This is a genomic window from Pseudomonas sp. CBZ-4 (assembly GCF_000346755.1).
GTDB lineage: Bacteria > Pseudomonadota > Gammaproteobacteria > Pseudomonadales > Pseudomonadaceae > Aquipseudomonas.
This window is the reverse complement of the sequence record NZ_ANNV01000149.1, coordinates 1-56,390: the sequence shown is the minus strand read 5'-3', so window position 1 is coordinate 56,390 and position 56,390 is coordinate 1. Positions and strand designations below refer to the sequence as shown.

Annotated in this window: 52 protein-coding genes, 5 tRNA genes and 2 pseudogenes (1 of these 59 running past the window's edge); 21 read left to right on the top strand and 38 right to left on the bottom strand. The window is 62.2% G+C overall.

What is annotated here, in order from left to right:
• The 3 genes in view from ftsX to ftsY are tightly spaced (each overlapping or abutting the next) and all read right to left on the bottom strand, a layout consistent with a single transcriptional unit that may run on beyond the window.
• Nucleotides 1–763, bottom strand: partial view of a permease-like cell division protein FtsX gene (ftsX, locus tag B348_RS0120630; RefSeq protein ID WP_017737951.1) — the 5' portion only. It extends 263 nt beyond the left edge of the window; the window shows 763 of its 1,026 coding nt (coding positions 1–763); the start codon lies at nt 761–763; the stop codon falls past the left edge of the window.
• Entirely contained in the window at nt 760–1,431 is a 672-nt protein-coding gene (gene ftsE / locus B348_RS0120625) for a cell division ATP-binding protein FtsE (RefSeq protein ID WP_017737950.1), read from the bottom strand. Before ftsE ends, ftsX begins: the two co-directional genes overlap by 4 nt.
• Nucleotides 1,428–2,795, bottom strand: coding sequence for a signal recognition particle-docking protein FtsY (gene ftsY / locus B348_RS0120620; RefSeq protein WP_017737949.1), 1,368 nt, complete (start codon nt 2,793–2,795; stop codon nt 1,428–1,430). The genes ftsE and ftsY overlap by 4 nt, the downstream gene beginning before the upstream one ends.
• Before the next feature lie 234 nt (nt 2,796–3,029).
• Between ftsY and B348_RS0120610 the strand changes: the two genes are divergently transcribed.
• From B348_RS0120610 to B348_RS0120595, 4 genes are all read left to right on the top strand, one after another.
• Complete coding sequence (locus B348_RS0120610) at nt 3,030–4,385, top strand: pitrilysin family protein (RefSeq protein ID WP_026136941.1); 1,356 nt, start codon at nt 3,030–3,032, stop codon at nt 4,383–4,385.
• A complete protein-coding gene (locus tag B348_RS0120605) occupies nt 4,378–5,868 on the top strand; it encodes a pitrilysin family protein (RefSeq protein WP_017737946.1) in 1,491 nt (496 codons plus the stop codon). The genes B348_RS0120610 and B348_RS0120605 overlap by 8 nt, the downstream gene beginning before the upstream one ends.
• Nucleotides 5,868–6,485 (top strand): 16S rRNA (guanine(966)-N(2))-methyltransferase RsmD, encoded by a 618-nt coding sequence (rsmD, locus tag B348_RS0120600; RefSeq protein ID WP_017737945.1) that lies wholly within the window; start codon nt 5,868–5,870, stop codon nt 6,483–6,485. Before B348_RS0120605 ends, rsmD begins: the two co-directional genes overlap by 1 nt.
• Before the next feature lie 149 nt (nt 6,486–6,634).
• Nucleotides 6,635–7,630 carry a hydrolase gene (locus B348_RS0120595; RefSeq protein ID WP_017737944.1) on the top strand — a complete coding sequence of 332 codons (996 nt, stop codon included), beginning with the start codon at nt 6,635–6,637 and terminating at the stop codon, nt 7,628–7,630.
• A 112-nt stretch (nt 7,631–7,742) separates the two neighbouring features.
• On the opposite strand, the gene B348_RS0120590 is transcribed toward B348_RS0120595, so the two are convergent.
• The 3 genes from B348_RS0120590 to ptsP are packed head-to-tail and all read right to left on the bottom strand — an operon-like array spanning nt 7,743 to nt 13,246.
• The gene (locus B348_RS0120590; protein ID WP_026136940.1) at nt 7,743–9,455 is read right to left on the bottom strand and encodes a PTS fructose-like transporter subunit IIB; all 1,713 of its coding nucleotides are present in this window, start codon (nt 9,453–9,455) and stop codon (nt 7,743–7,745) included.
• Nucleotides 9,456–9,466: 11 nt separating this feature from the next.
• Nucleotides 9,467–10,387 carry a 1-phosphofructokinase gene (pfkB, locus tag B348_RS0120585; RefSeq protein WP_017737942.1) on the bottom strand — a complete coding sequence of 307 codons (921 nt, stop codon included), beginning with the start codon at nt 10,385–10,387 and terminating at the stop codon, nt 9,467–9,469.
• Nucleotides 10,388–13,246, bottom strand: a complete 2,859-nt coding sequence (gene ptsP, locus B348_RS0120580; protein WP_017737941.1) for a phosphoenolpyruvate--protein phosphotransferase — start codon at nt 13,244–13,246, stop codon at nt 10,388–10,390.
• 293 nt (nt 13,247–13,539) lie between these two features.
• On the opposite strand from ptsP, the gene cra reads away from it, so the two are divergent.
• Both cra and B348_RS0120570 read left to right on the top strand, forming a co-directional pair.
• Nucleotides 13,540–14,535 carry a catabolite repressor/activator gene (cra, locus tag B348_RS0120575; protein WP_017737940.1) on the top strand — a complete coding sequence of 332 codons (996 nt, stop codon included), beginning with the start codon at nt 13,540–13,542 and terminating at the stop codon, nt 14,533–14,535.
• A 2-nt stretch (nt 14,536–14,537) separates the two neighbouring features.
• Nucleotides 14,538–15,314 (top strand): TatD family hydrolase, encoded by a 777-nt coding sequence (locus tag B348_RS0120570; protein WP_017737939.1) that lies wholly within the window; start codon nt 14,538–14,540, stop codon nt 15,312–15,314.
• Here B348_RS0120570 and B348_RS0120565 read toward each other — a convergent pair.
• The 5 genes and pseudogenes from B348_RS0120565 to B348_RS01000000130180 form a co-directional block, all read right to left on the bottom strand.
• On the bottom strand, nt 15,261–15,689 hold the full coding sequence (locus B348_RS0120565; protein ID WP_026136939.1) for a hypothetical protein: 429 nt from the start codon (nt 15,687–15,689) through the stop codon (nt 15,261–15,263). The two genes, B348_RS0120570 and B348_RS0120565, sit on opposite strands and share 54 nt — an antisense overlap.
• A gap of 126 nt (nt 15,690–15,815) precedes the next feature.
• Nucleotides 15,816–16,520 carry a methyl-accepting chemotaxis protein gene (locus tag B348_RS1000000132245; protein ID WP_370695313.1) on the bottom strand — a complete coding sequence of 235 codons (705 nt, stop codon included), beginning with the start codon at nt 16,518–16,520 and terminating at the stop codon, nt 15,816–15,818.
• Between the two features lie 1,474 nt (nt 16,521–17,994).
• Nucleotides 17,995–18,831 (bottom strand): regulatory signaling modulator protein AmpE, encoded by an 837-nt coding sequence (ampE, locus tag B348_RS0120555; protein ID WP_017737936.1) that lies wholly within the window; start codon nt 18,829–18,831, stop codon nt 17,995–17,997.
• A complete protein-coding gene (gene ampD / locus B348_RS0120550) occupies nt 18,828–19,391 on the bottom strand; it encodes a 1,6-anhydro-N-acetylmuramyl-L-alanine amidase AmpD (protein WP_017737935.1) in 564 nt (187 codons plus the stop codon). The genes ampE and ampD overlap by 4 nt, the downstream gene beginning before the upstream one ends.
• Nucleotides 19,392–19,434: 43 nt before the next feature.
• Nucleotides 19,435–21,604: pseudogene (locus B348_RS01000000130180) on the bottom strand (DUF1631 domain-containing protein).
• Nucleotides 21,605–21,838: 234 nt separating this feature from the next.
• Here B348_RS01000000130180 and nadC point away from each other — a divergent pair.
• Nucleotides 21,839–22,687: a carboxylating nicotinate-nucleotide diphosphorylase gene (nadC, locus tag B348_RS0120540; RefSeq protein WP_017737934.1), complete on the top strand. Its 849-nt coding sequence runs from the start codon at nt 21,839–21,841 to the stop codon at nt 22,685–22,687.
• Nucleotides 22,688–22,804: 117 nt separating this feature from the next.
• On the opposite strand, the gene B348_RS0120535 is transcribed toward nadC, so the two are convergent.
• From B348_RS0120535 to B348_RS0120520, 4 genes and pseudogenes are all read right to left on the bottom strand, one after another.
• Nucleotides 22,805–23,110 carry a DUF6388 family protein gene (locus B348_RS0120535; RefSeq protein WP_017737933.1) on the bottom strand — a complete coding sequence of 102 codons (306 nt, stop codon included), beginning with the start codon at nt 23,108–23,110 and terminating at the stop codon, nt 22,805–22,807.
• 136 nt (nt 23,111–23,246) lie between these two features.
• Nucleotides 23,247–23,319: transfer RNA gene (locus B348_RS0120530), tRNA-Thr, on the bottom strand.
• A 39-nt stretch (nt 23,320–23,358) separates the two neighbouring features.
• Nucleotides 23,359–24,764, bottom strand: a pseudogene (locus tag B348_RS01000000130175) (O-antigen ligase family protein).
• A gap of 35 nt (nt 24,765–24,799) precedes the next feature.
• Entirely contained in the window at nt 24,800–25,213 is a 414-nt protein-coding gene (locus B348_RS0120520) for a pilin (protein ID WP_026136938.1), read from the bottom strand.
• Nucleotides 25,214–25,415: 202 nt separating this feature from the next.
• On the opposite strand from B348_RS0120520, the gene B348_RS0120515 reads away from it, so the two are divergent.
• From B348_RS0120515 to yacG, 4 genes are read left to right on the top strand one after another with little or no spacing between them, the layout of a single operon-like run.
• Nucleotides 25,416–26,624, top strand: coding sequence for a type II secretion system F family protein (locus B348_RS0120515; protein WP_017737931.1), 1,209 nt, complete (start codon nt 25,416–25,418; stop codon nt 26,622–26,624).
• A complete protein-coding gene (locus tag B348_RS0120510) occupies nt 26,621–27,487 on the top strand; it encodes an A24 family peptidase (RefSeq protein ID WP_017737930.1) in 867 nt (288 codons plus the stop codon). Before B348_RS0120515 ends, B348_RS0120510 begins: the two co-directional genes overlap by 4 nt.
• Complete coding sequence (gene coaE / locus B348_RS0120505; RefSeq protein WP_017737929.1) at nt 27,484–28,107, top strand: dephospho-CoA kinase; 624 nt, start codon at nt 27,484–27,486, stop codon at nt 28,105–28,107. Before B348_RS0120510 ends, coaE begins: the two co-directional genes overlap by 4 nt.
• The gene (yacG, locus tag B348_RS0120500) at nt 28,104–28,304 is read left to right on the top strand and encodes a DNA gyrase inhibitor YacG (protein ID WP_017737928.1); all 201 of its coding nucleotides are present in this window, start codon (nt 28,104–28,106) and stop codon (nt 28,302–28,304) included. Before coaE ends, yacG begins: the two co-directional genes overlap by 4 nt.
• Here the strand turns inward: yacG and B348_RS0120495 are convergent.
• Complete coding sequence (locus B348_RS0120495; RefSeq protein WP_003171680.1) at nt 28,301–28,516, bottom strand: hypothetical protein; 216 nt, start codon at nt 28,514–28,516, stop codon at nt 28,301–28,303. The two genes, yacG and B348_RS0120495, sit on opposite strands and share 4 nt — an antisense overlap.
• 65 nt (nt 28,517–28,581) lie before the next feature.
• On the bottom strand, nt 28,582–29,271 hold the full coding sequence (locus B348_RS0120490) for an energy-coupling factor ABC transporter permease (protein ID WP_026136937.1): 690 nt from the start codon (nt 29,269–29,271) through the stop codon (nt 28,582–28,584).
• A 98-nt stretch (nt 29,272–29,369) separates the two neighbouring features.
• On the opposite strand from B348_RS0120490, the gene B348_RS0120485 reads away from it, so the two are divergent.
• From B348_RS0120485 to B348_RS0120475, 3 genes are read left to right on the top strand one after another with little or no spacing between them, the layout of a single operon-like run.
• Entirely contained in the window at nt 29,370–29,999 is a 630-nt protein-coding gene (locus tag B348_RS0120485; RefSeq protein ID WP_016971624.1) for a DUF1780 domain-containing protein, read from the top strand.
• A gap of 54 nt (nt 30,000–30,053) precedes the next feature.
• A complete protein-coding gene (locus B348_RS01000000130170) occupies nt 30,054–30,227 on the top strand; it encodes a DUF3094 family protein (protein ID WP_017737926.1) in 174 nt (57 codons plus the stop codon).
• Nucleotides 30,228–30,287: 60 nt separating this feature from the next.
• On the top strand, nt 30,288–31,586 hold the full coding sequence (locus tag B348_RS0120475) for an NAD(P)/FAD-dependent oxidoreductase (protein ID WP_017737925.1): 1,299 nt from the start codon (nt 30,288–30,290) through the stop codon (nt 31,584–31,586).
• Nucleotides 31,587–31,637: 51 nt separating this feature from the next.
• On the opposite strand, the gene B348_RS0120470 is transcribed toward B348_RS0120475, so the two are convergent.
• The 9 genes from B348_RS0120470 to rluD all read right to left on the bottom strand — a co-directional run bounded on the left by B348_RS0120470 (nt 31,638) and on the right by rluD (nt 38,563).
• The gene (locus B348_RS0120470; RefSeq protein ID WP_026136936.1) at nt 31,638–32,525 is read right to left on the bottom strand and encodes a LysR family transcriptional regulator; all 888 of its coding nucleotides are present in this window, start codon (nt 32,523–32,525) and stop codon (nt 31,638–31,640) included.
• Nucleotides 32,526–32,556: 31 nt separating this feature from the next.
• A complete protein-coding gene (locus tag B348_RS0120465) occupies nt 32,557–33,300 on the bottom strand; it encodes a cysteine hydrolase family protein (protein WP_017737923.1) in 744 nt (247 codons plus the stop codon).
• 167 nt (nt 33,301–33,467) lie between these two features.
• Nucleotides 33,468–33,544, bottom strand: a tRNA-Pro gene (locus tag B348_RS0120460).
• Between the two features lie 94 nt (nt 33,545–33,638).
• Nucleotides 33,639–33,714, bottom strand: a tRNA-Lys gene (locus B348_RS0120455).
• A gap of 5 nt (nt 33,715–33,719) precedes the next feature.
• Nucleotides 33,720–33,796, bottom strand: a tRNA-Pro gene (locus B348_RS0120450).
• 9 nt (nt 33,797–33,805) lie between these two features.
• Nucleotides 33,806–33,881 (bottom strand) — tRNA-Asn (locus tag B348_RS0120445).
• Between the two features lie 302 nt (nt 33,882–34,183).
• The gene (clpB, locus tag B348_RS0120440; protein ID WP_017737922.1) at nt 34,184–36,748 is read right to left on the bottom strand and encodes an ATP-dependent chaperone ClpB; all 2,565 of its coding nucleotides are present in this window, start codon (nt 36,746–36,748) and stop codon (nt 34,184–34,186) included.
• Nucleotides 36,749–36,878: 130 nt separating this feature from the next.
• Nucleotides 36,879–37,604, bottom strand: a complete 726-nt coding sequence (gene pgeF / locus B348_RS0120435) for a peptidoglycan editing factor PgeF (RefSeq protein WP_017737921.1) — start codon at nt 37,602–37,604, stop codon at nt 36,879–36,881.
• Nucleotides 37,601–38,563 (bottom strand): 23S rRNA pseudouridine(1911/1915/1917) synthase RluD, encoded by a 963-nt coding sequence (gene rluD, locus B348_RS0120430; protein WP_017737920.1) that lies wholly within the window; start codon nt 38,561–38,563, stop codon nt 37,601–37,603. The genes pgeF and rluD overlap by 4 nt, the downstream gene beginning before the upstream one ends.
• Before the next feature lie 149 nt (nt 38,564–38,712).
• On the opposite strand from rluD, the gene B348_RS0120425 reads away from it, so the two are divergent.
• Entirely contained in the window at nt 38,713–39,738 is a 1,026-nt protein-coding gene (locus tag B348_RS0120425; RefSeq protein WP_017737919.1) for an outer membrane protein assembly factor BamD, read from the top strand.
• 126 nt (nt 39,739–39,864) lie between these two features.
• A complete protein-coding gene (locus tag B348_RS0120420) occupies nt 39,865–40,098 on the top strand; it encodes a PP0621 family protein (protein ID WP_017737918.1) in 234 nt (77 codons plus the stop codon).
• On the opposite strand, the gene thiO is transcribed toward B348_RS0120420, so the two are convergent.
• The 5 genes from thiO to pilV form a co-directional block, all read right to left on the bottom strand.
• Nucleotides 40,085–41,194: a glycine oxidase ThiO gene (thiO, locus tag B348_RS0120415; protein ID WP_017737917.1), complete on the bottom strand. Its 1,110-nt coding sequence runs from the start codon at nt 41,192–41,194 to the stop codon at nt 40,085–40,087. The genes B348_RS0120420 and thiO overlap by 14 nt on opposite strands.
• Nucleotides 41,195–41,256: 62 nt before the next feature.
• Complete coding sequence (locus tag B348_RS0120410) at nt 41,257–41,658, bottom strand: type IV pilin protein (RefSeq protein WP_017737916.1); 402 nt, start codon at nt 41,656–41,658, stop codon at nt 41,257–41,259.
• Between the two features lie 11 nt (nt 41,659–41,669).
• Nucleotides 41,670–42,194, bottom strand: a complete 525-nt coding sequence (locus B348_RS0120405) for a PilX N-terminal domain-containing pilus assembly protein (RefSeq protein WP_256204489.1) — start codon at nt 42,192–42,194, stop codon at nt 41,670–41,672.
• A 13-nt stretch (nt 42,195–42,207) separates the two neighbouring features.
• Nucleotides 42,208–42,915, bottom strand: a complete 708-nt coding sequence (locus B348_RS0120400) for a PilW family protein (RefSeq protein ID WP_017737914.1) — start codon at nt 42,913–42,915, stop codon at nt 42,208–42,210.
• Entirely contained in the window at nt 42,912–43,397 is a 486-nt protein-coding gene (gene pilV / locus B348_RS0120395) for a type IV pilus modification protein PilV (RefSeq protein ID WP_017737913.1), read from the bottom strand. Before pilV ends, B348_RS0120400 begins: the two co-directional genes overlap by 4 nt.
• Before the next feature lie 193 nt (nt 43,398–43,590).
• On the opposite strand from pilV, the gene B348_RS0120390 reads away from it, so the two are divergent.
• On the top strand, nt 43,591–44,172 hold the full coding sequence (locus B348_RS0120390; RefSeq protein WP_017737912.1) for a GspH/FimT family pseudopilin: 582 nt from the start codon (nt 43,591–43,593) through the stop codon (nt 44,170–44,172).
• Here the strand turns inward: B348_RS0120390 and ispH are convergent.
• The 6 genes from ispH to murJ form a co-directional block, all read right to left on the bottom strand.
• Nucleotides 44,126–45,073, bottom strand: a complete 948-nt coding sequence (ispH, locus tag B348_RS0120385; protein WP_017737911.1) for a 4-hydroxy-3-methylbut-2-enyl diphosphate reductase — start codon at nt 45,071–45,073, stop codon at nt 44,126–44,128. The genes B348_RS0120390 and ispH overlap by 47 nt on opposite strands.
• A 184-nt stretch (nt 45,074–45,257) precedes the next feature.
• Nucleotides 45,258–45,695 (bottom strand): peptidylprolyl isomerase, encoded by a 438-nt coding sequence (locus tag B348_RS0120380; protein ID WP_177325344.1) that lies wholly within the window; start codon nt 45,693–45,695, stop codon nt 45,258–45,260.
• A gap of 7 nt (nt 45,696–45,702) precedes the next feature.
• A complete protein-coding gene (gene lspA / locus B348_RS0120375; RefSeq protein ID WP_017737909.1) occupies nt 45,703–46,215 on the bottom strand; it encodes a signal peptidase II in 513 nt (170 codons plus the stop codon).
• Complete coding sequence (ileS, locus tag B348_RS0120370) at nt 46,208–49,039, bottom strand: isoleucine--tRNA ligase (RefSeq protein ID WP_017737908.1); 2,832 nt, start codon at nt 49,037–49,039, stop codon at nt 46,208–46,210. The genes lspA and ileS overlap by 8 nt, the downstream gene beginning before the upstream one ends.
• A 14-nt stretch (nt 49,040–49,053) precedes the next feature.
• Nucleotides 49,054–49,992 carry a bifunctional riboflavin kinase/FAD synthetase gene (gene ribF, locus B348_RS0120365; RefSeq protein WP_017737907.1) on the bottom strand — a complete coding sequence of 313 codons (939 nt, stop codon included), beginning with the start codon at nt 49,990–49,992 and terminating at the stop codon, nt 49,054–49,056.
• 119 nt (nt 49,993–50,111) lie between these two features.
• Nucleotides 50,112–51,650, bottom strand: a complete 1,539-nt coding sequence (gene murJ, locus B348_RS0120360; protein ID WP_017737906.1) for a murein biosynthesis integral membrane protein MurJ — start codon at nt 51,648–51,650, stop codon at nt 50,112–50,114.
• Between the two features lie 254 nt (nt 51,651–51,904).
• Here murJ and rpsT point away from each other — a divergent pair, with 254 nt between their 5' ends.
• Nucleotides 51,905–52,183, top strand: coding sequence for a 30S ribosomal protein S20 (rpsT, locus tag B348_RS0120355; RefSeq protein WP_003171647.1), 279 nt, complete (start codon nt 51,905–51,907; stop codon nt 52,181–52,183).
• 302 nt (nt 52,184–52,485) lie between these two features.
• Here rpsT and B348_RS0120350 read toward each other — a convergent pair whose 3' ends face one another.
• Nucleotides 52,486–52,971, bottom strand: coding sequence for a peptidylprolyl isomerase (locus B348_RS0120350; protein ID WP_017737905.1), 486 nt, complete (start codon nt 52,969–52,971; stop codon nt 52,486–52,488).
• Between B348_RS0120350 and B348_RS0120345 the strand changes: the two genes are divergently transcribed.
• The 3 genes from B348_RS0120345 to B348_RS0120335 all read left to right on the top strand — a co-directional run bounded on the left by B348_RS0120345 (nt 52,970) and on the right by B348_RS0120335 (nt 56,339).
• Entirely contained in the window at nt 52,970–53,260 is a 291-nt protein-coding gene (locus B348_RS0120345) for a DUF3565 domain-containing protein (protein WP_017737904.1), read from the top strand. The two genes, B348_RS0120350 and B348_RS0120345, sit on opposite strands and share 2 nt — an antisense overlap.
• A gap of 79 nt (nt 53,261–53,339) precedes the next feature.
• Nucleotides 53,340–55,439: a phosphate acetyltransferase gene (gene pta, locus B348_RS0120340; RefSeq protein WP_017737903.1), complete on the top strand. Its 2,100-nt coding sequence runs from the start codon at nt 53,340–53,342 to the stop codon at nt 55,437–55,439.
• The gene (locus tag B348_RS0120335; protein ID WP_017737902.1) at nt 55,440–56,339 is read left to right on the top strand and encodes an acyltransferase; all 900 of its coding nucleotides are present in this window, start codon (nt 55,440–55,442) and stop codon (nt 56,337–56,339) included.
• Nucleotides 56,340–56,390 lie beyond the last annotated feature (51 nt).

The following is a 56,390-nucleotide window of genomic DNA, read 5'->3' as shown; positions in this document are numbered from 1 at the left end:
TGTCCGTGCCGCCGACCAGTTTAATCACTTCTATCTCGGTGCGACGGTTTTCAATATGAAGACGAATGGTATTACCTATCACCAAAAGTAATGCAGACACCAACAGCACCGTCAGGCCGAACACAAAACGGTCACCCAGCTTGAGGATCGCCGCCAGGCGCTCCACCCAGACTAGATCAAGTTGCGCCTGCTGCACCTTGGGCATCTCTGCGAGTTTTTGTCGCAGGGCTTCCAGTGCGGGCTTGTCGACTTCATTCGGCGTCACCAGCACCACGCCCGGCAGCGGGTTCTGCGGCAGCTCCTTGAGCGCCTCGCCCAGGCCGGATTGTTGCTGGAACTCCTCAAGGGCCTGGTCGCGGCTGATGTACTCGGCATCGGCTACGCCCGGCAGGTTCTTGATGTCGTCACGCAGGCCTTCGCCTTCCTTGGTGCTGGCATCGATGTTGAGGTACAGGGAAATCTGCGCCGCACGCTGCCAGGAACCACCAAGGCGCTCCACATTATTGAGCAGCAGCGACAAGCCCATCGGCAGGCTCAGGGCCACGGCCATCACCAGGCAGGTGAAAAAGCTGCCGATCGGCTGCTTGCCCAGGCGACGCAGGCTGTCCAGCAGGCTGGCGCGGTGGCTTTCGATCCAGGCGCGCAGCAGCGTGCCGAAATCCGGGCCGTCGTCTTCGTCGTGTTTTTTCTTTTTCTGCGGTTGCGGGTCGGCCGGTTTCGGCGCCACGCGTTCGGAGACTTTAGGGCTGCGGGTAGCACTCATACGCCAGCCTCCCCGTCACCGATCAGGCGGCCGCGTTGCAGGGTCAGCATGCGGTGGCGCATGCGGGCGATCAGCGCCAGGTCGTGACTGGCGATCAATACGCTGGTGCCCAGACGGTTGATGTCTTCGAACACGCCCATGATCTCGGCCGCCAAGCGCGGGTCGAGGTTACCGGTGGGTTCGTCCGCCAGCAGCAAGGCCGGGCGGTGGACAATGGCGCGGGCAATGCCGACGCGCTGTTGCTGGCCGGTGGACAGGTCGCCGGGGTAGAGGTCGGTCTTGTCCGACAGCGCCACGCGCTCCAGGGCCGAATCCACGCGCTTGACGATTTCGGCCTTGGACAGCCCGAGAATCTGCAATGGCAGGGCAATGTTGTTGAACACCGTGCGATCGAACAGCAACTGGTGGTTCTGGAACACCACGCCGATCTGGCGGCGCAGGTACGGAATCTGCGCATTGCTGATGGTGGCCAGGTCCTGGCCGGCCAGCAGCAGCTTGCCGGTGGTCGGGCGTTCCATGGCCAGCAGCAGGCGCAACAAGGTGCTTTTACCGGCGCCGGAATGGCCGGTGACAAACAAGAATTCGCCGCGACGCACTCGAAAGCTCAGCTCATGCAAGCCCACATGCCCGTTGGCATAGCGTTTACCGACCTGTTCGAATCGAATCATGGACGCTCCCGCTCGGCGAAAAGTGCCTGGACAAAGGGTTCGGCTTCAAAGGTACGCAGGTCGTCGATACCTTCACCGACGCCGATATAACGAATCGGCAGGCCGAACTGCTTGGCCAAGGCGAAGATCACGCCGCCCTTGGCCGTGCCGTCGAGCTTAGTCAATGCCAGGCCGGTCAGTTGCACCGTCTGGTTGAATTGTTTGGCCTGGCTGATGGCGTTCTGCCCGGTGCCGGCGTCGAGCACCAGCAACACTTCGTGCGGAGCGTCTGCGTCGAGCTTGCCGATCACGCGGCGGACTTTCTTCAGTTCTTCCATCAGGTTGTCTTTGGTGTGCAGGCGACCGGCGGTATCTGCGATCAGCACATCAATGTTGCGCGCCTTGGCGGCTTGCACGGCGTCGAAGATCACCGAGGCGGAATCGGCGCCCGTGTGCTGGGCGATTACCGGGATCTTGTTGCGCTCGCCCCACACTTGCAGCTGTTCTACCGCTGCGGCGCGGAAGGTGTCGCCCGCTGCCAGCATGACTTTCTTGCCTTCGGATTGCAGCTTCTTCGCCAGCTTGCCGATGGTGGTGGTCTTGCCGGCGCCGTTGACGCCAACGACCAGGATCACGAACGGCTTGTTCGGCGTGATCACCAGCGGTGCTTCCACCGGCTTGAGCATCGCGGCCAGCTCGGCCTGCAGGGATTTGTACAGGGCGTCGGCGTCGGTCAACTGCTTGCGCGCGACCTTCTGCGTCAGGCTCTGGATGATCACGGCGGTGGCTTCGACGCCCACGTCGGCGGTGAGCAGACGGGTTTCGATGTCTTCCAGCAGCTCGTCGTCAATGACCTTTTTGCCGAGGAACAGGCTGGCCATGCCTTCGCCGATGCTGGCGCTGGTCTTGCTCAGGCCTTGCTTGAGGCGGGCGAAGAAACCGGTCTTGCTGGTTTCGGCGGCGACGGGTTCGGGCTCGACCACAGCAGGAACGGCTGTTTCGACGACTGGCGCGGCTTCAACCACCACGGCCACCGGTTCAACCACGGCAGGGATCGGCGGTGCGATGTGTTCAGCCTGGACGTCTTCAACCAGCGCCACGGGCTCTTCGGCCACTGGCAGTTCAGGCCACGGCTTATGTTCGGGCTCTGGTTCCGGCTCAACCTCAACCACCGGCTGCAACACCGGCTCAACCAGCGGCAACACCACCGGCGCCGGGGTCTCTGCGACCGGTTCGGCTTCTACGATGGGCTCAGGAATAGGCTCAGGTTGAACCTGTGGCTGTTCGACGACGGTTTCCTGCGGCTTTTTGCGCAGCCATCCGAACAGGCCTTTCTTCTCGCCAGCCGCAGCTGGGGTCTTCTTGTCGTCGTTGGAACCAAACATGGAGGACGGCTATCTCAAGGTAGCGACGCGCCAGAGGGGCACGTCGGTAAATAAAATTCGATGCGTAACAGACTGTTTTTTAGCCAGCTCGTTCATGCGCAACATCTTGTAAGGCCTAAATCGGGCCTTAACAGGACTGCCGCAGTGGCCGTCCGTAAATCCGACCAGTATCCTAGCACCTCCTCGCCCGCCGACGCTAAGACCAAGCGGGCAGCCCAACAGGTTTAAAAACGAATGAATGCTCTAGCCCGCCGCGCCGCAGGCCTGCTGTTCAGCACAGTTTGTCTGCCTCTTTCAGCCTTGGCTGCCGATCCACAACCCACCCATGAATTCACCCTGGATAACGGCCTCAAGGTCGTCGTACGCGAAGACCATCGCGCGCCAGTGGTGGTTTCCCAGGTCTGGTACAAGGTCGGTTCAAGCTACGAAACCCCGGGCCAGACCGGTTTGTCCCACGCCCTGGAGCACATGATGTTCAAGGGCAGCGCCAAGGTCGGCCCCGGCGAAGCCTCGCTGATCCTGCGCGACCTCGGCGCCGAAGAAAACGCCTTCACCAGCGACGACTACACCGCCTACTACCAGGTGCTGGCCCGTGACCGCCTGGGCGTGGCCTTCGAGCTCGAAGCCGACCGCATGGCCAGCCTGCGCCTGCCGGCCGACGAATTCAGCCGCGAAATCGAGGTCATCAAAGAAGAACGCCGCCTGCGCACCGACGACAATCCCATGTCCAAGGCCTACGAGCGCTTCAAGGCCATGGCCTACCCGGCCAGCGGCTACCACACGCCGACCATCGGCTGGATGGCTGACCTGGAGCGCATGAAGGTCGAAGAGCTGCGCCACTGGTACCAAGCCTGGTACGTGCCGAACAACGCCACCCTGGTGGTGGTCGGCGACGTCACCCCGGATGAGGTGAAGACCCTGGCCCAGCGCTACTTCGGCCCGATCCCCAAGCGTGACGTGCCACCGGCCAAGGTCCCGATGGAGCTGGCCGAGCCCGGCGAACGCCTGCTGACCATGAAAGTGCAGACCCAACTGCCCAGCGTGATCCTCGGTTTCAACGTGCCCGGCCTGGTCACCGCCGAAGACAAACGCTCGGTCCAGGCCCTGCGCCTGATCTCCGCCCTGCTGGACGGCGGCTACAGCGCCCGTATCTCCGAGCAGTTGGAGCGCGGTGAAGAACTGGTTTCCGCCGCCTCCACCAACTACGACGCCTACACCCGTGGCGACAGCCTGTTCACCCTCTCGGCCACGCCGAACCAGCAGAAGAAAAAGACCATCGCCCAAGCCGAAGCCGGCCTGTGGCGCCTGCTGGACGAACTCAAGGCCAAGCCACCGACCGCCGCCGAGCTGGAACGCATCCGCGCCCAGGTCATCGCCGGCCTGGTCTACCAGCGTGACTCCATCACCAGCCAGGCCACGGCCATCGGCTCGCTGGAAACCGTCGGCCTGTCCTGGAAGCTGATGGACACCGAGCTTGCCGACCTGCAAAGCGTGACCCCGGAAGATATCCAGAAAGCCGCGCGCACCTACTTCACCCGCGAACGTCTCAGCGTCGCCCATGTCCTGCCTGAGGAGACCGCTCATGAGTGATCGCAAAAGCAGCCGCCTGATCCTACCCGGCCTGATCGCCGTCACCCTGCTCGCCGCCGGCGCCGTGTATTTCCTGCGCCCGAGCGAATCCATCGCCAGCCCGGCGCTGGAAAAGGCCCAATCGGCCAGCACCCTGCAATCCTTGGCGGAACTGGATGGCAAGGCGCCAACCAACCGCAAGCTCGACGTGCAAACCTGGACCACCGCCGAAGGCGCCAAGGTGCTGTTCGTCGAAGCCCATGAACTGCCGATGTTCGACCTGCGCATCCTGTTCGCCGCCGGCAGCAGCCAGGACGGCGCCGTGCCGGGCCTGGCGCTGATGACCAACGCCATGCTCAACGAAGGCGTGCCAGGCAAGGATGTGAGCCAGATCGCCCGCGACTTCGAAGGCCTGGGCGCCGACTTCGGCAATGGTGCCTACCGCGACATGGCGCTGGTGTCCCTGCGCAGCCTGAGCGCCGGCGACAAGCGCGACGCCGCCCTGTCGCTGTTTGACGACGTGATCGGCAAGCCGACCTTCCCGGCCGACTCCCTGGCGCGCATCAAGAACCAGATCCTCGCCGGCTTCGAATACCAGAAGCAGAACCCGGCCAAGCTGGCCAGCCTGGAGCTGTTCAAGCGCCTGTACGGCGACCACCCTTACGCGCACCCAAGCGAAGGCACGCCAGAGAGCGTGCCGAAGATCAGCCTCGCGCAGTTGCAGGGCTTCCACGCCAAGGCCTATGCCGCTGGCAATGCGGTGATTGCGGTGGTCGGCGACCTGACCCGCGCCGAAGCCGAAGCCATGACGGCCAAGGTGTCGGCATCGCTGCCCAAAGGCCCGGCGCTGGCGAAGATCGCCCAGCCCACCGAGCCTAAAGCCGGCCTGAGCCATATCGAGTTTCCGTCCAAGCAGACGCATTTGCTGTTCGCCCAACTCGGCATCGACCGCGCCGACCCGGACTACGCAGCCTTGTCCCTGGGCAACCAGATCCTCGGCGGCGGTGGCTTCGGTACGCGTCTGATGAGCGAAGTGCGCGAGAAACGCGGCCTGACCTACGGCGTGTACTCCGGTTTCTCACCGATGCAGGTGCGCGGCCCGTTCATGATCAACCTGCAGACCCGCGCCGAAATGAGCGGCGGTACCCTGCGCCTGGTTGAGGATGTAGTGGCGGACTACCTGAAGACCGGCCCGACCCAAAAAGAACTGGATGACGCCAAGCGCGAGCTGGCCGGCAGCTTCCCGCTGTCGACCGCGAGCAACGCCGATATCGTCGGGCAACTGGGCGCGATGGGTTTCTACAACCTGCCGCTGACCTATCTGGAAGATTTCATGAAACAATCCCAGGCCCTGACCGTAGAGCAGGTCAAGGCTGCCATGAACAAACACTTGAGCGCCGACAAGATGGTCATCGTGACCGCCGGCCCGACCACTGCGCAAAAGCCACTACCGCCCCCTACTGATAAACCCGCCGAGCAGCCGCTCGGGGTCCCGGAGCATTAATGGCCAGTACATCTCGCCCGAAAAAACCCGTCCACAACGTCCACAACGGCGTGGGCCAACTGCGCATCATTGGCGGTGAATGGGGCAGCCGCAAGCTGAGCTTCCCCGACGTCGTGGGCCTGCGCCCAACGCCAGACCGCGTGCGTGAAACCCTGTTCAACTGGCTCGCACCGTACATCGGCGGCGCCAAGGTGCTGGACCCGTTCGCCGGCAGCGGCGCGCTGTTCCTGGAAGCACTGTCCCGTGGCGCGGCCCAGGCCCAGGCGCTGGATGCAAGCAACGTCGCGGTCTCCAGCCTCAAGGAACACTTGGGCACCCTGCGCTGCACCAACGGCCAGGTGCAAACCGCCGATGCCCTGCGCTACCTGGAAACCCAGCCGGCCAGCGAGTACGACGTGGTGTTCCTCGACCCGCCGTTCAACCAGAACCTGCTGCCGACCGTGTGCGCGCTGCTGGAAAAACGCCAATGGCTGGCGCCGGATGCGTGGATCTACACTGAAAGCGAGACCGCGCCTTCCACCCTGGGCCTGCCGGGTGCCTGGCGCCTGCACCGGGAGCAGAAGTCCGGTCGGGTGTACTACGCGCTATGGCACCGCTTAGTCGAAAGCGCCGCCTGACCCTGTGGCGAGGGAGCTTGCTCCCGCTGGGGTGCGAAGCAGCCCCAAAACCGGCAACAGTGTTCTGACTGAATACATGCGGTGTTCTTGATGGGGCTGCTGCGCAGCCCAGCGGGAGCAAGCTCCCTCGCCACAACACCGGGGAATCCATGGAACCTTCTAACCACCTGTTCACCCCCGCCTTCGGCCTCGGCAACCCCCACCTGCAAACGCTGTGGGGGCCGCTGTGGCGCCCCACGACCCACATCGAACGCCAACGCGAGCGCCTGTGGCTGGACGACGGCGACTTCCTCGACCTCGACTGGCACGGCCCCCACGACGCCCAGGCGCCGTTGGTGCTGGTGCTGCACGGGCTGACCGGCTCATCCAACTCGCCCTACGTCGCCGGCCTGCAAAAAGCCCTCGCCCGCCAAGGCTGGGCCAGCGCAGCGCTGAACTGGCGTGGGTGTTCGGGGGAGCCGAACCTGTTGGCGCGCAGCTATCACTCCGGCGCCAGCGAAGACCTGGCCGCCGCGATTGCTCATCTGCGTGCCAAGCGACCGTTGGCGCCGCTGTATGCGGTGGGTTACTCGCTGGGGGGCAATGTGTTGCTCAAGCACCTGGGTGAGACCGGCGCGGCAGCGGGGTTGCAGGGCGCGGCAGCGGTGTCGGTGCCGTTTCGCCTGGATCAATGCGCGGACCGTATCGGCCTGGGCTTTTCGCGGGTTTATCAGAAGCACTTCATGCGGGAAATGCTGACGTATATCCGCGTCAAGCAGCGCCGGTTCCTGCAGGACGGCCGCGCGGACGGGCTGAAGACCCTGGAAGCCTTGGGTTCGCTGGAGAAGATGCGCACGTTCTGGGATTTCGATGGGCGGGTGACGGCGCCATTGCATGGGTTTCTCAGTGCCGAGGATTACTATCGCCGGGCGTCGAGTCGCTATTATCTGGGTGAGATTCGTACGCCGACGCTGATCATTCATGCGGCGGATGATCCGTTTGTGTTTGCGCACAGCTTGCCGGAGGCTGGTGAGTTATCGGACTGCACCGAATTTGAATTGACGGCCAAAGGCGGGCATGTCGGATTTGTCGACGGAACGCTCAAACGCCCAGGCTACTACCTCGAACGCCGCATCCCCCAATGGCTACTGACACAACACGGTTGAACCTGTGGGAGCTGGCTTGCCTGCGATAGCGGTGTATCAGCAGTAAATGTGCAAGCTGACCCACCGCTATCGCAGGCAAGCCAGCTCCCACAGTTTTTCACTGCATTCCAAGTCAGGCTTTGGCGGGGGCGACCGACAGTTCGACCACTTCCGGGCGCTTGATCACTGCGTACACCAACCCCGTCAGCAAGCTACCGGCCACAATTGCCAGCAAATACAGCAACGCATGGTTCATCGCATTCGGGATCACCAGCACCGCCAGGCCACCGTGGGGCGCCGCCAGTTTGCAACCGAAGTACATCGACAAGGCACCGGCCAACGCGCCGCCGGCGATGCTGGACGGGATCACGCGCAGCGGGTCCTTGGCGGCGAAGGGAATCGCACCTTCGGAGATAAACACCATCCCCAGGATGATCGCGGCCTTGCCCGCCTCGCGCTCCGTCTGCGCAAACTTGCGCCGTGCGAGGAAGGTGGCGATGCCCATGCCAATCGGTGGCACCATGCCGGCCGCCATGGTCGCCGCAATCGGGCCACCGCTGTGCGCCGCCAACATGCCGACGGAGAATGCATACGCCGCCTTGTTGATCGGCCCACCCAGATCGACGCACATCATGCCGCCCAACAGGATGCCCAACAGCACCGCGTTGGTCGTGCCCATGGAGTTGAGGTATTCCGTCAGGCCCGCCAGCATGCGCGCCACCGGCGGCCCGATCAGGTAGATCATTGCCAGCCCCGTGACCAGGCTCGCCAGCAACGGGATGATCAGGATCGGTTTCAGCGCATCCAGGCTTTGTGGCAAGGGGATCGCCCGGGTGATCAACTTGACGCAGTAGCCCGCCAGGAACCCGGCGAACAGCCCGCCGATAAAGCCCGCGCCCAACGTCGTCGCCAGCAGCCCGCCGATCATGCCGGGGGCCAGGGCCGGACGGTCGGCGATCGAGTAGGCGACGTAGCCTGCCAGCAGCGGCACCATCAAGGTGAACGCGTGATCGCCCACGGTTTTCAACGCGGCAGCGAGGGTGCCTTTCTCTTCAAACGCGGTGATGCCGAACATAAATGACAGTGCAATCAACAAACCGCCCGCCACCACCATCGGCAGCATGAACGACACACCCGTAAGCAGGTGTTTGTACACGCCGGTCTTTTCCGCCTTGGCCACCGCCGCGCTGCCGGTGCTTTCTACCGCGCCTTCGGCCAGGGCCTTGTTGAGGGTCGCCTCGGATTGCTTGAGGGCAATGCCGGTGCCGCAACGGTAGATCTTCTTGCCGGCGAAGCGCTCGGTGGCGACTTCGATGTCCGCCGCCAACAACACCACGTCGGCATCGGCGATGGCTTGCGGGCTCAACGGCGTACGCGCGCCGACCGAACCCTGGGTCTCGACCTGCAAGTCGTAGCCCAGGCGCTTGGCGGTCTGCTGCAAGGCTTCGGCGGCCATGAAGGTGTGGGCCACGCCGGTCGGGCAGGCGGTGACGGCGACGATACGCGGCGCGTGCTTGGCGGCGCCTGCAGGGGCGACAAACACCGCCGCCTCTTCGGCGCCACGGCGCAGCACCGCTTCGACATCTGCCAGCGCCTGGGCCGGCGTGCTCTGGAACACGCGCTTGCCGACAAACCGCTGCATGTCCACCGGCGTGCTGCTGACCAGCAACACCCACTCGGCGTCGTCGATGGTCCCTTGGGACAACTGACGCTCCGGGCGCTGCACGTCGACCACTTCGACGCTGGTGCTCCAGCCCTGGCGTTGCGCGGCGGCGTCCAGCAAGCGGGCGCACAGCACACTGGTGACCATACCGTTCGGGCAGGCAGTAACAATGGCTAACTTCATCACAAACCCTCTTATTGTTCTGTCAGCGTGCGTACGTCGACGCCGCTTTCGAGGCGCGCCAACTGCGCGTCATCGCTGATGCCAAAACCGATCTGCGTCACCGCCATCGCGGCAATCGCCGTGGCGCGGCGCAAGGTCTGCTCGGGGGTGTCGCCACTGAGCAAACCGTGGAGCATGCCAGCGAGCAGCGAGTCGCCCGCGCCCACCGTACTGGCCACCGTGACCTCTGGCGGCGTGGCATGCAACGCAGCGCCGGGGCGGTACCAGTTCACGCCGGCAGCGCCGTCGGACACCACCACATGCTCCACGCCCAATTGGTGCAATTGGCTGATGGCATCGGGGGCATTGCCCAGGGCATCGGCCAGCTCTTCGGTGTTGGGTTTGACCAACCACGGGCCCGCCTGCAAACCGGCGCGCAACGCTGCGCCGCTGGTGTCGAGGGCGACTTTCAAGCCGAGGTTTTTCAGGGTTTCCAGCAAGCCTTGAAACCACTGCGAGCTGACACCACGGGGCAAGCTGCCTGCAACGACGACCGCATCAAAACCGGGTGCCATCTGCGCCAGCTTTTCGAGCAAAGCGTGCTGCGCCTGTTCACTCACGTGCGGCCCCGGCGCATTGATGTCGGTGACCCGCCCGTCCTGTTCGGCGATCTTGATATTGCTGCGGGTTTCGCCGGGCACGCGGATGAACGCGTCGGCAAACCCACGGCGGGCGATCAGCGCGTCAAATGCCTGTGGATTGTCTTCGCCCAGGAAGCCACCCACGCTCACTTGATGGCCGAGGTCAGCCAACACCTGCGCCACATTCACGCCTTTGCCGGCGGCATGGGTGAGCATGGTTTCGCTGCGGTTAACCTCACCCGCCTCCAGGCGCGCCAGGCGAATGGTCAGGTCCAACGCCGGGTTCAGCGTCAGGGTCAAAATCCTTGCCATCTACACGGCCTCCACAAGGGCACGCACTTCGGCGGGCGAACCCACCGCAAGGGCTTTTTGCGCCAGGCCCTGGGCCTCGCTCAGACTGAATTCACGCACCCGCGCCTTCACTTCGGGAATGCTGCGGGCCGACACGCTCAACTCGTCCACCCCCAGGCCGATCAGCACCGGCACCGCCAGCGGATCGGCCGCCAGCTCGCCGCACACACCGACCCATTTGCCATGGGCATGGGCCGCGCGCACGGTGATGTCGATCAGTTGCAACACCGCCGGGTGCAGGCCATCGGCCTGGGCGGACAGGGTCGGATGGCCACGGTCGATGGCCAGGGTGTACTGGGTCAGGTCATTGGTGCCGACGCTGAAGAAGTCCACTTCCTTGGCCAGCACCGGGGCGAGCAAGGCGGCGGATGGCACTTCGATCATGATCCCCAGTTGCAGGTCGGCCACCGGGATTTCCAGGCGCAGGCGCTCGGTCATGTCGCGGGCAGCGCGCCATTCATCGACGCTGCCGACCATGGGGAACATGATGCGCAGCGGGCGGCTATCCGCGGAACGTAGTAGCGCGCGCAATTGCGCTTCCATGATCTGCGGGCGTTGCAAGGTCAGGCGAATGCCGCGCACGCCGAGGAAGGGGTTTTCTTCCTGGGCAATCGGCCAATACGGCAGCGGTTTGTCGCCGCCCACATCAAGGGTGCGCACCACCAGCGGACGCCCGCCGAGGCCATCGAGGACGCGGCGGTATTCGGCTTCCTGGGTCGCTTCGTCCGGCGCTTGCGGGTGGGCCATGAAAATCAGTTCGGTGCGCAGCAGACCAATGCCTTCGGCACCCTGCTCTACCGCACTGGCCACACCGGCGCTTTCGCCGATATTGGCGAACACTTCCACGGCGTGACCGTCACGGGTCAACGCCGGTTCGTGGCGCTGGGCCGAGGCGGCTTGCAGGCGTTGTTCGCGGGTGTCGCGCTCGACGGTGGCACGTTGCAGGGTGGCCGCGTCGGCGTCCACATGCAGGCGGCCACGCTGGCCGTCCAGCAGCAAGGGCGTGCCGGAGGCCAGCAGCAACACGGCGGGACCCGCGCCCACCAGCGCCGGAATGCCCAGGGCACGGGCGACGATGGCACTGTGGGCCGTGGCGCCGCCACGGGCGGTGAGGATGCCGGCGACACGGGTCGGATCAAGACGCGCCACGTCGGACGGGCCGACTTCGTCCATCACCAGGATGTACGGCTCGCTGGGTTCGCGGGCGGTTTCGACGCCGCACAGTTGCGCCAGCACGCGACGGCCAATGTCGCGCAGGTCGGCGGCGCGCTCGGCGAGCAAGGCGTCCTGCAACGACTCCTGCTGCTTGGCGGCGGCTTCGATCACGCTCATCCACGCGGCTTCGGCGCTTTCGCCTTGCTTGAGGCGGGTGTCGACTTCGTCGGTGAGTTCCGGGTCGTCGAGCATTTCCTGGTGGGTGATGAAAATTTCGCGGATCGCCTTGGCCTGGCTGCGTTCGATCAGGCCTTGGATATCACGGCGCACATCGGCCAGGGCGGCTTGCAGGCGTTGGCGCTCGATGGCCGAGGACTCGCCGCGCAGCGGGTAGTCGAACACCTGTTGAATCTGGATATGCGCCGGGCCGATGGCGATGCCCGGCGCGGCGGCGATGGCCTGCAGCTGGCTGCCGCTCAACGGTGCGCTGAGCGCCGGTTCGATATCGACAGTGGTCGGTTGCGCGGTGACGGTCGGCAGCGGCTCGATCTCTTCACCCAGGCCCTCTGCGACGGCGGCCAACAGCGCTGGCAGCGCGTCGCCGGCAATCGTCGGTTCGGCGACAAATTCCAGCACCTGGCCACGACGGGCGCCGAGGCTCAGCAGTTTGCTCAAGCTCTTGACCGAGACGGCGCCCACTGGGCCATCGACGATGCGTACGCGCAGATCGCCGTCAAAACTTTTTGCCAATTGCGCGAGGATCTTCGCCGGCCGCGCATGCAGGCCGTGGGCGTTGGCCAGGGTGATGCGCGCGTTGGGCCAGTCGGGCGGCAGTTCGCCGCCGAGCACTTCGAGTACGGCGCGGCTGCTGGTGGCGCGGCCCAATTCCTGGCCACGGCCTTCGATCAGCAAGGCGCACAGGCGCTCCAGCAAGGTTTGGTGGGCTTCGCCGAGGCTGGCCAGGCAGAACAGGCCGTTGAGCGGCTGGCCGAGGTAGCGCATGGGTTTGTCCGGGGTGACAAACGCCAGGCCCGGGCGCTTGACGGTCTGCTCGCTATGCAGCCACCACAGGCCATCGCCCAGGGGCAGTGCATCGACCTGCTGCAACACGGCGGCGAAACCGTTGCTCACACAGTCGGCCTGGCGCAACAGACGCGCACCTCTCCAGACAAGCTCTTCGAAATCATCGGCCGACACGCCCAGGCTGATCATCTGTGCATCCAGCGCCAGTTCTTGCGGCGCGCCTTGCAACAGTTTGAGCAACGCTTCGGCACTACCGGCGCGGCGCAGTGCCTGGCCGAGGTCGGTCTCACCGAGGGCGCGGGTCAGCAGTTGCAGCAGGCGCAGGTGTTCATCGGATTTGGCGGCAATGCCAATCGCCAGGTAGACGATCTGGCCGTCGCCCCAGTCCACCCCTTCGGGGAACTGCAGCAGGCGCACGCCGGTGGCAAACACCTGGTCGCGGGTTTCAGGGGTGCCGTGGGGGATCGCAATACCTTGGCCGAGAAAGGTCGAGCCTTGGGCTTCACGGGCTTGCAAACCGCTGAGGTAACCCTCGGCGACCAGGCCGTCGGCCACCAGTTTTTCAGCGAGCAGGTGCAAGGCAGCAGACTTATCCACAGCCACCTGGCCCATGGAAATCTGCTCGTGGGTGAGCTCAAGCATGCCGTTCTCCTAGTTAGTGCGATGGGCGCACTAGGTATTGTTTTGAATAAACAGTGTAATGGCGTCTCGTAATAGCTGACTGAGTAGTCAATTGGCAGTGGCCACTCAGTAGCGAAGATCGTAAAAATACGCCTGCTGAAACGTTTAATCTAGAATTTATGGCAGATTACGCGTTAATTGAGCATCCTTGAAGGACCGCTCGGCACTTGAGCTTGGACATTGGTCGTGTGCAGTAATCGGTTACGATTGGACAAAATGTCGGGGCAAGCTCTAGAAAACAAGGAAATCCCGGTTTGAAACTCAGTGATATTGCACGCTTGGCCGGTGTGTCCGTAACCACCGCCAGCTACGTCATCAATGGCAAGGCCGAACAACAACGCATCAGCAGCGCTACCGTCGAGCGCGTGCGTGCCGTGGTTGAAGCCCATGGGTTTACACCCAACCCCCAAGCCGCCGGGCTGCGCAGTCGGCACACGCGCACCTTGGGTTTTATCCTGCCTGACCTGGAAAACCCCAGTTACGCACGTATCGCCAAACTGCTGGAGCAAGGCGCACGGGCACGCGGCTATCAGTTGCTGATCGCCAGCTCCGACGACGACGCCAACAGCGAGCGCCAGTTGCTGCAACTGTTTCGCGCGCGGCGCTGTGATGCGCTGTTTGTCGCCAGTTGCCTGCCGGCCAGCGACGACAGCTACCGCGAACTGCAAGCCAAGGGCCTGCCGATCATTGCCATCGACCGGGTGATGGAAACCGCGCAGTTCTGCTCGGTGGTCAGCGACGACCGCCAGGCCTGCCAGCAACTGACCGCCAGCTTGCTGCAACCGCTGCCCAAGCAGATCGTGCTGATCGGTGCACGGCCGGAGCTGAGCATCAGCCAGGAGCGCGCGGCGGGTTTCCGTGACGCGCTGCAGGGGTTCAGCGGCGAGGTGATCGTCGAACAAGGCGACGCCTTCAGCCGCGACTGTGGCCGACAACTGATGGAGCAACTTCTACAGCAACTGGGGCATTTGCCTGACGCACTGGTGACGACGTCCTACGTGCTGCTGCAAGGCGTGTTTGATGCACTGCATGACTTCCCGCTCAAATCGCGGCCCCTGCGCCTGGGCACCTTCGGTGACACCCAGTTGCTGGATTTCCTGCCGCTGCCGGTCAACGCCATGGCCCAGCAACATCAGTTGATCGCCGACACTGCGCTGAAACTGGCCCTGGCGGCCATCGAAGAACAGCATTACCAGCCGGGCGTGCATGCCATCGGCCGGACCTTCAAGCAGCGTATCCGCGAGGCCTGAACGTGGAGCTGATCGACACCCACACCCACCTGGACTTCGCGGACTTCGACAGCGACCGCCGCGAAGTCCTCGCCCACAGCCGCGCACTCGGCGTGCGGCGCATGGTGGTGCTGGGGGTGTATCAGCAGAATTGGCAGCGGTTGTGGGATCTGGTGCAAGGGGATGAAGGTTTGTTCGCAGCCTTTGGCCTGCACCCGGTGTATCTCGATGACCATCGCCCCGCCGACCTGGTGGAACTGGGGGATTGGCTGACCCGCCTAAACGGCCACCGGCAACTGTGTGCGGTGGGCGAGATCGGCCTGGATTACTTTCTCGAACACCTGGACCGCGAGCGCCAGCAAAGCCTGTTCGACGCCCAGCTGAAACTGGCCGTGGACTTCCAACTGCCAGCGCTGCTGCATGTGCGCCGCAGCCACGCGGCGGTGATCGCCACCCTCAAGCGCATCCGCCTGCCACGGGGCGGCATCATCCATGCCTTCGCCGGCAGCACGGAGGAAGCCCGCGAATATATCAAGCTGGGTTTCAAACTCGGCCTGGGCGGAGCGGCCACCTGGCCCCAGGCGTTGCGCATGCACAAGGTGCTGGCGCAGTTGCCGCTGGACAGCGTGGTGCTGGAGACCGACTCACCGGACATGGCTCCCGCCATGTACCCCGGCCAGCGCAACAGCCCCCAGCACCTGCCGGACATTTGCCGCGCCCTGGCCGAGCGCATGGGCATCGAACCGCTATTGCTCGCGCAGGCGAGTACACGCAATGCGTGCGAGCTGTTCGAGTGGTAGCCGGCTGACGCTGTGCAGGTTGAGGGTCATGCGTTGCCGGTAGCGGGCATAACGCAACACCAGGAAATGAATCAGCACCGTCACCAGCGAGATATTGAACTGCCCGATCACGCTGATCAGCCCCACCCACTCGGCCACCAACGCCACCAGCAAGGCCGCGCAAGTCAGGATGATCATGCTCGGGCGCACCAATGCCCACTGGTTCAAGGCGCGAAACTGACACAGCTGTTTATGGCTACCGAGCTTGAGACACGTCTGGCAATACGTGCATTCAAAGGGTTCGTCGATGGCGATGGCATTCAACTGCCAGGGCTTGAGTTCAAACGTCATATCGCATTGGGCGCAATGCCCCCGAATGCCGATTATTGCGGTCATCGCCGAGTCTCCTGGAGACCGTGATTAGGTGAAACAAATTCTCACCTATTCCGTTGGCAATAAAAGATCCGCAGCAAAATCAGGACAAACGCCACACCATTGAATGCTTAGTCCTACTCTCGTCTCCTACACCCGAAAGGCGCCGATCAATTGCTTCAACTCAATCACCTGCATCGACAACTGCCGGCTGGCCGCTTCGGTCTGATGGGCCCCGTGGGCCGCATGCTCGCCAGCGCGATTGATTTCGACGATGTTCTGGTCGATATCGTGGGCGACCGCCGTTTGCTGCTCCACGGCGGCGGCAATCTGCTGGTTCTGATCGACGATCATGCCTACAGCACCGAGGATGTTCTCCAGGGCCTGCTGGACTTTTTCTGACTGCCCCACGGTACCATTCGCCATTTCATGGCTGCTGCCCATGGCCTTCACCGCCGCCGCCACACCGCTGTGCAAGCGGCTGATCATCTGCTCGATTTCTTCGGTGGAGTGTTGCGTGCGCCGGGCCAGGGTGCGCACCTCATCAGCCACCACCGCAAAGCCACGCCCCTGCTCGCCGGCACGTGCGGCCTCGATGGCGGCATTGAGCGCCAGCAGGTTGGTTTGCTCAGCAATGCTTTTGATCACTTCCAACACGCTGCTGATGGACTGGCTGTCGGTGGCCAACTGGTTGATCACCCGCACCGACTGGTCGATCTCCGAGGCCAGCCGCGCAATGCTGCCCTGCTGGGATTGCACCAGGCTGCGCCCACTGACGGTTTCATCGTTGACGCTGTGGGCGCTGCTCACCGCCGCCGCCGCGCTGCGCGCCACTTCCTGGGCGGTGGACGACATCTGGTTCATCGCCGTCGCCACCTGTTCGATCTGGCTGCGCTGGCCGGACACCGCGTGATTGCTCTGGGCCGATACCGTTTCCACCTGGCCGGCCTGGAGTTCGACCTGGCTGACGGTGTGGCCGACGCGTTCGATCAAGTCATGGATTTTCGCCACGGTGCCGTTGAACACCTGGCCCAACTCGCCCAGTTCATCGCGGCTATGGGCGACGAAGGTGACGGTCATATCGCCCGCCGCGACCTTGTCCATCATCGCGCCCAGGCGGCGCAGGGTGGTGCGGGTGGAGGCGTAGAAGCCGGCGTACAGATAGAAAATCAGCAAAAACACCGCCGAGAGGGCGCAGACCAGTCCGACCATGTGCGTGCGGTTTTGCGCCAGCCGCTGCTGCAACTGCTGCCCGAGGAAGGTCAGGGTCGCCTCGTCGAGTTGGTAGGTCTGGGCCATCAGTTGGCTGACGCTGTCGTAGAACCCTTGCCAAGGCGCGTCGAGGGTTTCGGCCATGACCACCTGTTCTTCAAACAGCTCGCTGCCTTGCTTGAGGCTGGCATTGCTGGCCTTGGCCAGGCCATCAAGCGCTGCGTGAGCGGGCTTGCTGGCGCCCAAGGCATCCTGCAGTTTCAGGGCGTATTCGCCGTGGAGTTTTTCCAGCTGCTGCAGGAGTTCGTCAAAGCGTGTGCTGGAGGATGAGTTGAGAAAACCCTGGCCCAGGGAATACGCGCCCATCGCCCGGCCTTCGCCGAGGGTCTGGGTGACTTGCGGAGTGATGCTGGTGATCAGCTCGGTAAGTTGGCGCAAATCGCCCTGGGGGTCGCGGCTCAGGCCGGACTGGCTGGCAATCACCTGGCTGAGCATGTGCGCCTTGTTGAGCAACTTGCCGATCAGCGCGCTTTTGCTCAGCAGCGAGGTTTCCTGCTGCTGGGCCTTGAAGGCGGCGATCAACTCATCGCGCTTGGCGTCAAATGCAGCGATTTGCTCGGGGTCGGTGGCCATCGCAGTGAGGCTTTGCAGGCGGCTCAACACTGCCTGTTCCAAGGCGTTGATCTTGCCCTTCAGGTCACCGGCCTTGCCGGACTGGCCGAGGGTCGCGTTGATCTGCACCTGGTTGTTCAGGGTTTCGAGGTCGCGGCGCAGGGCCAGGCTGCTGCCGAGCAAATCCAGGCTTTGCAATTCGATGCGCGTGCCCTGGAATTCGCGCCAGGAATCGCGCACGAGGTAATAGTTGGTGACCAGCATCGGCAGCAGGAATAACACGCTGATCAGGCTGAATTTCATGCCGAAGCTCAAGCGATTCATCAGCGCGACGGCGGGATAGAGCAAGCTCTTCACAGGTGAACTCCCTTTCTTTTATTTTTATTGAGGCGCAGGGTAGCGGCAGAACGCCACCCTCTATATAGCTCAATTTGAAAGGGAGTTTTGTAACGTAAGGTTAACAACAAACAAATGTGGGAGCGGGCTTGCCCGCTCCCACAAGGGTTTAGGGCAACACGGTCCAGATCGCGAAGCCGGCATACCACAGCACCGCCGCGCGCAGCAGCAGTTCCCACAGCCGGTCGAGGCTGTTGATGCCATCGGCGCCTACCACCGGTGGTGGGATTTCAGCGGCGACCAGGCCGACTTTCTCCACCAACTGAGCGGCGCTGATGTCCCAGCTCAGCAGTTCGTGGAGCATCACGCGGCTGACCGCGACGAAGTTGCCCACCAGGGCAAAGCTGGCCGCCAGCAAGCGCACCGGCAGCCAGTCAAACGCATGGCGCAACTGCCCGGCGCGCTCGGCGACCAGAGGGTTCTGGCTGTGTTCGCTGGCCAAGGCCAACAGGCGATAAGCCAGTGCCGCGACCGGGCCCAGCAGGAAGTACCAGAAAATCACCGCGAAAAAGCTCTGGTACGCCTGCCACAGCAGATGCCCCTGCACGCGTTCGAGCAGTTGCTCGCCACTGTCGGCGCCCAGCTTCAGGTCGCGCTCGGCCACGTGCTCGGCGGCTTGCAGGTCGCCACGCCGCCAGGCGTCCCGAAACGGCCCGAGCCCGGCCAGTAGATCGCCGCGCCCCAGGCTGTAGATCACCACCAACAGGTGCACCGGCAGGGCCAGCAGGCCGTAGGCCACAGGCTCCAGCACCAGCAGCAGAAGCCCCAGCAACGCCACGGGCAGCAACACCAGCAGCACCAGGATCAGCCAGGGCTGCTTGCCCATGCGCGGGCTCGATTCCAGCTTGGCCAGCTCGCGCAGCCATCCACCGTCGCGCTGCAACCGCTGGCGCAAGGCCGAGAATTTCTCGATCCACACCGCCAGCACCAATACCAGGAAACTCATCGTGCGTGTCCTCCATCCTGCAGGGCGCCGCGAAAGCGCGCCCAATCAAAAGCCGGGCCGGGGTCGGTCTTGCGCCCCGGGGCGATATCGCTGTGACCACAAATGCGCTGGTGGGTAATGCCTGGGTAAGCCGCCAGCAATTGCCGGGTCAGGTCGGTCAGCGCCGTGTATTGGGCGTCGGTGAATGGCAAATCATCCGTGCCTTCCAGCTCGATACCCAGGGAAAAGTCATTGCACGTCTCACGCCCCTCGAAACACGAGACCCCGGCATGCCACGCTCGGTCGATGCAGGACACAAACTGCGTTACGGCGCCGTCGCGCTCAATCAGAAAATGCGCGGACACGCGTAGGTCGGCGATCCCTTCAAAGTAAGGGTGTTCCGTGACATCCAGGCGGTTCTGGAAAAATTCCTGCACCTTGCCGGTGGCAAACTGCGCCGGTGGCAGGCTGATGTTATGCACCACCAACAGCGAGATTTCGCCAGCGGGGCGCTCGTTGAAGTTGGGCGAAGGGCAATGACGGATGCCCTTGCACCAACCGCTGAGGGGGTCCAACTGCATACAGGGTCCTTGAGCGTGACAAAGTGTGACCAGTATGCCGCGTTCAGCCCTGTGGTTGCGATGGTTTGCCGCGATTGAGTTGGCGCAAATTGCCCAGCACCGTGGCCAGCGCCCGGTCGAACAGCAGCCCGTCGTCAAGCCTGCGCAGGTCGCCGCGCTTGAATGCCTGGGCCAGTTCGCCGAGGTTTTGCTCCAGCACCTTGAGGCCGGTGTGGTTGATAAAAATGTAACGGTTGGCCGGCGCAACAATCGCCGTCAACTTGCAGCGCAGTGCCGCGTCGTTGCCTTGCTGGAACTCGACCCAGTCACCGATGCGCATCTGCAGGGCACTGATCAGGTCGGGGTCATCTCCCGGCAAGTCCTGGGCCGTGTCGGGCACCTCGGCGCCAAAGGTAAAGGGCTCACGGACGACGCTCAACACTTCGACGCCCGTCAGGGGCTGAACGTGCAATACCTGCAAGCGCACAAAGAATTCACGGGTGCTGAACGGGTCGAACGCGGCGCTGGTCAAGCCGTCGCGCAACGCTTTGAGCAGGCCCGGCAGGCGTTCCAGCAGATGCCGACCAGCCTCGGTGTCGCTTTGCAGGCCGACGCTCCAGATCAACTCGTCCAGGGTGCGCAGCGCCGACTGCCACTGCACCGACTGCTCGCCATGCTTGAGACTGGCCAGCAACAGCACCTGGCTCCACGCCTGTTGTACAAACTGCACCACGGCGGGCGGTAATGCCTTGCCCAGCAGCCGTTGATTCAGCACCTGGGCAACCCGCTCGCGGGCCGCGTCGCTCAACACGCGCGCCTGTTCGGCGTCACGGGTGTGCTGCTCGACCAGTGCGCTGCGGCGCTGCTCATCGGCAATAAACGCCGTGAACTCCACGAGCAACTGGGAAAAAATCGCCGGATCTTCGACAAACTCATTCAGCAGACGCTGCACAACTTGCTCGATACGCAGGTACAAGGCGTCGCGCTGATAATCCTCCCGTGGGCTCCACTGCACAGCGGCACAACCGACGTCATTGAGCAGCCGACGTACCGGGTGGCTGGGGCGACTGAAAAAACTCTTGTCCAGCACCGCAACTTTCAGCAACGGAATCTGCAGCCGGGCGATCAACGCCCTGAGCGCGCCAGGCAAGGTGCGGTCCTTGCGGATGAACTCGAACAGCAGGGCCATCAGGTTGATCACGTCTTCGTCCGCGACCTCCACCACCCGGGATTTGCCGCTCTTGACGCTGACCCGGGTCAGCAACTGGCCAAGCTGGTTGCGCAGATCGACATCGTCTTCGGTGTCTGGCGTGGGCACGTACTGCTGCAAATGGGACAGCAGCCGCAGCAGGTCGCGCGTGGCGATCGGCTGAAGTTCGGCGCTGGCTTCCAGGGTGGGCGCCACGCTGCCACGCACGGCCTTGAGCCGTTCCTGCAAGGCGGCAAACGCTTGCTGGCCGTTTTCGTCCAGCGGTGCATCGGTGGCCGGCACGCTGTCTTTACGCAAGTGTTCACGGGCCGCCCGCCCGCCGGGGCGCCGCGAGGGCGCCGCCTTGAGTTCGGGCAACACGCCGGTGGCGACCAACAGCTGATTGGCTTCGCCATACAGTTGGTCGGCGTCGCTGAGCACGTACTTCTCAAACAGCTTGAGCATGATCAGCTTGACGCGGATTTCCACCCCCAGGCTGCGCCCCGCCCGCAGGAAAAACTCACACAACAGCGCCGGCCCCAACGGGTTCTCGCGCTCGTCCAGGCCCTTGGACCAGCACGGCACTCAAGCGCGCCGTCAATTGCCCCAGGGCCAGGCCGTCGCGATGTCGCACCCGCCCCAGCATGGCCTCCAGCGCCACGGCTTTCTCCAGCTCGTCGCGGGATGTGCCTGGCACCGCGTCGTAGGACACCACCGGCACGAGCTGCCGCTCACCCTGCCCCGCCAGGCCCAGGCTGGCGAAGGCGGCAAACAGTTGCTCCATGAACACGCGCTCGAAATTCTTGCGCTTGAGGCGCAGGTCGCGCATGGCTTCAAAGAAAATATGGTGATCGAGGTTGTTGCGCGCCTTGTCGGCCATTTCGAAGAGGGTGTCGTCGGCGTTATCGAACAGCTCCTGCAGACCTTGCTGCAACTGCTGCGCGGCCTTGTCACGGACCTGCAGCAACACCACCGGCAAGCGCGCGAGCGGCGATGGCATAGCCTGTGCCTTGTTGATCGGCACCACCTTTCCGTCATTGTGCATCCTGGCCTCCTGATACGGCGGTGTCTGTTGGGGAATGATGGCGCGGGCGCTGCGCGATTCCAGTCATCACCAGGACGTCAAAGCTATGACGCCAATTGCAAGGCGCGAGATTATCTTGCAAATGGGGGTAGTTGCGCCAGCAAACTCTGTCATTCGGCTGTAATTGAGCGGTGGGTTATGGGTTCGAACGCACACTGCCCCTATAATCCAGGCACTTTGTTTGTGGAGCCTGTTATGCCGAATCTCCGTCTTGCCGACCTCACCGCCGAAATCGAAGCCAACGTGCGCCGCGCGCTGCTCGAAGACATCGGCAGCGGCGATATCACCGCGCAATTGATCCCGGCCGAGCGGCTGGCCAAGGCCACGATCATTACCCGCGATGCGGCGGTGATTGCCGGCACCGCCTGGGTGGATGCGGTATTCCGCCAGTTGGACCCACGCGTCGCCGTGCATTGGCAGGTGGCCGACGGTGAGCGCGTCAGCCCCAACCAGGCGCTGTTCCACCTCGAAGGCCCGGCCCGCTCGCTGCTCAGTGGCGAGCGCAGCGCCCTGAACTTCCTGCAACTGCTGTCTGGTGTGGCGACGCGCGCCCAATTCCTGGCGGACTTTGTCGCCAGCACCCAGGTCAAGCTGCTGGACACCCGCAAGACATTGCCGGGCCTGCGCCTGGCGCAGAAGTATGCGGTCACCTGCGGCGGCTGTCACAACCACCGCATCGGTTTGTATGACGCGTTCCTGATCAAGGAAAACCATATTGCCGCCTGCGGTGGCATTGCCCAGGCCATTACGGCCGCCCACAAGATCGCGCCGGGCAAACCGGTGGAAATCGAAGTGGAGAGCCTGGAAGAATTGCGTGAAGCGCTGGCGGCCGGCGCCGACATCATCATGCTCGACGAACTGAGCCTGGACGATATGCGTGAAGCGGTTCGCCTGAATGCCGGCAAAGCCAAGCTGGAAGCCAGCGGCGGGATCAATGAAAGCACGCTGCTGCCGATCGCGGAAACCGGCGTGGACTACATCTCCATCGGCGCGATGACCAAGGATGTGAAGGCGGTGGATTTGTCGATGCGGCTCAGTATCTGAGGCAATGCACCAGCATGCTGGTGTGGCGAGGGAGCTTGCTCCCGCTGGAGTGCGAAGCGCTCCCAAGATTTTGGGGCCGCTACGCAGCCCAGCGGGAGCAAGCTCGCCGTGTCTGGCTTAGACCACCAGGTTATTCATCTCGCAATACTCTTCCCACTCAACACCCAGCACTTCAGCCGCCTCCTTGTGCAAGGCCAGCCGTGCGGTGTCGAATTCGTCCGCTGTCGAGGTGTACTTGAGGGTCAGCTCCCAAGGCTGCAAGCCCTGGCTCTCTGCCTCATCCTCGAATGCCCACTGGATCTGGTCACGCTGATCATCAGCGCTCAAGTCCTTGATCTCTTCTTTAAGCTGCGGCGTGCCCTCGAGGTATTTCTTGAGGGCTTCTGCGTGCCGAACTTCCTGGGTCATTTCAGTCGTGGTCATGTCGTTCTCTTAGATCGAGGAATGGGGATGCATCTGGGTCATCAAGGTTGCGCAGATACAAAAGAGCGGGCGTGAATACCGACTCGTCTGGCCTTCAGAACCATTCTGGGATCATCTGAAAACAGTGCTGCCTTTTTGCCCGAGACAGGAATCGAACCTGCGACCTTCGCGTTACGAGTGCGCTGCTCTACCAACTGAGCTACACGGGCGGTGGGCTAAAGCTAGCACCGCATCGGGTGTCCGGCAACTCACGACCCTGGCAGCGCAATCACCCCCTGGGCCCAGAAGCGCGGCTGGAGGCGCTTGTGGGTGTCGCCGACATAACGTTGCTGGGCCTGTGTGATGTGAGGCACATCACGAACGGCAACAACGATCAGCAGACCAACGGCCAACACACTCAACAGTTTCCACAGGTGACTGACCGGTACCGGCAAGGCCGTTGGCGCCACCGCCCAGATGTGCAGCGCCATCAGCCAACCCACCACCAACGCCAACCACAGCTGCGAAACGGGCATCACGATCACGCCATCGACCATGGACTGCGTCAGTGCGCCGACCAACGCGGCAAACAGGCACAGGCGCAGCAAGTCCGAACGCTGCGCCGACAACGCCCGCTCACGCAACAAGCTGACTGTGGCCCAACCGCCGCGCCAGACCAATGCGACGACGCAAATCGTCGAAGGCACGCCCCACTCACAGGCCCATTGCAGGATCGCCTGATGAGGATGGGTCGCCACGTCGTTGGGGATGTCGGCAAACTGCATCGGCCCGAAACCCAGCCACGGGCGCTCGACGATCATATGCCAGGCCTGCCACCAGATCTCGGCACGCCCCGACAGTGAAGTGGTAAGGCGATCGCTGGCACCGCTTGAGGTTTCGATGCCCAAATAGACCGCCAGTACCGAGAACAACAGCCCGTACAGCAACAGGCCAAGGCTCACCGCGGCCAATTGCCAGGCCAACCAACGTCGCCCGAACGGCCCCAACACCCCAGCAAGACACCCGCCGCGCCCATGCCGAGCCATGTGCCCCGCGTGCCCCCGCTGATGGCGATCAACCACCACACCGACAGCAGGGCAAACACAGCAACGCGCAAGGAACGCGGGAGCTTGGGCATCAGCAGGGGCAGCGCCAGCAATGGCAGGGTGAAGGTCTGGAATTGACCGTAGAAACGCTTGTTGGAGAAGCCCGACAGCAACAGATCGAGGTCCAGCACGCGCTGGCCACTGGTAAATGCCAGCATCACCGCATGCAGGTATTGGCTCGCCTTGATCAGGCACAACAGCATGACAACCAGCAACAGGACGCGATCCAGCGGCTCGCCGCCATGCCGGCGAAGCATGGCGAACGCCAGCGCAATCACGCCACAACTGACCAGCAACGCCACCTCGGTGAATGCCCAGAGCGGCCGGTGGGCCAGGGCCGAAGACAGCAGGCCCAGGGCGATCACCAGCCCCAGGCCGAACGCGGTGGGCCGGTCCACCCACGCCGTGTTGGGGGCCGCCAGCCCATACAGCAGCGCGCCCAGTGCCAGGGCAATCTGTAGCGTGCGTTGCAGGTCGTGCCCACTGAAAGGGGCACAAACCCCCAGCACCAGCAGGCACACCGCCAACACCAGGAACACATTACCGCGCTGCTGGATGGAAAACGCCATCAGCCACCTCTACGTCCGTGTGGATGGTTGGGTCGTTACGCGCCGTTGGCGCCGCAGCCCTTGGCGACGTATTTTTCTTCGGCGCTGGTCACACACTTCCAGCCCTTGGTCGCGTCGCGGGTCAAGGTGATGGTCTTGCCCAGCACCGGCGCCGGCGCGTCGAGGATTTCGCAGCTGATGGAACCGACGCCCGTGGCCACATCCCCTGCCACGTCGATCTTGCAGTTGGCGGTCGGGGTGGTGCCACCGATCAAGGCCACGGTGGGCACTGTGCCTTGGTTGAAAACGTCCTCGTAACCGGCCTTCAACGCCGTGATTTCAGCCAGCCCTGCCGTGAACTTGGCCTTGGCCTGGTGCGTGGTATACATCGGCAAGCCGATGGTGGCCAAGATGCCGATGATTGCCACGACGATCAGCAACTCGATCAAGGTAAAGCCTTTCTGACGTATCACATTCACTCTCCAGAATAGAACCCATGACAAGGCGCGTCCTGCGCCCCGTAGTGTGCAGCGGCGCCAGTGTACTCATCCGCAACGGGGCAAGCGCCTGCAAGACGCACATTCTGACATTTTATCGCGCGCGGCCAATCCGTCCGAATCCGTCACCTGACTAAGCTATAAATCTTCCACTCCCCGCATGCGGAACCGTGACATGGACAACGCTTCAACGATCTACGCCTGGGAAGGCACCAACCGCAAAGGGCGCAGGGTGTGCGGGCAAACCGCAGGCCACAACCCCGCACTGATCAAGGCGCAGCTGCGCCAGCAAGGAATTTGCCCTGGGCGTGTGCGCAAGCGCGCCAGTGTCTTGCCGAGCCTCACAGCACCGATCAAAGCGCTGGATATCGTCCTCTTCACCCGCCAGTTGGCCACACTGTTGAAAGCGGGAATCCCTCTGCTGCAAGCCCTCGATATTGTCAGTGAAGGCTTCGAAAACCCGCCCATGCAAGCACTGGTAAATGGGTTGAAACAAGAGATCGCCGCCGGCACCAACCTGGCAACCGCGCTGCGTAAACAGCCACGCTATTTCGATGAGTTGTACTGCAACCTGATTGCGGCCGGCGAACAAGCCGGCGCCCTGGAAGCACTGCTGGAACGCGTTGCGATACACCTGGAGAAAACCCAGCAACTCAAGGCGCGGGTCAAGAAGGCCATGACCTATCCCGCGGCGGTGCTGGTGGTCGCCAGCGTGGTCTGTACGCTGCTGCTGATGCATGTGGTGCCGCAATTCCAGAGCCTGTTCGCCGGCGTCGATGGCGAATTGCCCGGTTTTACCCTGGGGGTTATTGCCCTGTCCGAATTCCTGCAACGTGCCTGGTGGATTGTCGCAGCTTGCCTGGGTGGGTCGATTGCCGCGTTGCGCCAGGCTTATCGTGTGTCCCCGGGGTTTCGCCACGGGTTGCAAGCCGCTTTATTGAAAGCGCCCCTGGCAGGCACATTGATGAAAAAATCCGCCGTGGCCCGCTACGCTCGCACACTCTCGACTACGTTTAGCGCAGGCGTTCCCCTGGTGCAGGCCCTGGACTCAGTGGCTGGCGCAGTCGGCAACGGGCCATTCAGGCGGGCCATCGAGCGCATGCGCCATGATGTCGCCAGCGGGATTCAGTTGAATCAAGCCATGACCGGCAGCGGCCTGTTTCCCCGCATGGCGATCCAGATGACGATCATCGGCGAAGAGTCCGGTACGCTGGACCGCATGCTGGAAAAGGTCGCCAGCCACTATGAGGCTGACGTAGACAGCCTGGTGGATAGACTCACAAGTTTGATGGAGCCGCTGATCATGGTCGTGCTGGGGAGCATTGTCGGGGGACTGGTGATTGCGATGTATTTGCCGGTGTTTCAATTGGGGAGCGCATTTTGAGCCTGCTGCTGAGTGAACAACCCTGGCTTTTTGTCGGCATGGCACTGGTGCTGGGCCTGATCGTCGGCAGCTTTCTCAACGTGCTGGTGTGGCGCCTGCCGAAAATGCTCGAACGTGAATGGCGCGCCCAGGCCCAGGAAGTCCTCGGCCTGCCGAGCGACCCCGCCGGGCCGACCTACAACCTGATGTTTCCCAACTCCTGCTGCCCCCATTGCAGCCAGCCGATTCGCCCCTGGGAAAATATCCCCGTGCTCAGCTACCTGATGCTCCGGGGGCGCTGCGCCCACTGCCGTGGGCCGATCAGTGCGCGCTACCCCTTCACCGAACTGGCCTGTGCGCTGATTTCAGCGGTGGTCGTCTGGCATTTCGGTGTTGGCTGGCAAGCGGCAGCGATCCTGCTGCTGAGTTGGGGACTGCTGGCGATGAGCCTGATCGATGCCGATCACCAACTGTTGCCGGATGTACTGGTGCTGCCGCTGTTGTGGCTGGGGCTGATCCTCAACAGCTTCGACGTGCAGGTGACGCTGGCCGATGCGGTATGGGGCGCAGTGGTCGGCTACATGAGCCTGTGGTCGGTGTTCTGGCTGTTCAAGCTGGCCACCGGCAAGGACGGCATGGGCCATGGCGACTTCAAGTTGCTGGCCCTGCTCGGCGCCTGGGGCGGCTGGCAAATCCTGCCGATGACCTTGCTGATGTCATCGCTGCTCGGGGTGATGGGCGGGCTGATCCTGATGCGCCTGCGCAAGACCCAGGCGTCGGCGCCCATGCCGTTCGGCCCCTATCTGGCAATTGCCGGCTGGATTGCATTGCTCTGGGGTGGTCAAATAACCGACTTCTATTTGCAGTCTGTCGGTTTCAGATGACCACTTCTGTTGCAACACCCTGGATTCTTGGCCTCACCGGCGGCATCGGCAGCGGCAAAAGCGCGGCGGCCCAGCACTTTATCGACCTGGGTATCGACCTGGTGGACGCCGATCACGCCGCCCGCTGGGTCGTCGAACCCGGCCGGCCGGCACTGGCGCGTATCGCCGAGCACTTTGGCGCGGGCGTGCTGCAACCTGACGGCCAACTGGACCGCGCCGCGTTGCGCAAGCTGATCTTTGAAGTCCCCGAACAGCGGCGCTGGCTGGAAGCCTTGCTGCACCCGTTGATCGGCGAAGAGATTCGCAGCCACCTGGCGCGCGCGCAGTCGCCCTACGCGATCCTGGTGTCGCCGTTGCTGATCGAGTCCGGCCAGCACAGCATGACCCAGCGCATCCTGGTGATCGACGTGCCGCAATCCGTGCAGATTCAGCGTACCCTGCAGCGCGATGGCATCAGCGAACAGCAGGTGCAGGCGATCCTCAAGGCGCAGTCCAGCCGCGAAGAGCGCCTGAAACATGCCGATGATGTGCTGGTCAATGACAAGGACCTCACCTGGCTGCACAGCGAGGTCGAGCGACTGCACCACTTTTACCTTACTTTGCGTGGAGGCCGATCATGAGCCAACCCTTGACCGTCGATTGCCCAACCTGCGGCGCCCCCGTGGAATGGACAGCGACCAACCTCAACCGGCCGTTCTGCTCGGACCGTTGCAAACTCATCGACCTGGGTGCCTGGGCCGCTGAAGAACACAAGATCCCCGTGGCCCCGGATGCCGAGGATGAGCTGTTTTCCGAAGACCTGACGCCGCGCCACTAAGGCCGCATAAAGGCGTATTCCTGCTGGTCGTCGAGGTTCTCTGCAAGGTATTGCAGCTCGTCGGCCAGGTCTTCGAAACTGCGCACGCCCTTGCTCTGCTGCACCACCGCGCTGAGCATGGCGCGCAGGGTCAAGCCTGGGTCAAAGCCGATTTCCTGTGCCGCGTCCTGACTTCTGCGCAACTCCTGCCGTGCCCACTCGTACACACTCATGATCCGTGCTCCTGGAAAATTTGGCAGAGCATGGGCCTGCGCGTGGGCGCGGGATTTGATCTGGATCAACGCGGCGAATCGTCGTCGTTCCAGGGTGCCGAGAGGTAGCGGGTGCGGTTGAAGGTCTCCAGCCATTCCGGGCAGAACACCACCAACGCGCTGATGACCATGCCGTTGATAAAGGCTTCGGGAAAGATGATCAGCCACAGGTAGCCGACGAAGTCTTCCAGCCATTCCGGCATGGCGAAGCGCCCGTCGAACCACAGCAGGCCCAGCCCCAGCAACAGGCAGAGCAAGGCCGACAGCGCGGCGGCGAAAAAGCCCGAGCAGAAGATATACACAAAGGGATTGCGTGGTTGCGCGCGCTCCACCAACAGCGCGCAGGTTTCGGTGACCAGCACCGGCAGCACGATCAGCAGCAGGCCGTTAACGCCGAGCGCCGCCAGGTCCTGACGCCCCAACACCATCAAACCAAGCTGGGCGGCAAAACCGCCGACGATTGCCAGAGGCCAATCCAGCAACAGGGTCACGGCGGTCATGCCGATAAAATGGTAGGAGACCCCGGTATCAAAATCCCGCCGCCCCAGCCACAACATAAACAGCGCGAACACGGTGCCGAACAGCAAATGCTGGCGCCGTCGGTCGGCAAACACCTCGACCCAGGGTGAGCGCAGAATCGCCCACAGCACCACGGGCACAAACAGCAACCAGCCGAGACCCAGGGTTTGTGGTGCGAGCACTGCAGCACTGATCACGACGGCCCCCAACTTGAATAACAATCGAGTGAGCAGTCTACACCGACCTTTTGCAGCGGGACTTCCTGCGGTCATCATTTGGACGCTAAGCTGCAAGCATGGATGACTCAGATTACTTGCGCCTGCTCACCGTAGCGGCCGAACAAGCCAATGCGTTCTTGTCCAATGCCCGCAAATGGGAGCGTGAGCGTTGGGTCTGCCAGCGCCTGCTGCAAGGCTTGAACGTGCCCTACCGGGCCGAAGAGTTTCACGCCGCCGGGCAAGAACCGCCGGACGTACTGTTTCGCGATGCCAGTTTCGAGGTGTTTTTTGTCCTGGACGAGGGCCGGCGACTGAACGACGAATGGCGCGACGAGTTGCTGCGCCGACGCAGCGCCTTCTCCCTCAGCCAGTTAGTGCGGCGCGAAGCCAAGCCGCGACGCATCCCCGCCCATGAGTTTTTGCTGCGCCTGGCGCCGACGCTGCGCAAGAAGGCGCACAACTATAAAGAACGCGGGATAGAACTGGGTGAGCTGGACCTCATCGCCTTCACCAGTCTCAAGCGTGAAGTACTCGACCTCAACAGCCACTTCCCGCCGCCGACGGAATACCTGCGCCAGGGCTGGCGCTCGCTGTCACTGGTGGGGCCGACCTTTGCCCGCGTGCTGTTTGCCCACCCCGACGCACCGGATTTCTTGCGCAACAACCTGGGCCGCAGCATAGTGTTCGACGTGGGTATCAGCCTGTGAGCCCCCGGACTGTAACGTGGCGCCCTTTTGCAACGTCTACCTGACGAGGCCTTTATGACCAGCCGCCTGAACCCCGATGACCAACAGCATGTCGATGAGTACCTGCAACTTTCCCAAAACCGAGTCGAGCGCAAGCCTTTCCGGCCTTGGCTGCTCCTCGGTGTGGTGCTGGTTGTGGTGATCGGCCTCGGTCTGCTGAGCCGCCTTTTGAGTTACCTGACGCTATGAGCTGCCTGGCGCTCGCGGGGGTAACTGCTCCGATTTCTTTTAGCCTTGCGAGATATCCCCATGACCCATCGTATTATTATCGTCGGCGGCGGCGCCGGCGGCCTGGAGTTGGCTACCCGCCTGGGTAAGACTCTGGGCAAGCGCGGCACCGCCAGCATCACGCTGGTGGACGCCAACCTGACCCATATCTGGAAGCCCTTGCTGCACGAAGTCGCTGCCGGCTCGCTGAACTCTTCGGAAGACGAACTCAATTATGTTGCCCAAGCCAAATGGAACCACTTCGAGTTCCAGCTGGGACGCATGAGCGGGTTGGATCGTGAACAGAAGAAAATCCAGCTGGCCGCCACCCTCGACGAAGAAGGCCGCGAGCTGGTACCTGCGCGCGTGCTGGGTTATGACAGCCTGGTGATCGCCGTCGGCAGCACCACCAACGACTTCGGCACCGAGGGCGCGGCGCAGCACTGCCTGTTCCTCGACACCCGCAAGCAGGCCGAGCGCTTCCACCAGCAGTTGCTCAACCACTATCTGCGCGCCCATGCCGGGCAAACCGATGCGGTCGAGCAGATCAGCGTCGCCATCGTCGGCGCCGGTGCCACGGGCGTCGAATTGGCCGCCGAGCTGCATAACGCCGCCCATGAACTGGCGGCCTATGGCCTGGACCGCATCAAGCCGGAAAACATGCACATCACCCTGATCGAAGCCGGCCCACGGGTATTGCCTGCCCTGCCGGAGCGGATTGGCGGGCCTGTGCATAAAACCCTGGAGAAGCTCGGTGTGACCGTGCTGACAAACTCGGCGGTCAGCGAAGTGACGGCCGACGCGCTGATCACCAGCAGCGGCCAGGTGATTCCCGCCAGCTTGAAGGTGTGGGCGGCGGGGATTCGCGCACCGGGTTTCCTCAAGGACATCGATGGCCTGGAAACCAACCGCATCAACCAATTGCAGGTGTTGCCGACGCTGCAAACCACCCGTGACGAGAACATCTTCGCCTTCGGCGACTGCGCCGCCTGCCCGCAACCGGGCACCGACCGCAACGTGCCGCCACGCGCCCAGGCCGCTCACCAGCAGGCTTCGCTGTTGGCCAAGTCGCTCAAGCTGCGCATCGAAGGCAAGGACCTGCCGAGCTACAAATACACCGACTACGGCTCGTTGATCTCGCTGTCGCGGTTCTCGGCGGTGGGTAACCTGATGGGCAACCTGACCGGCAGCGTGATGCTGGAAGGCTGGCTGGCGCGGATGTTCTATGTGTCGCTGTACCGCATGCACCAGATGGCCCTGTACGGCTTTTTCCGCACGGCGATGCTGATGCTCGGCAGCAAGATCGGGCGCGGGACTGAGCCAAGGCTCAAGCTGCACTGATCGACGCCGCAGCCACAAAAAAATCCCCCTATCAAACGATAGGGGGATTTTTTATTGGGCCGAATAAAACTCCGCCATATGGTCGACAAACGCCCGCACCTTCGGCGCCAGGTGCCGGGACTGCGGATAGAGGGCGTAGTAATGGCGCTCGCCCAATGAATAGTTGGGCAGGATCGGCACAAGCAGGCCCTGCGCCAACTCATTACGCACCGTGGCCTGGGTGAAACACGCAATGCCCGCCCCCGCCAATGTCGCCGCGTGCAGCGCACTGATGGTATTGCTCCTGAACCGCCCGGCCGGGGTGACGTTGACCGAGCCCCCGCGCGCCGCACTCAGCTGCCAATCCGACGAAGCCCCGATAAACGTCAGCAAGCGATGTTTTTCGAGTTCCTGAGCCGAACGGGGCAAGCCATGCCGACCGATATAGCCCGGCGACGCTACCAGCACCTGCCTGGAGACTGTCAATGTGCGCGCCATCAAGGTGGTGTCCACCAACGCGCTGGCGATGCGTATCGCCACGTCGAACCCAGCGGCGACCAGGTCGACAAATTGATCGTCGCAATGCAGCTCAAGCTCGATATCGGGGTAACGCCGCTGAAAGCCCGGCAGCCAGTGCGGCAAGTCCAGCGTGCCCACCACCAGCGGCACACTGACCCTGAGCAAGCCTTCCGGGCGCTGGTGGCCCTGGGCGATGGCCTGGGAAGCCGCCTCGATGCGATCGAGGATATCGACGCAGGCGGCGTAGTATTGCTCCCCGGCCGAGGTCAGGCTGAAACGCCGGGTATTGCGGTTGATCAGTTGGGCGCCCAGTTCAATTTCCAGCTGTTGCAACTGCCGGGAAATCGTCGAATGCGTGGTGCCCAGGCGTTCTGCGGCGGCAGAAAAGCCCTTGGCCTCAACGATGCACCGAAAGGCGCGCATGGCGGATAGCTGGTTCATGAAGCAGGCGATCCCTGGCTGGTCGGGAGAGTCAGTTCACCGGCAAGGCAATGATCTGCGACGCGCTCAGCACCGAGCCGAACGTGTCTTCGATCTCAGCCAGCGCCGAGTTGTGCAGCTCGTCCTTGCTCACCGAACGGCCATCGACACGGGTAATCGCCCGAGTGGCGGTGGCATCGGATGCTACCACAACGTCATAACCCAACGGCGCGGCGTCACGGGCGGCGCCGGCGACACAGGCGTGGGTCATCAGGCCGCTGATGATCAGGGTCTTGACGCCAGCTTTCTTCAACTGCGCATCCAGGTCGGTGCTGGCAAACACGCTGACGGAGGTTTTCTGCACGAGCTTGTCTTGAGAGCGCGGCTTCATCAGCGGGTGGAAGTCGACGGTCTTGCCATCGGTGGCAAATACGGCGGCGCCGGCTGGGGCGATGTGCTGCACGTGGATGACCTGGATATGTTCCTTGTCGGCAAACTTGATCAGGCGCTGGGTGTTTTCCAGGGCTTTCATGCCATCGGGGATCGGCATGCGCCCGGTGAAGTATTCATTCTGGAAGTCGATCACCAGCAAGGCGGTGGTTTTCGGGTCCAGACGACCGATGGCTTCGGCGCCCGACATGGCGCGAATGGTCGGGTGGGGGTTTGCAGCGGTTTCGGCGGCGGTGGCAAATTGACCAAGGCCCATCAGCATGCCCAAGCCCACAAGCGTGGACTTGACCAGCGCAGGCAATGAGCGGGTTGGCTGAACAGCAAGGAAAGGAACGGTAAGGGTCATGGTGCGAATTCCTGTTGGGTTGATTGACTGACGTGGCCCAGTCTAGGAGGACAAGCTCGCCGCACCAACGCACCAATCAGCACAATATCTGTTTGGAATTTGCACAAGTGTCGCTGAAAAAAATGCAAAAAAAATCCCCGTATCTTTCGATACGAGGATTTTTAATATGGTCGGGGTAAGGGGATTCGAACTCCTGACATCCTGCTCCCAAAGCAGGCGCGCTACCGGACTGCGCTATACCCCGGTAAAAAAAAGGCGACCTTTCAGTCGCCTTCTTCGATCAGTGCTTTTGGCCTCTGATCTTAAGATCTGATCCCAGCGTTAACTGGTTTCAAAAATGGTGGGTCGTGTGGGATTCGAACCTACGACCAATTGGTTAAAAGCCAACTGCTCTACCAACTGAGCTAACGACCCAAAAATGGTCGGGGTAGGGGGATTCGAACTCCCGACATCCTGCTCCCAAAGCAGGCGCGCTACCGGACTGCGCTATACCCCGGTTTGAAATTGGCTCCGTGACCAGGACTCGAACCTGGGACCCAATGATTAACAGTCATTTGCTCTACCGACTGAGCTATCACGGAACTACATATTTCAAAGTACAACTTCTACTGCGGTGTAACCTTCTCTTCGAGTCTTCCGTATCGCTACGTTGTCATGTCTGAGGCGCGCTATTCTACAATCTTAAAAACCCCTGTCAACCCTTTAAATTGCTTTTAAGACAATGATTTGCGCTTGTTTCTGATTTCTTCTTGGGGAGAAGAAACCCGTGGGCTGACGCTGTTGCGGGGCGCACTTTACTAGCCTTTTCCTTACAGTTCAACGCCCTATCGAAAAAAAAGGCCCCGCGATGCGGGGCCTCCTTTTATTGCGCCAGTGACTGGGCTCAATGGAAGACGATTTCGTCGTTCTCCACCGTCGCCGCGACGCTGGTGCCAGGCATAAAGCTGCCCGACAGGATCAGCTGCGCCAGCGGGTTTTCGATCCAGCGCTGGATCGCACGTTTCAGAGGCCGTGCGCCATACACCGGGTCGTAGCCAACCGCGATCAGCTTGTCCAACGCCTCGCTGCTCAGCTCCAGGGCCAGCTCGCGCTCGGCCAGGCGGCTGCGCAGGCGACCCAGTTGGATCTCGGTGATGCCTGCGATCTGATCCCGTGCCAAAGGCTCGAAAATCACCACTTCATCGACCCGGTTGATAAATTCCGGGCGGAAGTGGCTGGTCAGCGCATCCATCACCGCAGCACGCTGGCCTTCACGATCACCGACCAACTCCTGGATCTGCGCCGAGCCCAGGTTGGAGGTCATCACGATCACCGTGTTGCGGAAGTCCACGGTACGTCCGTGGCTGTCCGTCAGCCGGCCATCTTCCAACACTTGCAGCAACACGTTGAACACATCCGGGTGAGCCTTCTCGACCTCATCCAGCAGGATCACCGAGTAAGGCTTACGCCGCACGGCTTCGGTCAGGTAGCCACCTTCCTCGTAGCCCACATAGCCTGGTGGTGCGCCGATCAAGCGAGCCACCGAGTGTTTCTCCATGAATTCGGACATATCGATCCGCACCATGGCCTCTTCAGTATCAAAGAGGAACTCGGCCAAGGCCTTGCACAGCTCGGTCTTGCCCACGCCGGTCGGGCCGAGGAACATAAACGAGCCGCTCGGACGGTTCGGGTCGGACAACCCGGCCCGCGAACGCCGCACCGCGTTGGACACGGCCACCACGGCTTCTTCCTGGCCAATCACACGCTGGTGCAACAGGCTTTCCATCTTCAGCAGCTTGTCGCGCTCGCCTTCGAGCATTTTCGACACCGGAATGCCGGTCCACTTCGAGACGACTTCGGCAATTTCTTCCTCGGTCACCTTGCTGCGCAGCAACTGGTTCTCGGCCTTGCCGTGCTGGTCGACCATTTGCAGGCTGCGTTCCAGGTCGGGGATCACCCCGTACTGCAACTCGGCCATGCGGTTCAGGTCGCCTTTACGGCGTGCGGCTTCCAGTTCCTGGCGGGACTGCTCGATCTTTTGCTGGATCTGCGCAGAGCCCTGCACTTCGGCTTTTTCCGAGGTCCAGATTTCTTCCAGGTCCGAATACTCGCGTTCCAGACGGACGATTTCTTCCTGGAGTTTTTCCAGGCGTTTCTTCGCCGCGTCGTCTTCTTCTTTCTTCAGGGCCTGGGATTCAACTTTCAGCTGAATCAGGCGCCGATCCAGGCGGTCGAGCACTTCCGGCTTGGAGTCGATCTCCATGCGAATGCGGCTGGCCGCTTCGTCGATCAAGTCGATGGCCTTGTCAGGCAACTGACGATCGGTGATATAGCGATGGCTCAATTTCGCCGCCGCAATGATCGCGCCGTCAGTGATCGCCACCTTATGGTGGACCTCATACCGTTCTTTCAGGCCACGCAGGATCGCAATGGTGTCCTCTTCGCTCGGCTCTTCCACCAGCACTTTCTGGAAGCGACGTTCAAGGGCCGCATCCTTTTCAATGTACTGGCGATACTCGTTGAGCGTCGTGGCACCGACGCAGTGCAACTCACCCCGCGCCAATGCTGGCTTGAGCATGTTGCCCGCATCCATGGAGCCTTCGCCTTTACCGGCGCCGACCATGGTGTGCAGTTCGTCGATAAACAGAATGATCTGCCCTTCCTGCTTCGACAGTTCATTGAGCAGGGATTTCAGGCGCTCTTCGAACTCGCCACGGAACTTGGCACCGGCAATCAACGCCCCCATGTCCAGGGACAGCAGGCGCTTGCCTTTCAGGCCGTCCGGCACTTCACCGTTGATGATGCGCTGGGCCAGACCTTCGGCAATCGCGGTTTTACCCACGCCAGGCTCACCGATCAGCACCGGGTTGTTCTTGGTGCGACGTTGCAACACCTGGATGGTGCGACGGATTTCATCGTCACGCCCGATCACCGGGTCAAGCTTGCCGTCTTCGGCGCGCTTGGTCAGGTCGACGGTGTATTTATCCAGGGCCTGGCGCGACTCCTCATGGTTGGGGTCGTTCACCGCGTCGCCGCCACGCAGGTTGTTGATGGCATTTTCCAGGGCTTTCTTGCTCACGCCCTGGCCCAGCAACAACTTGCCGAGCTTGCTGTTTTCGTCCATGGCGGCGAGCAACACCAGTTCGCTGGAGATGAACTGGTCGCCCTTTTGCTGGGCCAGGCGGTCCGCTTGGTTAAGCAGGCGCGCCAAGTCCTGGGACATGTTCACGTCGCCGGTCGGATTTTGGATTTTCGGCAGTTGGTCGAGCTCTTTGCTCAACTCCTTGCGCAGGCTGTTGACGTCGAAGCCCACCTGCATCAGCAAGGGTTTGATAGAACCACCTTGCTGCTCCAAGAGCGCCTGCATCAGGTGCGCAGGCTCAATGGCCGGGTGGTCGAGGCCCACCGCCAGGGATTGAGAGTCAGATAATGCCAACTGCAATTTGCTGGTTAAACGATCAATACGCATTAGTCACCTTCCTTTTGAGCAGGCCGGAGATATAAAACATCCTGAATGAAGAAACCTGCCAGATACCCTTATAGATGGGGTGGATTCTGGGAGTTTCAAGCGTCGGGCAGTTGACCTAAGTCAGAAGAGTCTAGCGCTCAAGCCAGACAAGGGAGGCAAACCGACCGGTACGAGGACTGCGGCGGTAAGAAAAGAAGCGCGGATCGGTCACGGTACAGAAACCGCCACCATAAACAGCGGTGACGCCGCGTGCAGCAAGGCGCAGGTGCGCGAGCTGATAGATGTCGGCCATGAACTTGCCTGGATTGCGGCTGGGCACGAAGGCTTCGGCGGTGATCGGCAATTGCTGCATGAAGGCTTCCCGCACTTCCGGGCCGACTTCAAAGGCTTGCGGGCCAATGGCCGGGCCGAGCCACACCAGAACCTCGCCGGGCTCCGTATCCAGGCTTTCAACAGCCGCTTCCAGCACACCCGCCGCCAGGCCACGCCAACCGGCATGGGCGGCGGCGACGCGAGTGCCCGCACGGTTGCAGAACAACGCGGGCAGGCAATCGGCAGTCATTGAAGTGCAAGCGATGCCTGGGGTGCTGGTCCAACTGCCATCGGCTTCAGCGGTGCGATCTGGATCAGCTTCGACCACGGTCACACCATGAACCTGACGCAGCCAGGCCGGCTGGATAGCAAAGGCATCACTCAGACGACGGCGATTCTCAAGGACGGCCTCCAGGCTGTCCTCGACGTGATCGCCCAGGTTGAGGCTGTCGAACGGCGCCAGACTGACGCCGCCCGCACGGGTAGTAACACAGGCTTTAACCCGAGCCGGCGCGGGCCAGTCAGGAATCAGCCAGTCACTCATCCGATAAACGCCTCGCGATCCTGCTTGAGCAGCGACAGCAACCAGACCAGGTCGTCTGGCAAAGGCGATTCCCAGCTCATGCGCTTACCGCTCGTCGGATGATCCAGTTCCAGGAAACGTGCGTGCAGTGCCTGGCGCGGGAACGACTTCAGCGATTCGACCATGGTCTGACTCGCCGCCGGCGGAATACGGAAGCGGCCGCCGTAGGCCGGATCTCCGACCAACGGGAAGTTGATGTGGGCCATGTGCACGCGAATCTGGTGGGTACGACCGGTTTCCAGCTTGACCCGCACGTGGGTGTGGGAACGGAAACGCTCCAGCACACGGTAGTGGCTGACGGCCTGCTTGCCGCCTTCCATCACCGCCATACGCTGGCGCTGCTGGCCGTGACGACCGATCGGCGCGTTGATCTTGCCACCGGCCACCACGACACCGATCACGATGCACTCGTAGATCCGGCTGACGCTGCGGCTCTGCAATTGTGTGACCAACTGCGTCTGCGCCTGAATGGTCTTGGCCACCACCATCAAGCCGGTGGTGTCCTTGTCCAGACGGTGCACGATGCCGCAGCGCGGGACATTGACGATGTCCGGCACGTGGTGCAGCAGGGCATTGAGCAAGGTGCCATCAGCGTGCCCGGCTGCCGGGTGAACCACCAGGCCTGCGGGTTTGTTGATGACCAGGATGTCGTCGTCTTCATAGACGATGTCCAGCTCAATGTCCTGGGCGATCCATTCTCCCTGGGCTTCCTGCTCGGCAGTCAGCTCAAGAATCGCACCACCATGAACTATGTCTCGCGGGCGGATAACCGCTCCATCCACAGTCAGGCGGCCGTCTTTGATCCAGGCGGAAAGGCGCGAGCGCGAGTGCTCAGCGAATAATTGTGCGGCGACTTGATCGAGGCGTTGGCCGCCCAATTCGGACGGCACCTCTGCGCGAAGTTCAATTTTATCGGACATGCTCAGACTAGGCGTGGCGTAGCCTTTGGTTTCGGCTGCGCGCTTGTGGTTAAATACGGCGTCTTTTGCCCCGAGGCTTTCAACGGGGCGCTCATCATAACAGGACGGCCCCGCCCAAGACAGCGGCCGTCATAGGGACGCAAGCCGCCATGCAAGTGAAACACCTGCTGCTGATCGCCATCCTCGCCATGACTGCTGCTTGCTCGTCAACAAAGGACGTCGTCGACGAAAACCTGAGCGAAGTCGAGTTGTACCAGCTGGCTCAGAAAGACTTGGACAATAATAGCTACACCAGCGCCACAGCCAAGCTGAAGGCACTGGAGTCGCGTTATCCGTTCGGCCGCTACGCCGACCAGGCGCAGCTTGAGCTGATCTACGCCAACTACAAGAACGCCGAGCCGGAAGCTGCCAAGTCTGCTGCCGAGCGTTTTATCCGCCTGCACCCGCAACACCCGAACGTGGACTACGCCTACTACCTCAAGGGCCTGACCTCGTTTGACCAGGACGTTGGCCTGCTGGCGCGCTTCCTGCCGCTGGACATGACCAAGCGTGACCCGGGCGCTGCCCGCGACTCCTACAACGAGTTCGCCCAGCTGACCAGCCGCTACCCGAACAGCCGCTACGCGCCGGACGCCAAGCAGCGCATGATCTACCTGCGCAACCTGCTGGCCTCCTACGAGATCCACGTCGCCCACTACTACCTGACCCGTCAGGCCTATGTCGCTGCCGCCAACCGTGGCCGCTACGTAGTGGAAAACTTCCAGGAAACCCCATCCGTGGGTGACGGCCTGGCCGTGATGACCGAGGCCTACCAGCGCCTGCACCTGGACGACCTGGCCAATACCAGCCTGGAAACCCTGAAGCTCAACTACCCTGATCACCCAAGCCTGAAAGACGGTCAATTCGTGCCTCAGGTCGCCGAAGCGGACAACCGCTCGTGGCTGAGCAAGTACACCTTGGGCCTGATCGAGTCCCGTCCACCGCTGCCGCCGGGCGAAACCCGCGCCAACCAGGACGTGATGAAGCAGTTCCAGGACGCCAAGGAAGCCATTCCTTCGGAGCTCAAGCCTCATGACGAGAACGGCGACGTGATCGAAGAAGAAGCCCCGCAAGCCCTGGGCAACAACCAGGACCGCTCGTGGTTCAGCTACATGACCTTCGGTGTGTTCGACTGATCCGTTGACGCAACGCAAAAAGGGAGCCCCTCGGGGCTCCCTTTTTTATGGGCAAGCATTATTGCGCTGTGCGCCTGCCATGTCCTTGGCTAAACTGGCGCATTCCTCGTCGAGAAGCTGCCCACCATGGTTCGTCTACTGTTCTGGATTGCCATTATTGCCGCCGCAGTATGGTTCTGGCGTAAATTCAAAAGCCCGGCTGCCAAACAGCAGCGCTCCGCCGAACCCGACGCCGCCTTGATGGTGCGCTGCGCCCACTGCGGTGTGCATTTGCCGCAGAATCACGCCCTGAGCTCAGGCCAGGCGTGGTATTGCAGCCAACCCCACCTGGAACAAGGGCCGAAGTCTATCCAGCGTTGATTCGACCTTGCGGGGCATACGGCGCCGGATCGATGATCGGCGCACGCCCCAGCAACAAGTCGACAAACAACTGGCAGGACGCCGGCGCAAGCACCAGGCCATTGCGGTAATGCCCGCAGTTGAGCCACAAGCCACTGAACCCCGGCACCTGGCCGATATACGGAATGCCTTCCGGCGACCCCGGACGCAAGCCCGCCCAATGCCCGACCACCTCGGCCTCGGCCAAGGCCGGAATCAGCTCGATCGCCGACGCCTTCAAGCTTTCCAGCGCAATGTCGGTCGGCGTCTTGTCGAAGCCCTCATGTTCCAGGGTGCTGCCAATCAAGATATGTCCATCACGTCGCGGGATCGCATAACGCCCCTTGGCCAGGACCATGCTCGACAGGAAATCCGCGGCACACTTGTACAAGATCATCTGGCCTTTGACCGGTTCCACCGGCAGCGACAAGCCCAGCGTGCCAAGCAACTCACCGCTCCACGCCCCCGCCGCCAACACCACCTGATCGCCAAGGATCGGGCCACCCGTGGTGTTCACCCCCACGACATTGCCGGCGTCCTGTACGAACCCGGTCACCTCGCATTGTTCATGCAAGGTCACACCCGGCAACGCCAACAGCGCCGCCTTGAGAGACTTGACCAGCCGGGGGTTGCGCACATTGGCGACATTGGCCATGAAGATCGCCTGGGAATAACCGCCGCCCAGCACTGGCACCGCATCATGGGCGGCCGAAACATCCACCTTGCTCAACGGGCGGCCTTCCCGTGCCGCCCAGGCCAGCGCTTCGGCCTCGTCTTCCAGGTCGAGCCAGTACAAGCCAGTGGTGTGAACCTCAGGGTCAACGCCCGTGGCGGCAAACAGACGCTCGGCCAGCTGTGGATAGAAATCCTGCGACCAATGGGCCAGCGCCGTAACCGCCGGGCTGTAGCGCCACGGGTACAACGGCGAAACAATCCCGCCGCCAGCCCAGGAAGACTCCTGACCCACGCCGGCACGCTCCAGCAGCACCACCGCCTGCCCCTGGGTTGCCAGGTTGAACGCCGTCAACAAGCCGATTACGCCACCGCCGACCACCACCACTCGCTGTTGCTTAGTCATTATTCGATCCAGCCGATAAATAGGGACAAGCGCACCCGGCGCCCAATCATCCAGCACTGTCATCATTGCCCCCAGCACAGCGTGCGTGACATGTCCGGTGCTGCGCCAGGGTTGGCCCGCGCGCCGGTGCTGGTCAGGCTAAAGCCGCCGCAAGGGTCACCGGCCATCACCGAGTCAGCAATGGGCGTGGCCAGCAGGCGGAAATCCTGAGGGTTCAATACAGCGGTGATTCTATAGCGATCATTGCCCGTACTGACGCCGCTGGCGTCAATAAAACTGCCATTGCGCGCATAAAAGCGCTCCAGGTACTGCGCCTGCTCGGTCAACAGCGCGACAATTTGCCCGCGATAGACCTTTTTTACCTGGCCGGTATAGCTGGGGTAGGCGACCCCGGCCAGCACTCCAATGATTGCCACGGCCACCAGTAACTCGATCAGGGTAAAACCCCGGCTGTCCTTGTCCATCCCACCACCCCTTATTGAAGTTCCCGCCAGCCCACCCGCCGAAACCGCGAGCCGCCCTCCCCGTCTACCCGCACATACACGCTCTCCAAGACCGTGCGGGATTGGCCGCCTAACCCGACCGCCGTCACCCGGTACACAGCAGCCGTTACTTGCGGCGGCAATTGAGCCAGCCCCACGGCAGGCCCGAGGGACTGTATGCCGTAGAAACCGCCCTTGAGCGCGATCCAGGTGACGCCGGAAACCGGGTTCACTCCGGCGCCGCTCAGTGAAAATGCCTCGCCCGGCGGCGCGCAGGTGACGACAGACCGACACACTGGCAAGGTCGCAGGCACCCGCTGTACGACCGACTCCCCCATCCTCAGGCCACTTTCGGCACTCTGCAGCGATTGGTTGCGATGCCACAGACTGGCGGCGGCCTTCTGCTGGGACACCGCGCCCCGCATCGACGCCAAGCCAATCAGCGACAGCAACAGCAGAAACACCAGGCTGATCGGCAGCACCATGCCCGCCTGCCGTACATTTTCGTGTTGAGACATTCCCATACCCGCCCTACCCCAGACGGTTTCGCAGCGCGGCCACGACGCTGTAGGCTTGATCCTTGACGCGCCCCGCGGGGTCTTGCAGCATCATCAGGATACGCACGCTGCGGATCAGGGATTCATCACCGGGGCGGGCGTCATAACGCACCACTTCCGCCGAGCCAGGCTTGGCGGCCACGCCGAAGCTGATATCAAACGCCCGCACGTTATCCACCAGCACCGCCTTGGCCGGTGCCGCAGGCGTACTGACCTTCAACTGGCCCGCCTCGAAGGTGTAGGTGATCTGCCGCAATCCAAAGCGAATCTGCCCAGGCAAAGGCACGGGCGCGCTGCCCGTGAACGCCTCGGCGGTTCCCGTACAATCGGACAGCACCGTCCAGTCGGGCTTGCCGCCACCATCGCCGATATCCGCCGTCACCAGCGTCAGTGACGCTGATCCGTTCCCGGCACTCCAGCGCACAGGCTGATCAAAGGCCGCCGGTGCATTCTCGATAAACGCCGTGCCCAGGCAGCCAAACATGCCCGCCTGGCGGATGTCCTGAATCATCTTGCCCAGGACAAACCGCGCATCATCCTGCAGCCACATCGCCGCCTGCTGGCTCGCCTGTGTCGCGCGGGAACTGATCACCACCTGGCTGCCCCCGGCCACCAACACCAGCCCGATGGCCAGCGCGAGCAGCAACTCAACCAGGCTGAAACCGCGAAGACGCGAGCTCATGGCAGCACTCCCGGCTCATGACCGATTCGGCTGGTCAGGGTAAAGGTCTCGCGTGCGTCACTGGTGTCTGTGGCCCGTCGATCATCCCAACTGATGGTGACGGTCACTTCATTGGCGCTCACCGCCACCGAGCCTTTGGCGCTCGGCCCGGCAAACCCGAGGATATTGGCTTCGAAATCATGCAGGTCCAGGTCACGCACGCTGGCACTGGCACTGCTGGCCGGCGCACGTTCTGCACGGCCCCACGCGTAGTCGGCAGCGGCGTTGGCGCGGATGCGGTCGAGCATGTCGTAGGCGATGAAACTGGCCTGGCTGATCATCCTGGCGCTGTCGGTGTACTTGAGCGCATTGAGCTGGATGGCGGCCGCGCCCAACAGGCCAACGGCGAGAATCAATAGGGCGACCAGCACTTCGATCAGGGTCATGCCGGTTTGGCGCCGAGGCAAGGTGCAGGTGCAAACGGTGTTCGGGGAGGCAAGCATTACCATCGTCGTCCGTGTCGAAGGCCAAAAAAGAAGCAGGAAATCCTGCTGTGCAGCCCAAGACTAGCGCCGGTTTTTCAACCGTGGCGCTGCCGGAACAAAGGGAAATACTTTGGACAAAAAGGCCATCATCCGAGGTCGAGGCGCAGGCGCTATACCTAGGTCTGCACCCACATCCACGGAGGGATGACCTATGCAACAGCGCGGTTTCACCCTGATTGAACTGCTGCTCGGGCTGATCATGAGCGGCATCCTGGCCAACCTGGCCGTGCCCGGTTTCAAGAACCTGCTCGAATCACAACAACGACATAGCGCCGCACAATCCCTGGCCGGAGGGCTGCGCTTCGCGCGCACCGAAGCCATCGCGCGCAACCGGGCCGTCATCATCCACGCACAGGACGAAGACTGGAGCCGAGGTTGGCGGGTGATCGTGGACGTGAGCGGACGCGGCCACCTGGACGAGGACAATCCGGTGTTGCTGGAGCACCAGGACAGCGGGCGCGTGGCGATTGTCGGCAATGGCCCGGTCAAGAGCCAGGTACGCTTCAGCGGGCTGGGCGAACCGGTATTTTCAGGCGGAGGGTTTCGAGCGGGCACTGTGCATGTGTGCGCCACGGGCCAGGCGCAAAGCCAGTACCAGGTGGTACTGGCGCCCAGCGGACGCATCAGCCTGCGCAGCGACAGGACCGAGCAGGCGTTGTGCCGGAGCTACTCCGGCACCCTGGCACTCAGAGCAACGAGCGAACCCGCAGCTCCTTGGGCATGGAGAAAGTGATGTTTTCTTCACGACCGGCCAACTCATCGGCGCCGGTGGCACCCCAGGCGTGCAACTGCTGGATCACGCCGCGCACCAGGACTTCCGGGGCCGAGGCACCGGCGGTGATGCCGATACGCTGGACGCCATCGAACCAGCTGCGTTGCATGTCTTCCGCGCCGTCGATCAGGTACGCCGGTGTTGCCATGCGTTCGGCCAGCTCGCGCAGGCGGTTGGAGTTGGAGCTGTTAGGGCTGCCGACCACCAGGACCACATCGCACTCGTTGGCCAGTTGCTTGACCGCGTCCTGGCGGTTTTGCGTGGCGTAGCAGATGTCGTCCTTGCGCGGGCCACCGATGGCCGGGAAGCGAGTGCGCAGGGCGTCGATGACGCGGCTGGTGTCGTCCATGGACAAGGTGGTCTGGGTCACGAATGCCAGGCGCTCGGGGTTGCGCACCTGCAGGTTGGCGACGTCTTTTTCGTCTTCCACCAGGTAGATGGCGCCACCATTGCTGGCGTCGTACTGGCCCATGGTGCCTTCGACTTCCGGGTGCCCGGCGTGGCCGATCAGGATGCACTCACGGCCGTCACGGCTGTAGCGTGCGACTTCGATGTGCACCTTGGTCACCAGTGGGCAGGTGGCGTCGAAGACTTTCAGGCCACGGCCTGCCGCCTCGGTGCGCACCGCCTGGGAAACACCGTGGGCGCTGAAGATCACGATCACGTCGTCCGGCACCTGGTCCAACTCTTCGACGAAGATGGCGCCGCGGGCGCGCAGGTCTTCGACCACGAATTTGTTGTGGACGACTTCATGGCGCACGTAGATCGGCGGCCCGAAGACTTCCAGGGCGCGGTTGACGATTTCGATCGCACGGTCCACGCCGGCGCAGAAGCCACGGGGGTTGGCGAGTTTGATGTGCATGCTGTGCCTCGTGTCTTGCAGGGCAAGAAATTGGATCAACTCAGCTCTATAAGCTTGAGCCTCTGTGGGAGCCGGGCTTGCCCGCGATGCAGACGACTCGGTGTATCAAGTACACCGAGGTGATGCAATCGCAGGCAAGCCAGCTCCTACACAAGCCGCCACCCGCAGGAACCGGTTTCGTCAGTCAGAGCGCTTTAACGTCGATGATTTCAACGTCAAAGGTCAAGGTTTTACCGGCCAACGGGTGGTTGAAGTCGATGGTTACTTGCGTGTCATCGAAGGTCTTCACCACGCCAGGCAATTCGGTATTCGCCGCATCATTGAAGATCACCAGCAAGCCTTCCGACAGGTCCATGCCTTCGAACTGCGAACGCGGGATGATCTGCACGTTTTGCGGATTGGGCTGGCCAAAGGCGTTTTCCGGCAGGATCTGCAGGTTGCGCTTGTCGCCAGCCTTGAAGCCGAACAGGGCCGCTTCGAAACCCGGCAGCAGGTTGCCGTCGCCGACCTTGAAGGTCGCCGGGGCTTTGTCGAACGTGCTGTCGACCGTGTCGCCATTCTCCAGGCGCAGTGCGAAATGCAAGGTGACTTCCGTGTTCTGGCCGATGCGTTGCTCAGCCAATACCTGATCAGTCATTGACGGTCTCTCCGGTTTTCTTACTTTTGAACATGTCCAACGCCAGCATGATTGCACCGACGGTGATGGCGCTGTCGGCAAAGTTGAACGCCGGGAAGTACCAGCGGTTCTGCCAATGCACGAGGATAAAGTCGATCACATGGCCCAGGGCAATGCGGTCGTACAGGTTGCCCAACGCGCCGCCCAGCACCAGGGCCAGGGCGATGGCCAGCCAGGTGTCGTCGCGGCCGAGGCGCTTGAGCCAGACCACCAGCACCGCACTGACCACCACGGCGATCAGGGCGAACAGCCAGCGCTGCCAGCCGCCACCGTCGGCGAGGAAGCTGAACGCCGCGCCGGTGTTGTAGGCCAAGGTCCAGCTGAAGTAGTCAGGAATGACCACAATCTGCTGGTACATCTGCAAGGCGCCTTCGAAGTGAGCCTTGCTGACCTGGTCAATGACCAGGACCAGCACGCTCAGTACGAGCCAGCCCAGGCGTCCAAAACGACTGGCTGCATTAGGCATAGTGACGAACCTCGCCTGCACCGCTGATGTTGTCGACGCAACGACCACAGATTTCCGGATGCTCTGGGTTCACGCCGACGTCTTCACGGCAGTGCCAGCAACGGGCGCACTTGGCGAAGGCCGACTTGACCACTTTGAGCTTGAGGCCCGGTACTTCGGTGGCGACCGCGTCCGCCGGGGCCTGGGCGAATGGCGCCAGGCTCGCGGTGGAGGTGATCAGCACGAAACGCAGTTCGTTGCTCAGCTTGGCCAGGTCGGCGGTAAGGCCTTCCTCGGCAAACAGGGTGACTTCGGCTTGCAGGTTGCCACCGACGGCCTTGGCCGCACGCTGCACTTCCAGCTCCTTGTTCACCGCAACCTTGACGGCCATCACGCCTTCCCAGTACTCGCGGCCCAGTTCGAAGTCGGCCGGCAGTTCGGTCAGGCCTTCGTACCAGGTGTTGAGCATCACGGACTCGTTGCGCTCGCCCGGCAGGTATTCCCACAGTTCGTCGGCGGTGAAGGCCAGGATCGGGGCGATCCAGCGCACCAACGCTTCGGAGATGTGATACAGCGCGGTCTGCGCCGAACGGCGTGCCTTGCTGTTGGCGCCGGTGGTGTACTGGCGGTCCTTGATGATGTCGAGGTAGAAACCACCCAGCTCCTGCACGCAGAAGTTGTGGATCTTCGAGTAGACGTTCCAGAAGCGGTATTCGCCGTAGTTTTCCTGCAACTCGCGTTGCAGCAACAGGGTACGGTCCACGGCCCAACGGTCCAGGGCGAGCATGTCCTCGGCCGGCAGGATGTCGGTGGCCGGGTTGAAACCGGTCAGGTTCGACAACAGGAAGCGTGCGGTATTACGGATGCGACGGTAGGCATCGGCGCTGCGGGCCAGGATCTGGTCCGACACGGCGATCTCGCCGGAGTAGTCGGTCGACGCCACCCACAGACGCATGATGTCGGCGCCCAGGGTGTCGTTGATCTTCTTCGGCTCGATCACGTTTTTCAGCGACTTGGACATCTTGCGGCCCGTCTCGTCGACGGTGAAGCCGTGGGTCAGCAGTTCGCGGTACGGCGCGTGGTTGTCGATGGCGCAACCAGTCAGCAGGGACGAATGGAACCAGCCACGGTGCTGGTCCGAACCTTCCAGGTACAGGTCGGCACGCGGGCCGCTCTCGTGACCCATCGGGTGCGAGCCACGCAGGACGTGCCAGTGGGTGGTGCCCGAGTCGAACCACACGTCGAGGGTGTCGCTGATCTTGTCGTACTGCGGCGCTTCGTCGCCCAGCAGTTCGGCGGCGTCCATCTTGAACCAGGCTTCGATGCCTTCCTGTTCAACGCGCTGGGCAACCGTTTCCATCAGCTCGACGGTGCGCGGGTGCAGCTCGCCGCTTTCCTTGTTCAGGAAGAACGGGATCGGCACGCCCCAGTTACGCTGGCGCGAGATGCACCAGTCCGGGCGGTTGGCGATCATCGAGTGCAGGCGCGCCTGGCCCCAGGCCGGGACGAACTTGGTCTCTTCGATCGCCTTGATCGCGCGGTTGCGCAGGGTGTCGCCGCTGGTGGGCTCTTTGTCCATGCCGATGAACCACTGCGCGGTGGCGCGGTAGATCAGCGGGGTCTTGTGACGCCAGCAGTGCATGTAGCTGTGCTGGATGGTGGCGGTTTGCATCAGCGCACCGACTTCACGCAGCTTTTCGATGATCGGCTGGTCGGCCTTGAAGATGAACTGGCCACCGAAGAACTCCAGCGACGGCACATACACGCCGTTGCTTTGCACCGGGTTGATGATGTCGTCGTTGACCAAGCCGTACTTCTTGCAGATCACAAAGTCGTCTACGCCGTAGGCAGGCGAGCAGTGGACGATACCGGTACCCGAACCCAGCTCGACGTAGTCAGCCAGGTACACCGGCGACAGACGGTCGTAGAACGGGTGGCGGAAGTTGATCAGTTCCAGCGCGGTGCCGGTGGTGGTGGCGATCACCGAACCTTGCAGCTCGTAGCGCGCCAGGCAGGCTTCGACCATTTCCTCGGCCAGGACCAGCAGGCGATCACCGACGTCCACCAGGGCGTAGGTGAATTCCGGGTGCACGTTCAGCGCCTGGTTGGCCGGGATGGTCCACGGGGTGGTGGTCCAGATCACGATGGCGGCAGGCTTGGCCAGCGATGCCAGGCCAAAGGCCTCGGCCAGCTTGGCCTCGTCGGCAATCGGGAAGGCCACGTCGATGGTCGAGGACTTCTTGTCTTCGTACTCGACTTCCGCTTCAGCCAGGGCCGAACCGCAGTCAAAGCACCAGTTGACGGGCTTGAGGCCCTTGAACACGAAACCGCCCTTGACGATTTCGGCCAAGGCGCGGATTTCACCGGCCTCGTTCTTGAAGTTCATGGTCTTGTACGGGTTGTCCCACTCGCCGAGCACGCCCAGGCGGATGAATTCGGACTTCTGCCCTTCGATCTGCTCGGTGGCGTAGGCACGGCACAGTTCGCGGGTTTTATCCGCGCCCAGGTTCTTGCCGTGGGTCACTTCGACTTTATGTTCGATCGGCAGGCCATGGCAGTCCCAGCCCGGGACGTACGGCGCGTCGAAGCCCGACAGGGTTTTCGAGCGCAGGATCATGTCCTTGAGAATCTTGTTCAGCGCATGACCGATGTGAATCGTGCCGTTGGCATAAGGAGGGCCGTCGTGCAGGACGAATTTCGGACGATCCTTGCCAATCTCGCGCAACTTTCCGTACAGGCCAATACTGTCCCAGCGCTGCAGGATCTGCGGTTCGCGCTGTGGCAGGCCGGCCTTCATTGGGAAGGCGGTGTCCGGAAGGTTTAGCGTGGCTTTATAGTCGGTCATTTAAGGCTCTTCGGTTAGCGATGGGCGCTAGGTGCGGCTAGTGCACGGGCGGCGGCGACATCCGCATTGATCGCCGTTTTCAACGCCTCAAGGGAGGCGAATCGCTGCTCTTCACGCAGCTTTTGGTGGAAAACCACCGTCAAACGCCGGTCATACAGATCACCGGCAAAATCCAAAAGGTGAACTTCCAGGTGGGCCTTGCCATCACCTGCAACCGTGGGCCTGACGCCTATGTTGGCGACTCCCGGCCACGGTTGACCGTCGATATCCACACTCACCAGGTAGACCCCGGTGAGTGGCACACGACGGCGCTTGAGCTGCACGTTGGCGGTTGGCGTGCCCAGTTGGCGCGCCAGCTTCTGGCCGTGCAGGACCCGTCCGGCAATGCGGAACGGGCGACCGAGCAAACGCTCGGCCAGCGCGAAGTCGGCAGCGGCCAGGGCGTTACGCACCTGGGTACTGCTCACGCGCAGGCCGTCCAGTTCGACGGTTTGCGCGGCTTCGACGGTAAAACCTTGATGAGCGCCAGCCTTCTGCAGGAAATCGAAATCGCCGACGCGGTCGCAGCCAAAACGGAAGTCGTCGCCGACCTCCAGGTGCTGCACGCCCAGGCCGTCCACCAGGATCCGGTCAACGAACTCGGCGGCGCTGAGGCTTTGCAAACGCTGGTTGAAGGCCAGGCAGAGGACACGGTCCACGCCTTCTTCGGCCAGCAGTTGCAGCTTGTCCCGCAAGCGGGCCAGACGTGCCGGCGCCGTCTCGGGGCTGAAATATTCCCGCGGCTGTGGCTCAAATATCACCACGCAGCTGGGCACGCCCAACTCGACCGCACGCTCGCGCAGCCTGGCCAGGATAGCCTGGTGGCCACGGTGAACACCGTCAAAGTTGCCAATAGTGGCGACGCAGCCCCGATGCTGGGGGCGCAGGTTGTGGAGACCTCGAACCAGCTGCATAACGCGCTTCTTGCTCATAAAGTGGTCGATTATAACCACACCCAGCCCCGGACGACAGGCAACAGAACAGGCCAAATGGGTCGAATCGATAAAACAGCCGTTTTATCGCGGCAAACGCTCTAGCCAATCGACTTGCGATTGAAATCCCGCAGGCGGAAACCCTGCAGCAGCAACATCCCGAAGTACACCACCACACCGGCCACGACCAGCACGCCAAGGCGCAGGAAACGCTCCAGCATATGGCCTTCGTCCCAGGCGGGCATGAAGTGCATCAGGCCGAGCAATACCGCCGACATCGCCGTCACTGCAACCACCAGCTTAAGAGCGAACAGACCCCAGCCTGGCTGCGGCTGGAACATCTGCTGCTTGCGCAGTTGGTAGAACAGCAGGCCGGCGTTGATACACGCACCGGCGCTGATGGCCAGGGCCAGGCCGGCATGGGCCAACGGGCCGATAAACACCAGGTTGAGCAGTTGCGTGACGATCAGCGTGAATATCGCGATTTTTACCGGCGTACGGATGTTTTGCTGGGCATAGAAGCCCGGCGCCAGCACCTTGATCACGATGATGCCGAGCAGGCCCACCGAGTAGGCGACCAGCGCGTGCTGCGTCATCAGGGCGTCATGGGCGTCGAACTGACCGTACTGGAACAACGACACGGTCAGCGGCTCGGCCAGGATCCCCAGGGCCAGGGCGCACGGCAGCACCAGCACAAAGCACAGGCGCAGGCCCCAATCGAGGATGCGCGAGTATTCCTGGCGGTCCTTGCTGGCGTAGGTGCGCGCCAGGGTTGGCAGCAAAATCGTGCCCAAGGCCACGCCGAGCACGCCGGACGGCAGTTCCATCAAGCGATCCGCGTAGTACATCCACGATACCGAACCCGAGACCAACAGCGACGCGAACGCGGTGTTGATGATCAGGGAAATCTGACTGACGGACACACCAAGAATCGCCGGCAGCATGTTGCGCATTACGCGCCAGACGCCGGTGTCCTTCAGATTGAGGCGCGGCAGCACGAGCATGCCGATCTTTTTCAGGTGCGGCAGTTGGTAAAGCAGCTGCGCCAGGCCACCGGCCAGTACGGCCCAGCCGAGGGCCATGACCGGCGGATCGAAATACGGCGTGAGGAACAGCGCGAAGATAATCATGCTGACGTTCAGCAGGGTCGGCACAAAGGCCGGCACCGAGAAGCGGTTCCAGGTGTTGAGGATCGCGCCGGCCAGGGATGACAGGGAAATCAGCAATATATAAGGAAAGGTCACCCGCAGCAGGTCAGTGGTCAGCGCGAATTTTTCCGGGGTGTTGGCAAAACCGGGGGCCGTGGCCCAGATCACCCAGGGTGCGGCGAGCATGCCGAGCACGGTCACCAGCATCAGCACCAGGGTCAGCAGGCCCGACACGTAGGCAATAAAGGTGCGCGTCGCCTCCTCGCCCTGCTGGGTCTTGTATTCGGCCAGGATCGGCACGAAGGCCTGGGAAAATGCGCCTTCGGCGAAGATCCGCCGCAGCAGGTTGGGCAGTTTAAACGCAATAAAGAAGGCGTCCGTGGCCATGCTCGCGCCAAAAATTCGTGCCAGCAGGGTATCGCGCACGAAGCCCAAAACCCGCGAGATCATCGTGATAGAGCTGACGGCGGCCAACGATTTGAGGAGGTTCATTGAAAGAGTTTGCGCCTATTAGATAAACAGCAGGCGAACAACGCGCCTACTTATGCGATACTGCGCGCCTGCAACAGCACAGAGCCAAAGCTCGCGAGTTTACAGGTCAAGCGCCGGAAATAAATCACCCGCCTCTTCAGATCGACCACTCAGCAGTTCGCATCAGCCGCCCTTGACAACACTTCAAGTCATCGGCATGATTCGCGGCCTATTTTGTTTGCTATTTCCTAAAAAGTCTTTCGAGGAGCTCGACGGTGGCCAACACACCTTCCGCCAAAAAACGTGCAAAACAGGCTGAGAAGCGTCGCAGCCACAACGCCAGCCTGCGTTCCATGGTTCGTACCTACATCAAGAATGTAGTTAAAGCCATCGACACCAAAGACGCTGAAAAAGCTCAAGCAGCTTACGTTCTGGCTGTGCCTGTTATCGACCGTATGGCCGATAAAGGCATCATCCACAAGAACAAGGCCGCTCGTCATAAGAGCCGTCTGAATGGCCACATCAAGGCTCTGAACGTCGCTGCAGCAGCCTAAGTGGTAACAACTGGCGCGTAACCCAGGTTACGCAACAGTTAAGAAATGCCCCGTACCGAAAGGTCCGGGGCATTTTTGTTTGTGCCCGAATAAAGATTGCACCGCTCAAACATTTGGGAGCTGGCTTGTGTGGGAGCTGGCTTGCCTGCGATGGCGGTGGGTCAGCTTGCATAGGTGTTGCTGACCCACCGCCATCGCGGGCAAGCCCGCTCCCACATTTGGATTGCATACATTTTTTGAGCACAAAAAAAACGCCCCGAACAGGTCGGGGCGTTTTTGCTAGCAACTGATCAATGCATCAATCAGTGCTGGTGACCGCCTTCACCGTGAACGTGGCCGTGGGCCACTTCTTCCTGGGAAGCGTCGCGGATGGCAACGATCTTCACTTGGAAGTTCAGGCGCTGGCCAGCCAGCGGGTGGTTGCCGTCAACGGTGACGTCGTCGCCGTCCAGGTCACGGATGGTGACGATCTGCATTTGGCCGTCCGGCGCGGAAGCGTGGAACTGCATGCCCACTTCCAGCTCGTCAACGCCTTCGAACATGCTGCGGCTCAGGGTGCTGACCAGTTCGGCCGAGTACTCGCCGTAGGCATCTTCAGGTTCTACGGCAACGGTCAGTTCATCACCGACGCTCTTGCCTTCCAGAGCCTTTTCCAGGCCTGGGATGATGTTACCTGCGCCTTGCAGGTAGACCAGCGGCGCGCCGCCGGCGGAGCTGTCGATGACCTCACCAGCGTCGTTGGTCAGGGTATAGTCGATGGAGACAGCCTTGTTAGCGGCGATCGTCATGGGGCGAGACCTTTTGCATAAGAATGAAGAACGGACAAGTCTAAACAAGGATTTGCCCGAAAGCGAACACAACCCGGACAGACGGGGTCGCACACGCGACTCGACGGTCATCGGTTTTCACCAGGACGACGACCAACACTGGGTTGCCGAGCTGTCTTGCGGCCACACCCAGCACCTGCGCCACCAGCCGCCCTGGCAGTCCCGCGCCTGGGTGCTCGACCCCGCACAGCGCCAGGAAAAAATAGGCCAGCCCTTTGCCTGCGGCTGGTGTACGCAAGCGCACGAATAACGATAACCTTGGCACCTGATTCGCGGTAGACGCTCAGCCATAGAGCGTCACCCAAGCCATGCACCTCCAGAGAATTCGCATGCAGACTTTTTTTATCGCGCCCACCGATTTTGGTGTGGGTCTGACCTCCATCAGCCTTGGGCTGGTGCGCACCCTTGAGCGGGCCGGACTGAAAGTCGGGTTCTTCAAGCCCATAGCCCAGCCGCACCCCGGCGACACCGGCCCCGAACGCTCCACCGAGCTGGTGGCGCGCACTCATGGTTTGAAGCCGCCACAGCCCCTGGGCCTGGCCCATGTGGAGCGCATGCTCGGCGACGGGCAGCTCGATGAGCTGCTTGAAGAAATCATCACCCTGTATCAACAGGCCGCCGTGGGCAAGGACGTGCTGATCGTCGAAGGCATGGTGCCGACCCGCAGCGCCAGTTACGCCGCCCGGGTCAACCTGCACCTGGCCAAGAGCCTCGACGCGGAAGTGATCCTGGTCTCCGCCCCGGAAAACGAAGTGCTCACCGAACTCTCCGGCCGCGTGGAATTGCAGGCCCAACTGTTTGGCGGCCCGAAAGACCCGAAAGTCCTCGGCGTGATCCTCAACAAGGTGCGCACCGACGAAAGCATGGAAGCCTTCTCCGCGCGCCTGAAAGAACATTCGCCCCTGCTGCGCAGCGGTGATTTCCGCCTGCTCGGCTGCATTCCCTATCAGCCGGAACTCAACGCCCCACGCACCCGTGACGTGGCCGACCTGATGGGCGCACAGATCCTCAACGCCGGCGACTACGAAACCCGGCGCATGACCAAGATCATCATTTGCGCACGCACCATGCGCAACACCGTGGAGCTGCTCAAGCCCGGCGTGCTCGTGGTCACCCCCGGCGACCGCGACGACATCATCCTCGCCGTCAGCCTGGCCGCGATCAACGGCGTGCCCCTGGCCGGCCTGCTGCTGACCAGCGACACCCTGCCCGACCCACGCATCATGGACCTGTGCCGTGGCGCGTTCCAGGCCGGGCTGCCGGTGTTGTCGGTGAGCACCGGCTCCTACGACACCGCCAACCAGCTCAATAGCCTCAACAAGGAAATCCCCATCGATGACCGCGAGCGCGCGGAGATCATCACCGACTTCGTCGCCAGCCACCTCGATGCGCGCTGGCTGCACCAACGCTGCGGCACGCCACGGGAGATGCGCCTGTCGCCGGCGGTGTTCCGCTACCAGCTGATCCAGCGCGCCCAGGCCGCCAACAAGCGCATCGTCCTGCCCGAAGGCAGCGAGCCGCTGACCGTGCAAGCCGCCGCGATCTGCCAGGCGCGCGGAATCGCCCGTTGCGTGTTGCTGGCCAAACCGGCGGACGTGGAAGCGGTCGCCCGCGCCCAGGGCATCGAATTGCCCGAAGGCCTGGAGATTCTCGACCCGGACCTGATCCGCCAGCGCTACGTCGAACCGATGGTGGCCCTGCGCAAGAGCAAAAGCCTCAACGCGCCGATGGCCGAGCAGCAACTGGAAGACACCGTGGTGATCGCCACCATGATGCTGGCGCTGGATGAAGTGGACGGCCTGGTCTCCGGCGTCATCCACTCCACCGCCAACACCATCCGCCCCGCCCTGCAACTGATCAAGACCGCGCCGGGCTGCACCTTGGTGTCGTCGGTGTTCTTCATGCTGTTCCCGGAGCAGGTGCTGGTGTACGGCGACTGCGTGATGAACCCGCACCCAAGTGCCGCCGAGTTGGCGGAGATTGCCCTGCAAAGCGCCGACTCGGCCGCCGCGTTCGGCATCACGCCGCGTGTGGCGATGATCAGCTATTCCAGCGGCGACTCGGCCAGCGGCGAAGAAGTGGAGAAAGTCCGCGAAGCCACCCTGCTCGCCCACGAACAGCAAAGCTCGCTGCTGATCGACGGCCCGCTGCAATACGACGCCGCCGCCAACGAAAACGTGGCCCGCCAATTGGCACCGAACAGCCTGGTTGCCGGTAAAGCCACCGTGTTCGTGTTTCCCGACCTGAACACCGGCAACACCACCCACAAGGCCGTGCAACGCAGCGCCGATTGCGTGAGCCTGGGGCCGATGCTCCAGGGCCTGCGCAAACCGGTCAACGACCTGCCACGCGGCGCCCAGGTGGATGACATCGTGTACACCATCGCACTGACTGCGATCCAAGCCGCCAACCGACCTATGGATATCTAAATGCTGGATTTTCTACCTGCCGCCGTGCGCGGGGTGATCGCGTCGTTGTTGCTGGCGCTGAACACGATCCTGTTGTGTTCGTTCCTGTTTATCGTCGCGCTGTTCAAGGCATTGCCGTTCGCCAAGCGCTTCAGTGAATGGCTGATGAACCACACCCACGAAGCCTGGGTGACCAACAACAAAGGCTGGATGAACCTGGTGCGCCGCACGCGCTGGCACATCAAGGGCCTGGAAGGCCTGGATTACCAGCACTCGTACCTGGTGACCAGCAACCACCAGAGCTGGGTCGACATCATGGTGTTGCAGTACGTGCTCAACCGGCGCATTCGCCCGCTGAAGTTCTTCCTCAAGCAGGAGCTGATCTGGGTGCCGGTGATTGGCTTGGCGTGGTGGGCTTTAGGCTTCCCGTTCATGAAGCGCTACACCAAGGCGTATCTGGAGAAGCACCCGGAGAAGAAGGGCAAGGACCTGGAAACCACGCGCAAGACCTGTGCGAAGTTTCGCGACAACCCGGTGGGCATTTTCAACTTTGCCGAAGGCACGCGGTTCACCCCGGGCAAGCATGCGCAGCAGAAATCGCCGTTCCGCTACCTGCTCAAGCCTAAAGCCGGTGGCATTGCGTTTGTGCTGGATGCGATGGGTGAGCAGTTGAAGTCATTGGTCAATGTGACCATTCACTATCCGGCTGGGCGCCCGGGGTATTGGGATTTGTTGTGCGGGAATGTGCAGGACGTTGTGGTGCAGTTTGAAGAGGTGCAGATCCCGGCCGAGTTCATTGGCAAGAATTATGAGCAGGATGGGGAGTATCGGACGGCGTTCCAGGGTTGGATCAACCAGCTGTGGGAAGCAAAAGACCAACTGCTCGATAGGCTGCACACCGAATTCCCAGACAAAAAGTGATCAAAAATGTGGGAGCTGGCTTGCCTGCGATGCAGGCACCTCGGTACATCA

What these genes read in the sequence shown, in the direction of transcription:
- B348_RS0120390 (WP_017737912.1), top strand. Translation starts at nt 43,591, where the DNA reads ATGCAACAGCGCGGTTTCACCCTGATTGAACTGCTGCTCGGGCTGATC.
- B348_RS01000000130170 (WP_017737926.1), top strand. Translation starts at nt 30,054, where the DNA reads ATGACCAGCCGCCTGAACCCCGATGACCAACAGCATGTCGATGAGTAC.
- B348_RS0120470 (WP_026136936.1), bottom strand. Translation starts at nt 32,525, where the DNA reads ATGAACCAGCTATCCGCCATGCGCGCCTTTCGGTGCATCGTTGAGGCC.
- ispH (WP_017737911.1), bottom strand. Translation starts at nt 45,073, where the DNA reads ATGCACATCAAACTCGCCAACCCCCGTGGCTTCTGCGCCGGCGTGGAC.
- ileS (WP_017737908.1), bottom strand. Translation starts at nt 49,039, where the DNA reads ATGACCGACTATAAAGCCACGCTAAACCTTCCGGACACCGCCTTCCCA.
- B348_RS0120475 (WP_017737925.1), top strand. Translation starts at nt 30,288, where the DNA reads ATGACCCATCGTATTATTATCGTCGGCGGCGGCGCCGGCGGCCTGGAG.
- pgeF (WP_017737921.1), bottom strand. Translation starts at nt 37,604, where the DNA reads ATGAGTGACTGGCTGATTCCTGACTGGCCCGCGCCGGCTCGGGTTAAA.
- ribF (WP_017737907.1), bottom strand. Translation starts at nt 49,992, where the DNA reads ATGCAGCTGGTTCGAGGTCTCCACAACCTGCGCCCCCAGCATCGGGGC.
- B348_RS0120610 (WP_026136941.1), top strand. Translation starts at nt 3,030, where the DNA reads ATGAATGCTCTAGCCCGCCGCGCCGCAGGCCTGCTGTTCAGCACAGTT.
- B348_RS0120590 (WP_026136940.1), bottom strand. Translation starts at nt 9,455, where the DNA reads ATGAAGTTAGCCATTGTTACTGCCTGCCCGAACGGTATGGTCACCAGT.
- B348_RS0120420 (WP_017737918.1), top strand. Translation starts at nt 39,865, where the DNA reads ATGGTTCGTCTACTGTTCTGGATTGCCATTATTGCCGCCGCAGTATGG.
- B348_RS0120350 (WP_017737905.1), bottom strand. Translation starts at nt 52,971, where the DNA reads ATGACGATCGCCGCTAACAAGGCTGTCTCCATCGACTATACCCTGACC.
- rsmD (WP_017737945.1), top strand. Translation starts at nt 5,868, where the DNA reads ATGGCCAGTACATCTCGCCCGAAAAAACCCGTCCACAACGTCCACAAC.
- B348_RS0120400 (WP_017737914.1), bottom strand. Translation starts at nt 42,915, where the DNA reads ATGAGCTCGCGTCTTCGCGGTTTCAGCCTGGTTGAGTTGCTGCTCGCG.
- coaE (WP_017737929.1), top strand. Translation starts at nt 27,484, where the DNA reads ATGACCACTTCTGTTGCAACACCCTGGATTCTTGGCCTCACCGGCGGC.
- B348_RS0120595 (WP_017737944.1), top strand. Translation starts at nt 6,635, where the DNA reads ATGGAACCTTCTAACCACCTGTTCACCCCCGCCTTCGGCCTCGGCAAC.
- ampD (WP_017737935.1), bottom strand. Translation starts at nt 19,391, where the DNA reads ATGCAGTTGGACCCCCTCAGCGGTTGGTGCAAGGGCATCCGTCATTGC.
- B348_RS0120405 (WP_256204489.1), bottom strand. Translation starts at nt 42,194, where the DNA reads ATGTCTCAACACGAAAATGTACGGCAGGCGGGCATGGTGCTGCCGATC.
- ftsE (WP_017737950.1), bottom strand. Translation starts at nt 1,431, where the DNA reads ATGATTCGATTCGAACAGGTCGGTAAACGCTATGCCAACGGGCATGTG.
- pfkB (WP_017737942.1), bottom strand. Translation starts at nt 10,387, where the DNA reads ATGGCAAGGATTTTGACCCTGACGCTGAACCCGGCGTTGGACCTGACC.
- lspA (WP_017737909.1), bottom strand. Translation starts at nt 46,215, where the DNA reads ATGCCTAATGCAGCCAGTCGTTTTGGACGCCTGGGCTGGCTCGTACTG.
- B348_RS0120410 (WP_017737916.1), bottom strand. Translation starts at nt 41,658, where the DNA reads ATGGACAAGGACAGCCGGGGTTTTACCCTGATCGAGTTACTGGTGGCC.
- B348_RS0120425 (WP_017737919.1), top strand. Translation starts at nt 38,713, where the DNA reads ATGCAAGTGAAACACCTGCTGCTGATCGCCATCCTCGCCATGACTGCT.
- B348_RS0120465 (WP_017737923.1), bottom strand. Translation starts at nt 33,300, where the DNA reads ATGACCCTTACCGTTCCTTTCCTTGCTGTTCAGCCAACCCGCTCATTG.
- ftsY (WP_017737949.1), bottom strand. Translation starts at nt 2,795, where the DNA reads ATGTTTGGTTCCAACGACGACAAGAAGACCCCAGCTGCGGCTGGCGAG.
- ptsP (WP_017737941.1), bottom strand. Translation starts at nt 13,246, where the DNA reads ATGCTTGAGCTCACCCACGAGCAGATTTCCATGGGCCAGGTGGCTGTG.
- rluD (WP_017737920.1), bottom strand. Translation starts at nt 38,563, where the DNA reads ATGTCCGATAAAATTGAACTTCGCGCAGAGGTGCCGTCCGAATTGGGC.
- B348_RS0120605 (WP_017737946.1), top strand. Translation starts at nt 4,378, where the DNA reads ATGAGTGATCGCAAAAGCAGCCGCCTGATCCTACCCGGCCTGATCGCC.
- pta (WP_017737903.1), top strand. Translation starts at nt 53,340, where the DNA reads ATGCAGACTTTTTTTATCGCGCCCACCGATTTTGGTGTGGGTCTGACC.
- B348_RS1000000132245 (WP_370695313.1), bottom strand. Translation starts at nt 16,520, where the DNA reads ATGTCGTCCACCGCCCAGGAAGTGGCGCGCAGCGCGGCGGCGGCGGTG.
- B348_RS0120515 (WP_017737931.1), top strand. Translation starts at nt 25,416, where the DNA reads ATGGACAACGCTTCAACGATCTACGCCTGGGAAGGCACCAACCGCAAA.
- B348_RS0120335 (WP_017737902.1), top strand. Translation starts at nt 55,440, where the DNA reads ATGCTGGATTTTCTACCTGCCGCCGTGCGCGGGGTGATCGCGTCGTTG.
- thiO (WP_017737917.1), bottom strand. Translation starts at nt 41,194, where the DNA reads ATGACTAAGCAACAGCGAGTGGTGGTGGTCGGCGGTGGCGTAATCGGC.
- B348_RS0120495 (WP_003171680.1), bottom strand. Translation starts at nt 28,516, where the DNA reads ATGAGTGTGTACGAGTGGGCACGGCAGGAGTTGCGCAGAAGTCAGGAC.
- yacG (WP_017737928.1), top strand. Translation starts at nt 28,104, where the DNA reads ATGAGCCAACCCTTGACCGTCGATTGCCCAACCTGCGGCGCCCCCGTG.
- ampE (WP_017737936.1), bottom strand. Translation starts at nt 18,831, where the DNA reads ATGAGTTTCCTGGTATTGGTGCTGGCGGTGTGGATCGAGAAATTCTCG.
- B348_RS0120535 (WP_017737933.1), bottom strand. Translation starts at nt 23,110, where the DNA reads ATGACCACGACTGAAATGACCCAGGAAGTTCGGCACGCAGAAGCCCTC.
- pilV (WP_017737913.1), bottom strand. Translation starts at nt 43,397, where the DNA reads ATGCTTGCCTCCCCGAACACCGTTTGCACCTGCACCTTGCCTCGGCGC.
- nadC (WP_017737934.1), top strand. Translation starts at nt 21,839, where the DNA reads ATGCCGAATCTCCGTCTTGCCGACCTCACCGCCGAAATCGAAGCCAAC.
- B348_RS0120345 (WP_017737904.1), top strand. Translation starts at nt 52,970, where the DNA reads ATGGGGCGAGACCTTTTGCATAAGAATGAAGAACGGACAAGTCTAAAC.
- murJ (WP_017737906.1), bottom strand. Translation starts at nt 51,650, where the DNA reads ATGAACCTCCTCAAATCGTTGGCCGCCGTCAGCTCTATCACGATGATC.
- clpB (WP_017737922.1), bottom strand. Translation starts at nt 36,748, where the DNA reads ATGCGTATTGATCGTTTAACCAGCAAATTGCAGTTGGCATTATCTGAC.
- B348_RS0120565 (WP_026136939.1), bottom strand. Translation starts at nt 15,689, where the DNA reads ATGACCGCAATAATCGGCATTCGGGGGCATTGCGCCCAATGCGATATG.
- B348_RS0120485 (WP_016971624.1), top strand. Translation starts at nt 29,370, where the DNA reads ATGGATGACTCAGATTACTTGCGCCTGCTCACCGTAGCGGCCGAACAA.